This is a genomic window from Paenibacillus sp. 01T424 (assembly GCF_056398745.1).
This window is the reverse complement of record NZ_JBFTPZ010000001.1, coordinates 402,751-460,421: the sequence shown is the minus strand read 5'-3', so window position 1 is coordinate 460,421 and position 57,671 is coordinate 402,751. Positions and strand designations below refer to the sequence as shown.

Genomic DNA, 57,671 nt, shown 5'->3' with positions numbered 1-57,671 from the left:
TTCAAGCAGCTATTGCTTGATTTTAAAGCGAAATATCCTACGATGGACGGTAAAGAAACAATCGCTCTATCGATGGATGGAGAGAACTTTGGCGGTACACTAGGCACTTTCAAAGGTATGTTYGGTATGCTGCCTTTCTACGATGAGAATGGTGAGCTGAAGTTTGATGTGAAAGACCCGCAATACCGCAAAATGATTTTGTACATGAATGATTTGTACAGGACAGGCCTGATCGATAAGGAATGGGCGATTAACAAAAAGCAAGCTTGGGAACAAAAATTGGCGACAGGTTCTGTATTTGCTTCAACAGGCGCGTATTGGGATGCTGGAGGAGCAAACACGATTCTGAAGAAGGATCGTGGTGAAGAATCACAGCTGTTCCCTTACAAGGTTGTAGCAGATGGCGTAGATCCTGCAAAAACGACATACGGCGGACGCAGTTCACTTGGCTGGGATGCGATTACGATTACGAAGAAAAATAAAAACCCGGAACGCACGATGAAATTTATGAACTTCCTAGCGAGCGAAGAAGGACAATATTTGTTGATGTGGGGAATTGAAGGCCAGCACTGGGATATGAAGGATGGCAAGCATACGCCGCGTCCAGAAGTGCTGCAAAGCTTTAAAGACGATTGGAATGCCTATACAAAGGAATCTGGCATTCGCAAATGGACTTGGTTTATCAAAAACGGAAATGGTTCTGACGGCACACCTTATGACTTAGCGGGCCGCTTTGAACGTGGCGCTGTCGATAAGATGGCACTCAAAAACTTGTCTGACTCGGTGTATGACTCCGTACTCTACGATGGTCTTGGACCGCAGGGAGGAACGCCTGAAGCACTGAATGAGCAGAAGGTTAATGATATTGTGAAGCAGGGGCTGACGAAAGCGATTATGGCGAAGTCTCCTGAAGAAGCAAACAGCATTTTTGATAAAATGCTTAGTGATATGAAAGCTGCTGGAGATGCAAAGGTTGAAGCGATTTATACAACCAATTACAAAAATCGTGTTGAGCTTTGGAAATAAACATAATGCAAGCATGATGGAGGCCGGCGCTGCCGGCCTTCTTCCATTATAAAAGAGGAGCGGATGAGAGATGAAGATGGGACAATTCGAGCTGGAGCAGCGCATGGAGGAATATGTGGTTGATAATGGAGTCATTCAGGCAACCGTACATTTGAAGGATGGGCATGTATCGCTGAAGTGGAGCAGCGGTGCGGCGCTGGTTGGCCTTTATGCCGAAGCACGTTATGGTTTGGAACAGCTGCGCTCGACTTTCTACAGCAAACATGTTGTTAATGAATCGTCTATCCAAGCCATTGAGGATGGATTTGGCAAAGGGCTGCACTGGAGCTTTGAGCATGAAGAGCTTGGCAAGCCATTAATGCGTCAGCATTTCCGTATGTACGAGCAGCTGCCTTATTTGTTAATGGAGCTTGAAGTGGAAAGCGAGCTCGAATGGGAGACGAATGAAATCACGCCGCTAGCCGCATATTTAAATGATGGAAGTATTGCACAATTTGGGGCAGATGCAGGTGCCAGCGACGAAATCAGGGCCTTATTCGTTCCATTCGATAATGACAAATGGGTTCGTTTTGCCTCACATGCTATTCCTTGCAGCGTACACAGCTATGAGACAACCGCCATTTATCGTGCGCAAAGCAGAAACGGATTTGTTATTGGATCAGTCACACATGATACTTGGAAAACAGGCGTAGTTGTAGAAGGGACGTTCCCTGAGGATCTGGGCAGGCTGCGCGTTTATGGCGGAGCCGCTGATATGCAGACGAGAGATACGGTTGCACACGGAACAATTCGCGGTAAAAGCATTGTATCTCCGACGATCTTTGTAGGTGCGTTCTCGGATTACCGCGATGGGCTTGAAGTGTATGGCAAGGCAAATGCCGTATTGACACCAGCACTTCCTTGGGAAGGCGGCGTACCGATGGGCTGGAACAGCTGGTCAGCCGTCATGGGCAAGCTTGATTATGATGTGTATACGTATACATCTGATTTCTTCTCCAAACATTTGCAGCAAAACAGCTTTGCTGACGATCAGGGAAGCCTTTACGTCAACTTCGACTCCTTCTGGGACAATTTATCGGAAGAGCAGCTAAAGGACGCACTAAGACGGGTAAAAGCGAACGGTCAAAAGCCGGGCACTTATTATACGCCATTCGCTTTCTGGGGCAACGATCCGGATACGCCGGTAGAAGGAACAGATGGAGCAGTGCTTTACCGTGAGATCTTGATCAAGGATACAGCTGGACAGCCGCTGCCGAAGCTGGATGGCGCATTTGCGATAGATCCATCGCATCCAGTCGCGCTGGAGCGAATTAGAAAAAGGCTGGAGAGCTTTGTAGAGCAGGGCTTTGATTATGTTAAGCTGGATTTTCTGACGCATGGCGCAATGGAAGGCGTATTCTATGACCCCGATATAAGAACAGGAATACAGGCGTACAACAAAGGTATGGCTTGTGTACGTGAGACACTGAATCCTGAGAAAATTGGCAGACCGTTCTTAATTAATCTGTCTATTGCTCCGTTATTTCCGCATGGCTATGCACACAGCCGCCGTGTATCCTGCGATGCATTCGGAACGATCAATGATACCGAATATATGCTTAACGCGTTAACGTATGGCTGGTGGATTAACGATAGCTTGTATCGTTTCAACGACCCCGACCATGTTGTCCTCTACAAAAGCGACAACCAGCGTGCGATTAGCGAGCATGAAGGGAGAAGCCGTTTGAACAGTGCGGTGATTGCGGGTACCTCGCTTCTGCTCGGCGATGATTACCGAATGGAGGAGGCAGCGCGGCGGGCCAAGGAATGGATGACAAATCCAGAAATCATGGCGTTAGCTAAACGAGGTGTAACCTTCCGTCCAGTTGAGTGCAGCAGTGGGAACAAAAGTGAAAATCTGTTCATGTTGCGAGCAGAGGAAGGGACTTACGTCGCTGCTTTTAATTTCGAAGTAGAGAAGGAAAGCTTGTTGCACGCATCATTTGCAAGAATGGGCATAGATTCCTCTAAGGGGATAGTCGTTCGGGATTTGTGGAGTGGACAGGAGGGGCAAGCCGTGACAGAGGGCGACGGACACCACATTGAGCTGGCACCATCGGAGTCTAAGCTGCTGCTCTATGTACAGGCGCAATAGCGACTAAAATGGATTAATAGCAAGTAAAATGCAGGAAATGAGCTATTTAATACGAAAGCTAAGAAAAATATGACAAAATCGGTTACTTTTTCATCGTTTTCGCGTATTATCCCCTATAGCCATATAAAAGATGCTTGGAAGGGGAGATTTCTTTGAGCTTTACAGATCAAAATCAGAACCTAGGCGAGAATCACAGTATGAGCGGTCGAAGGCCGCCAGAGCTAAAGCCAAGTACGGTTAAAAAAATCGTATTCGGTATCGTCGCCGCAGTTATCGTCATTTATTTAGGAACAACCTCCTTTTACACAGTACAGGAGCAGGAACGGGCAGCCATTTTAACCTTTGGCAAGTATTCGAATGAAACTTCAGCAGGTTTGCATTTTAAATGGCCTTATCCGATTCAAGATGTCAAAATTGTAAAAGCGGAGCTGACACAGCGGATTCATATCGGTTATCGTCAAGTGGGCTCTGAAGCCATTCCAAATGATGATGAAGCGATGATGATCACGGGTGATGAAAACATCGTTTCCGCGGATGCGGTTGTACAATGGAAGATAAGCAACATTCATGATTACTTATACAATATTTCCGATGCGGAGCAGTTTCTGCGAAATGCAGCAAGCTCCTCGATTCGTGCAGTAATCGGCTCGGAGAAGCTTGATTACGCCATTACTGACGGTAAGACAGTCATCCAAGACAAGGTTCGGGAGAAGCTGATTGAGCTGCAGTCCAAGTACAAAACCGGCATACAAATCATTGATATTAAGTTCCAGGATATCGAGCCGCCAAGCGGTCAAGTGGCTGAGGCCTTCCGTGAGGTAACGAATGCACGCGAGGAGAAAAATACAAAAATTAATAACGCTGCGAAGTACGAGAATGACCGTATTCCGAAAGCGCGCGGTGAGGCGCAGGCGCTTCTTGAAAATGCCGAAGGACAGAAGAAATCTCGGATTCTGAACGCCGAGGGTGACGTTGCCAAGTTTAATGCAATATTCGGCGAGTACAAAAAAAATCCGAATGTTACCCAAAGTCGTTTGGTGCTGGAGACGCTTGAAAAAATATTGCCAAACGCGAAAATCTTTATTACGAATTCGAACAGCGATACCGTAAATTATTTGCCGCTAAATGAATTGCTGCGCAGCGGTAGCGGCAGCACGACGACTCCGCCGGTAACAACGCCGCCGCCAGTCACAGAAGCTCCGCAAGGAGGTGACGCACAATGAAAAGAAACCAATGGTTAACAATTATAGTTGTGCTGATTGTTGTCATACTGGGCTCAGGCTCGATGTATATCGTGAAGGAAGGCGAATATAAGGTTGTGCTTCGATTTGGTGAAGCGATGAGAGCTGTGCCAGAGCCGGGCCTTAAATTTAAGCTTCCGTTTATTGAGAACGTATCGACGCTGCCGAAATATCAAATGACATATGAAAGCACGCCGACGACGATTCTAACGAAGGATCAGAAGCCGATCGTAGTAGACAATTATACGGTATGGCGCATCACGAATGCATCACAGTTTTTAAGAACGGTGCAGTCGGTCAGCGGCGGTATACAACGGATCGATGAGGCCGTGTACAACTCTGTTCGCCGTAAGCTATCAGAGGTCAACTACGATAATATCATTAGTGAGAACACAGCGCGCGGCAATATTAACGATGAGATTACGAAGGATGTTGTGTCTGCGTTGACTCGTGATAATTATGGTATTGAGGTTATCGATGTTCGCATTAAACGTACCGATTTGCCGGAAGAAAACAAGCAAAGCGTATACAACCGGATGATTTCAGATCGTCAATCGATCGCAGCACGCTACTTGTCCGAAGGTGATGAGGAGTCGCGAAAAATTACTTCCAAAGCGGATCGTACAGCTACGGAGCTATTAGCGCAAGCGCAGGCTGATGCCAAAAAAATCGTCGCTGAGGGCGAGCGTGAAGCAGCCGTTATTTATAACAAAGCATACGGCAGCGACCCGCAGTTCTACAATTTCTATCGGACTTTGGAGAGCTATGCGACGACGTTGAAAAACGAGCCAGTCATTATGATGCCTATCGATTCACCTTATGCAAAAATATTATTAGGTCAATAACCGGAAATCCCCTTCGCCTCAGCGTTGGGGATTTCTTTTTGTAAAGGCCAGCTAACGGCATTTTGAGAGTGAAAACTCAAAATGCTGTTTTTTTGTATAGAAAAGGCTATCAAACCTGCATAAATATTGCATTTGTACTGCTTGTAGTATACTTYAAATCCTTTAAAGTTAAAGAGGTAATATCTCATAAAGCGATTTTCATTGCCATAAATGACAGCGCTTTATTTGGTTCGTGTTTGACGAAGGGGATCAATAACAGGGATGAAGGGGTGAACCAATTGAGTAGAAGAAGCAGTAAAAAGGGCATTAGTATTTTTGTTATGTTTTGTATCGTATTGGGGTTGTTTACAGGTGTTCATAGGCCTGTAGTTTATGCAGCAGGCACGCCGATTATTGTGCCAAACGGAAGCTTTGAGAGTGATCTTGCTTCGTGGAATACATCGTTTACACCGGGTGAAGGAACGACGCCGATTACGATTCAGGGAAGCTGGATTCCAACCGGAGGCGGTACCAAACGATTGGATTATTGGAGCGCGTCAGCTTATACAGCTAACACGCATCAGACCATTACTGGTTTGAAAAATGGTTCCTACACGTTATCCGCATGGGTAGAGCGCGGAGCAGGATTTAATGAGAGCTATATGTATGCCAAAGACACGGGACTTGCTGAAGTAAAAGCAAATGTGCCGGAGAGCAGCACATGGGTACAAATCAGCATGCCATTAGTCGTTGCAAACAACCAGCTGACATTGGGTTTCTATGCGGATGGCAATGCAAACAACTTTATGGGCGTTGATTTGATTACGCTCGTCTTGGATGAAGCTGCTCCGGCAAAAGCTCTTGAAAATACGAGCTTTGAGCATGATTTAACAGGATGGGAGACGAGCTTCGGGCCAGAAGGCAGCGAGACGCCTATCTCTATTAAAGATTGGACTCCTGAGAATGGTGGCACGAAGCGTCTGAACTACTGGAGCGCTAACGCTTATACAGCGGATACGTTTCAGACCGCAACGGGGCTGGAGAACGGTACCTATACGTTATCGGCTTGGGTTGCAAGAGGCGACGGCTTTACACAAAGCTATATGTACGCGAAAAACACGGGAAGAGCAGAAGTGAAGGTGAATATTCCGGTCAGCTCATCCTCGTGGACCAAAATTAGCTTACCAGTCGTTATTGAAAACAATCAGGTTACGATCGGCTTTTATGCAGACGGAGCTGCAGACAAATGGCTTGGTGTCGATCTGATTTCACTGGTTAAAGAAGAGGAAGCCCAGCTGGAGCCTGTTGGCGTAGCAATTGGCAATCAGGGCTTCGAAGCGGAAGAACCAGCTCAGGTCATCAGCTCCTGGTCAGAGGAAGGCGATATGGACGCTTCCTATACGGAAGCACCGGGCTATTTAAGCAGCTATGGCTTAACGCATTATTCTGATCACGATTATAAGGTGACTACCTCCCAGACGATTACGGGACTAGAGAACGGGTATTACACGCTGACAGCATGGGCGCAAAATGGCGGAGGCCAGCATGCGAGCTACATATTCGCCCGTGACCATGGCACCTCGGAGGCGAGAGCTGCGGTACCGATCGGCAGCACCTGGACAAAGGTGTATTTGCGCGGCATTCAGGTTACGAATGGAACAGCGACGATCGGTTTATTCTCAGATGCAAAAGCAGGCAACTGGACGAAGCTTGATTTTGTCGAGCTGGTGAAGGATGACCAGCCGTATAAATTTCTCAAAGGCGGCGATGTCTCAGAGCTTACTTATGTAGAATCGCAAGGCGGCAAATTTTACGACAGCAAAGGATATGAGAAGGATTTATTTCAGCTGTTGAAAGAAAACGGCCACGATATCGTACGTCTGCGCGTCTATAATGAGCCGGGCAAAGGCCATGGCGACGGCAGCTATTACCGTCCAGCAGGCATCATGGATAAGGCGGACATTCTGAAGCTTGCCAAACGTGCAAAAGCTGCAGGTTTGCAAATTCAATTGTCCTTCCACTATAGCGATTACTGGACGAACGGCGCTACACATAATATTCCTAACGCATGGCAAACGGCGATTAAGGATTTGGCAGACGATGCTGCAAAGGTGACTAAGCTGGAGGAGCTTTTGCGTGCATATACGCTAGACGTTATGGAAGCAATGGTAGACCAAGGCACGACGCCGGAGTTCGTGTCATTAGGCAATGAAATGCAATCGGGTATTTTGTTTCCTTACGGCAGAGCATCTGGAGGGAGCTGGGCTAATCTAGCAAGATTCCTTAAAGCCGGAGCGGAAGAGGTTAAGAAGGCTTCTCCGACCTCAAAGGTCATTCTGCATTTGGATGACGCAGGCAACACGAGCAAATATGAAAACTTTTTTGATGAGATAGAGGCAAGAGAGGTCCCTTATGATATTATCGGACCGTCCTATTATCCGTTCTGGACGGATGACACGATTGAACAAATCGTTGCGTTTTGTAATTATTTCAGCAAAAAATATGATAAAGATATTATGATTATGGAGACTGGATATAACTGGAATCCCACGCTGCCAAACGGCACTATAGGCCAGCTAAACGATAACGGACCATACCCAGCAGATACGAGCTCTCCACAAGGGCAAAAAGAATTTATGATTAATTTATTCAACGGTCTGAAGAGCATAGATAATGGCAGAGTTATCGGCGATCTATATTGGGACCCGATTATGATTGCTGTGCCGGGTGTAGGCTGGGCAATTAAAGAAATTGACGATCAACCCGATTTGAACGTGGTGTCAAATACGACTTTGTTTGATTTTGATGGCAAAGCATTGCCCGCTCATGATGCCTACAAGCAAAATACGGAAGGGTCGACGCTTGGACATATTTCGGGTGTTGTGCGAGGCGCGCTTGGCAAAAGCATCGCTCATGCGACGATAGCTGTTGATGTAAATGGTACGATGTTGACGACAAAATCGGATGCAGCTGGGAACTATTTCATTCCGGATTTGCCAATCGGCAAAGCCTATACGATTACAGCTGCAAAAAGCGGGTATGAAGGCGGAAATATTTCCGTTAACCTCATGGAACCGGGTACTTTCACGTCGAATCAGAATATTGCAATGATCGGCGGCGCTATTACGGGAACCGTTAAGGATCAAAACCATAATGCGGTTATTGATGCGAAGGTAAGTACGATGATTGATGGCGTTGTATACAGCGTAGTTACGGATAGCTCAGGTCAGTATACGCTTGCTGATTTGCCTGCTGCCACAAACGTGACTGTGACGGCTGCTAAAGAAGGTTATGTTAGTGAGAGAGCTGTCAACGCTTCGATAGCAATTGGGTCGACGACTTCGTCGATTGATTTATCTTTAGCATTAAATTCAGGCACGATAGCAGGTACAATCATTGGAAGTGACAAAGCACCAATCGATAAAGCACAAGTTAGCGTTACTGCAGCAGGTAAAGTGTATTCCGCATTGACCAATGCAGCTGGTGAATATCGACTAGTGAACATACCTGCGGGAATCAACTATAAGGTCATTGCCATAAAATCAGGTTATTTAAATGCAGAGTCATCCCCTGTTTCGGTTAAAGTTGGCGAAACGACTAGTGATGTTCATTTGACGCTATTGAATAATCTTGGGGCGATAACAGGTATCGTATTAGACAGCTCATACTCGCCTGTTGAAGATGCGACGGTCATTGCAGTTAAGGGTGAGAAAACCTATACCGCAAAGACGAATGCAGCGGGACAATATGTACTTGCTGATGTATTAGGCGGCAATGGTTACGCCGTTTCGGCAAGCAAAGAAGGATATTTAAACGGCTCGGCCTCAGCGGTTGATGTTACGACTCGTCAGACAACAAAAGCTGGCAACATCATTTTAGCTGCGAAAATACCGTTAATAAATGCTGGTTTTGAGCAGCAGGGTGCCGATAAATATACTCTTCCAGGGTGGAACATTACGGGAACAGCAAATGCAACCTTTGCTTCGAAAGATAATCCTAAGGATGGAAGTTATGTACTAAATCTTTGGCATGCGGGAGCCTATGAATCGGATGCTAATCAGACGATTACAGGGCTTGCAAACGGTTATTATACGGTTTCAGCATGGTTCTATAATGGCGGTGAGCAGAAGGAATATTATATGTACGCCAAGGACTCGAAAGGTGAGCTGGCACGTCTAAATATTCCAAAAACAAATGCAATGACGCCATTCAGCATGGTTGTGAAGGTAGAGCGCGGGGAGCTGACGTTAGGCTTCTACGCAAACGCGAATGCAGGAAACTGGGCTTTAGTTGATGCGGTTGCAGTAGGTTTTCTAGGTGAAGGAACCGGTGCGATCAGCGGTGAAGTGCAGGATGCAGCAGGCAACAAGCTGGCGGATGCTGCCTTAAAAACTGTCATTAAAGGAGTAGAATATGCGGCAGTTTCAAGTGCGGCAGGTGAATTCACCTTATCAGATATACCGCAAGGATCGGGTTATTCTATTGCTGTGAGTAAAGCAGGCTATATAACGAGATCAGTAACTGGGATTGCTGTAACCGATAAGCAGGTGACATCTGGAGTAACGATTGTGCTGGAAGCAGAAGCTGGACCGTCACCAACACCGACGACACCAGTGGATCCAGAACCAACACCAACGACGCCGGTGGAGCCAACACCGACACCGGCCACACCGGTGACACCGCAGCCGACACCAACAGTGCAGGCGGGGAATGTTGATTTGAGGCAAGGGCTGAAGAATGATAAGGATCATTCAATCACAGTAACCGCGATGCCGACAACGGGAGCTTTAGGCATCATTGCGAATATGGCTGCAAAGCAGATGACAGAATTAGCAAATGAAGGACTGCAAGCGGTTATTTTCAAAACTGGCTTTGCAACGATCTCGTTCGCACCTGACCTGTTCAAGGATGTGATCAACTCAGCATCAAACAACGTACAATTTTCAGCTGCTAAAGTGGATGTTTCAGCCTTATCCAATGAAGTGAAGAAGGCTGTAGGCGACCATACGGTTTATGATTTTAATCTTACCGTCGATGGGGTGAAAGTTCCTCATTTTGATAAGAACAAGGTTATCATCGAACTTCCTTATACGTTGCGTCAAGGAGAAGAGCCTCATAACGTTGTTATTTTTTACATCAACGAGGATGGTAAGCTGGAAATAGTGAAAAACGCGATATATGATGCTGCGAAGGCGACAGTTACTTTTAGTCCATCGCATTTCAGCAAATATGCAGCGGTTTACAAGGCTGTTTCATTTACCGATCTAGCTAAGGCTGGATGGGCACAGCAGAGTATCGAGTTCCTTGCGGCAAGAGGCATCATAAGCGGATTTGAGGATCAAACCTTTAAGCCGACAGATGCCGTAACAAGAGGACAATTCCTGCATATGTTAATGGGGATTTTGGATACAGCAGCTAAGGGAGATGGACCAGGCTTCTCGGATGTTAAAGAAGGAGCATGGTATGCAGAAGCGATCATAAACGCTCAAAAACTCGGTATTGTGAAAGGCAAAGATGACGGCAGCTTCGGTGTGCATGATATCATAAGCCGTGAAGAAATGGCTGTTATGATGTACCGTGCTGTAAAAGCAGTCAACGTAAAGCTGAGTAATCTAACAAACGTCGAAGCTTTTGCTGATCAAGCGCAAATAGCTGATTATGCTGTTGAAGCTATTCAACAGATGCAGCAAGCCGGTTTAGTCAACGGAGTCGGGCAGGGTGTATTTGCACCAAAAGGCCATGCGACAAGGGCACAGGCTGCTGTTATTTTAGAAAGATTGTTTCAAATGATGTATTCTGCCCATTAAATAGTTAGATAACAAACAGGGTATATCCTTAGACGGATATGCCCTGTTTTTATTGAAAAAGCCGTTTATTCGTTCACTCATCATGCGTAATCAAACGTATGGTTGAAATAGCAACCAATATGTTGTGAATATGCCCTGTATGGCGTGGAATCGGTTTGATACGATAGCAAAGAACGATTACGAATGAAATCGGAGGTATATGATGTATTTTTCTTTTGAGACAAACCAACGGGCGGACTGGAGCTTGTTTTCTAACGGCAATCAAGTCGCAGAGGGCATCCAGCAGGATCATCCGTCGTCTACTGAGTATCTTATGCTTCAACATACCGCTTCTTATTGCTCAGCGGCGTCTAGGACTGTTGAAAAGCTTGAGAACGGCTATTATACATTGACAGCATTGACGCAAAACAGCGGAGGACAACAAACCTGCTATATTTTTGCGGAGGCTGTAAGTGGTGAGACTCGAATAACAAGTCTTCCAGTATCATCAGAGTGGATACCTGTTATTATACGAGGCATAGAAGTAAGGGATGGAAAGTGCACCATTGGTCTCTTTACCGAAGGGAACGGCGGGAATTGGTGTAAGGTGAAATCGTTTGAGCTTGTGAAAAGTGATGAGTCCTATGAGCTGCTGAAGGGCGGGGACATCTCCGAGATGCCGCGGATTGAGGAAAACGGCGGTATTTATAAAGATCATCATGAACCGATGGACGGCCTTGAAATATTGAAAGCTTACGGGCATAACATTGTTCGGATTCGACTATATAATGATCCTGGAAACAAAGACTACTGGCCTTCGAATCAGCTGGACGCTAGAGGTTATCAGAACGAGGAAAGAACGCTCGCTTTAGTAAAAAGAGCGAAGGACATGGGATTCCAAATTCAATTCTCTTTCCATTACAGTGATTACTGGACAAATGGTTTGGCTCAGCACAAGCCCCATAACTGGGAAGGACTTTCTTTTGCGGAGCTGAGAGAAGCTTTATATCAATATACACGAGCCTTTATGACGCGTTTGGATGAACAAGGCACAGCTCCTGAGTATGTATCGCTTGGCAATGAAATACAAGGCGGCATGTGTTATCCCGATGGTGCTATTGCGAATTGGCCGCAGCTGGCTGAGCTTCTAAAGGCAGGTTATCAAGCGGTGAAGGAAGTATCTGAAACGAGTAAGGTCGTTATTCATTTGGACGGCGCGACTGAGGATGAGAAATACGAGCAGTTTTTTGGCAATTGCGAGCGGTATGGCGTTCCCTATGACATTATCGGACCATCTTATTATCCGTTCTGGACACAGGCATCGGTTCAGCAGCTAGTAGCCTTTTGCAATAAGCTGATCGCCAGATTTGATAAGGATATTTTGCTCATGGAAGCGGGTTTTAACTGGAGCGCGGTTACGGGTGCCGGCATGCGAGGACAGCTTGAGAACAATGGGCCAGAGCCGTACGAGAGTACGCCAGAAGGTCAACGTGATTTCATGTATTCTCTGATGAACGGCATTAAGCAGGTAGATGGGGGAAGATGCCTTGGCGTGCTCTACTGGGACCCCGTCATGATTTATGTACCAGGCGTAGGCTGGCAGAAGGACGCTCCTAATGTGGTCGATAACACGACGCTGTTTGATTTTGAAGGAAACGCGCTGCCCTCCATGCTTGCGTACAAATATAACAATTAACGTAAACGAAAGAACCGGGATGTCGGAGTGAAAACCGATATTCTGGTTCTTTTTTTGAAAGAATAGAAATGTTGTGCAATAAAGTGGTTGTAAAAACATAACATACATTTCGATTTTACGGGTTGAATTGAATGGAATGTCCACGTATGGTGAAGAGGAAGAAAATGATTATTAAGTAGCAGCCCAAATGACATCCAGCAGAGGTGCAAAGCAATATGCCTAAAATTAATTTATTTACTAAAATCGTTGCTCTAATCATCATTATGCTGGTTCCGATTATGCTGCTCTATTTCTAMTCTAATAAGACCAGCACCGACATTCTTGGTGAGGAGCTTAACAAGTCGAATACGAATCAGCTCCTATTCTTTCAGAATCAAGTCAATACAAGCATCGACTCGATGGCCCTTTGGCCTGACTTATTGATACAGGATCCAGATATTTCGTCGCTTCGCGATATTTTTACGGAAATGCCGGAGCTGAGTCTGGGCATGATTACTTTGATCAAAAGAATTCAAACGAAGCTGGCCATTCAGCAAAATTCATCGAAATGGCGAAGCAGCCTTCATATCTATTCACCGATACTCCATAGAGATATTTCGGATAATGACGTTGTGCTTTATGACGACGCCGATTTGAAAAAAAGATTAAAGCCTGGCTGGCAAGTGAAGGCCGCTGAAAATAATGAATTTGTTTTCTCTCGTTATGCGGTAACACCGTATTCCAGTTACTTGGACCCAAGCAGCTCGAACCTGGTCATTGAGGTGCAGTTTGACAGCTCGAACATTAAAGATATGCTGGACAAGTTCAAGAGCGATGGCCGCCGAGAGCCATTTTATTATTTGGAAGGCGTCGGCGTTATTTATAATCGCTCGGCAGATAAGGAACTGACGAACAACGTGATCCATTTGTTGAAGCAACAGCCGCTTCAAGACTTGGAAAGCCGGACGATTGATTTGGGCGGGGAAAAATATTTGGTCAATATCGTGAAGTCAGAAACGATTGGTTGGCATTTGATCGATTATATTCCGATTTCCGAAATCATTCGGCCTATTCAAAAGACAAATCAATTATTTTATGTATCTTTGGCAGGCTTATTGCTGTTATGCTGCATCGCTGCTTATCTTTTATATGCGCAGGTACAGGTTCCTATTAAGCATCTCATCGTTGGTTTTCAAAAGCTGAAAAATGGTGATTATTCGGTTCGAATGAAGCCGCGCGGCAGGAGCGAGTTTGGTTTTCTTTATACGCGCTTCAACTTAATGGTCGCTCAAATTCAAGAGCTGTTTGAAACGGTATATTTGGAAAAAATTCATGTGCGGGAAGCACGTTTAAAACAGCTGCAATCACAAATCAATCCGCATTTCTTCTATAATTGCTTCTCGTTCATCTCGAGTATGGCCAAGCTTGAAAAGAATGAAGCAGTCGTTGCCATGTCGCATCATTTGTCCAACTATTACCGTTATACGACAAGGCAGGAACGCGATCTTGTTACGATGTCAGAGGAAATTAATTTTGTGACCAGCTATTTGGAAATTCAAAAAATGCGCATGCCGCGACTGCTGTATTCGATCAGCTTGCCTGCGGATATGCGCCATCTTGAAATTCCGCCGCTGATGCTGCAGCCGCTCGTTGAGAATGCAGTTATTCATGGTATTGAGGCATGGACGGATGCATCTATTATTCAAATAACGGGAGAGTGGCATGAAGAAGGAGCACGGCTTGTCGTAGAGGATGACGGCAAGGGAATGAGCATGGAGGATATTCTTATCCTTCAGCACAAAATGCAAAATCAAATGGATGAGCAAATGGGCTGCGGGTTATGGAATGTTCATCAGCGCATGCACTTAAGATTTCGCGGATCAGCAGGGGTTAGCTTCTCATCCTCAAATCTTGGAGGTCTAAAAGTCACGATTACTTGGTCACCAAGCTAGATAAAAAAAGGGGTTTTCAAATGATTGAAATTTTATTGATTGATGATGAGTCGTACGTTACGGGAAGCTTGGAGAAGACTATTCCCTGGCTCTCGATTGGCGTAAAAAGCGTGTATCAAGCGACATCTGCCTTTGAAGCGCTGGAGCTTCTTGAAGAAAACTCAATAGATATTGTCGTTACCGATATTGCGATGCCGGAAATGAACGGGCTTGAGCTTGTTCAAGAGATCAGCCAGCGCTGGCCTAATATCAAATGCATTTTGCTTACAGGGCATTCTGATTTTCAATACGCCAAAAAGGCCGTTCAGCTGCAAGCATTTGATTATATATTAAAGCCGGTAAATGACGATGAATTTGTGAAAACGATATCGGGAGCAATCGAAGCGTTAAAGGATGAATGGGAGCAGGCAGAGAAATATCAACAGCTGCTGTATGATCGCAAATCTGATTTCAAGGTGCTGCGCGCCAATTTTATGGTCGACTTGGTATTAGGCAGACAGCTTTCGCCAAAGACGATTAAAGAGAAGCTGACGCAATACGAAATTTCTCTTGAGATAGAACGTCCAACTGTCATGATGCTCGTCCAACTGGGCAAACAATTTTCACATCTGGATTATAGCTCTTCCTCACTTATGGAGTTTGCCGTAGGGAATATAGCGGAGGAGTCGTTTGCTCAGCATTTCCATGTATGGCATTGCAAAGCGCCGCATGAATATTTGCTTATTATGGCGCAGCCTAAAACGGAAGCTGGCGAGAAATCAGAATTTAGTGTGGAAAGCCGCAATTTACGTAAAACGATACTTGCCGAAGCAACCAAGAAGCTTCGTACAAATGTGAGCAACTATCTCAAAGGAGATATCTCCATTGTCGTTACGGATTGGTTCGAGTTTCCAAGTGCGATTACGACTGCGTATCGTTCAGGCCTAGGAGCGATGTTCATGATTGCAAATGAAGAGCAGCACTCTATTCATTATTTGGAGGATCGCTCGGGCAAGGACAACACTTTTGTTAAATCAATGGAAAGCTTATATAAGCCGCCTACGATGATAACCTTGCTGGAGTCGAAGCGCTGGGATGCGGTAGAGCAGAAAATTAAAGATGTTTTTGCCGATTTGAAAAATACAAGATTCTCAAGAGAGCATCTATACGAGGTATACTTAGCGCTTACCAATGCTTTTATGTATATTACGCATAGACAGGGCCAATACGTATCCCAAATCAATGAGCTGGGTATCGATTTTATTTTGGATCAAACGGTTGTACTATCGCCTGATCGGCTGGAGGATTGGTCAATTGGCGTATTGCATAAGCTGCAAAGCGTGCTTTCAGTGAAAGAGGAAAGCTCCAAAAGCTTTATCGTTAAGCAGGTACAGGAAATTGTTGCGAACAACCTTAGCTTAGATACGACTGTAAAAACGATTGCTGATCGCGTGTTTCTTCATCCGGTTTATCTCTCGAAAGTATTTAAAGCGGAAACGGGAGAAAGCTTAAGTGAATGGATCATCGGAATGAAGATGGAGCGGGCGCTTTATTTGCTGAAAAATACGAACAAAAAAATATATGAAATAACGAGTGAGCTTGGTTATCAGAATCCGCAATATTTTAGCAAAACGTTCAAAAAATATTATGGTATGACACCTCAGGAGTTTCGCGAACAGTAAAGTGGTTGTAAAAGGTGCTGATATGTTCGCTTTGTGTCATAGGCTGAAATTGCCCCTAAGCCTATAATTAAGCATGTAGAACATAATCATGAGKGGGATTACAATGAATATGAAAACAAAGAAACGGTTCACGTTCATGCTTTGTATGCTTCTAATCGTATCAGCCATCATTGGCTGCTCGAACAGCGGCAACAAGGCAGAGCCGTCGAATAAGCCAAGCGACAACACTTCCGCGGGCAATGAGGAAAACCCTTACAAAGAGAAATACGATCCGCCGGTTACGATTTCCACTGTATGGGGAGTAGACCCTGCGCTAACCTTCCGTGAGGGAGAAACGATTGAAAACAACGTGGCAACAAAATGGGCGCTCGATACGCTTGGTATTAAAGTAGATTCCCTTTGGTCAGTGACGGATACAAATGGAGCATTTGCAACAAAAATGCGCCTTGCGATGTCTTCAGGGCAAAAAATGCCCGATGTTGCTGTCGTTGGCGACAAGCTGCTGGCACAAGATCTAATTGACTCCGGCATGTTCCAAGACGCAGGCGAGCTGTTCGATAAATATGCCGGCGAGAAATGGAAAGCGGCAATGAATCTTGATACCAGCGTATGGAATGCTTACATGCGTGATGGAAAACGAATCGGTATCCCTTTACTTGATTATGCTTACAACAACGACTATGTGCTCTGGATTCGTCAAGACTGGATGGATAAGCTTAATTTGAAAGCTCCAAAAACGATTGCTGAGCTGGAAACGGTAATGGAAGCTTTTAAAAACAATAATCCACAAGGATTGTCGCCAGAAAAAGTTGTTCCACTAAGCGTTGGCTTTAAAACGTCGATGAACACTTGGATGGGTGACCCATCATGGGTATTTGGCGCATATGGCACACTTCCAGCACAATGGAATGTGGCAGCGGATGGAACTTTGGAATACGGTTCTACGAACGCAGGCATGAAGCAAGGTCTAATTAAACTTAAAGAATGGCGCGACAAAGGTTATATTCCGAAAGAAGCAGCACTATGGGATGAGAATAAAACGTCTGAACCAGCTGTAGCTGGAACAGCAGGCATTATCCCTGGACCTTATTGGATGAGCGGCTGGCCGCTGCTGGATACAGCAAAAAATGCTGAAGGCGCAGTATGGAAGCCTTATGCGATTCCAACTGGTGAAGACGGTAAAGCAATGCGTCATGGCACTTCCTTTGTAAATGGCGTTATTCTGATCAATAAAGATATGAAAAATCCAGAAGCTTTCTTCACTTATGAGAACTATCTATTCGAAAACCTAGCTGACCCGCAAGAAGGAAGCCCGTTCGAGCTAGGCGCTTTTGAAGGTTATGATTACGCTCTTGATGCTAGCGGCAAACCGCTGTACTTGGATGATGTTCCAGGCGGTGCGATTACGGCTCCACTACGTTATTTCATTGTACGCGACGGTGCGCGTATTCCTGATGCACAGTTTAAAGCATTGCTTAACCTAGCTGAAGGCAAAGAAGCAAAAACTTATCGCGAGAAGGAAGTTGTTGCGCAGTACGGACCGGAAACGGCGCTTGCGGCAACTGTCGTTATGGAGCAAGATGCGATTTCCAAGAAAGATATGTTTGTAGGACCTCCTACCAAAACAATGAAATCACGCATGGACTATTTGAAAAAAATTGAAGCTCAAACGTTTAACGAAATCATTTATGGCGCTAAACCGGCTGAAGCTTTTGATGAATTCGTAAAGAGCTGGAAGTCATCCGGCGGCGACGATATGACGAAAGAAGTTAATGAGTGGTATGCTAGTTTAACGAAATAAGCTTGACGAAATGCGGTCCCTGAGGGGCTGCATTTTTTTGTGTTATGCAGCAAGCTGAATTCACATGTTGGATGGCAAAAGTGGTTGCATTTGTGCCATGAATGTTGGGTTTGTTAGCTACTTCAATTTTTCCGTCGCTGATATAATTTTTATATAAGGAACGCGATGCATACGTGCCGTGAAAGGCTGATTGCGTTCTGCATTTCATCCAGCGGGAGGAACAAAACATGTCTCAGCAGCAAACAATTCAACAAGATGACATTTCGGTATCTGTTGTCAAATCAAAAGGAAAACCGCTGTTTTATTACCTCATAAAGCAATGGCCATTCCATCTTATGGTGCTTCCATCCCTCGTCTTTCTAATCATCTTCGCATACTTGCCAATGGGTGGACTTGTAATGGCTTTTCAGGATTATAAACCATGGCTAGGCCTGACAGGCTCGGAATGGGTTGGACTGGATCAGTTCCGCTATTTGTTCGAGAGGCAAGACAGCCTGCAGGTGATCTGGAACACGCTAATCATCGCTATTTTCAAAATGGTACTGAATCTTTTTGCTCCATTCGTATTCGCTATTCTTTTAAATGAAATTAGAAAACAGCTTGTCAAACGTTTTGTACAGACGCTAGTCTATTTGCCGCATTTTTTATCTTGGGTTATCTTGGGCGGCATTCTTACGGATCTTCTATCGACGGAAGGCGGGCTGGTGAACCGTCTCCTAACAGGAATATTCGGAATCGAGCCGATCTTCTTCCTAGGCGATGGCGACTGGTTCCGCTTCACCGTTATCCTCTCTGATGTATGGAAAGAGTTTGGCTTCGGTACCGTCGTATTCCTTGCAGCGCTCGCCAACGTTAACCCATCGCTTTACGAGGCAGCAGAGGTGGATGGCGCAAGCCGCTGGAAGCAGACGCTTCATATTACGGTTCCGTCGATGATTCCAATTGCTATTGTAGTCGGTACACTGGCGCTCGGAAACGTGCTGAATGCGGGCTTCGATCAAATTTTCAACCTTTATAATTCATTGGTTTACGCGAAGGGCGATATTATTGATACGTTTGTATACCGCACAGCTATTTTAAGCGGCGAAATGGGCTTTGGTACGGCAATCGGATTGTTTAAATCGGTGATCAGCTTTGTCTTAGTCGTTATCTCCTATCGCCTTGCTTACAAACTAGCCAATTACAGAATTTTTTAAATAATATAAGCAAGATCGCGAAACGAGTTAGCCGTCTGAGGACGCGATGGCCGTTTACGCTAGCCAAAGGAGGACCTGCCGAATGTATCATAAATCACCATCCTATCGCGTTTTCAACACGTTTAATACGATCCTATTGATCGTTCTTGCCCTGCTATGTGTGATTCCGCTGCTGCATGTGCTTGCCGTTTCGCTAAGTGCAAAGGCGGCTGCGGATGCTAATATCGTCGGTCTATGGCCAGTCGATTTCACGTTGGATGCTTACCGAAAAACGACAAGCAATCCAATCTTTCTAAACTCGATGTGGATCGCCGTTCAGAGGACGGTAATCGGAACGCTATTGACTTTGTTGTTAGCCTTCTTGGCAGCTTATCCGCTATCCAAAGAAAACACCGCATTCCGCGGCAGAAATATTTATGCATGGCTGTTCGTATTCACGATGCTCTTTAATGGGGGACTTGTCCCGTTTTATATGGTCATTCAAAAGATTGGCCTTATGGACAACTTTTGGGTACTCGTCCTTCCAGGAGCGGTTAATGTCTTCTTAACCATCCTTATGCTCAACTTTTTCCGCGGAGTACCCAAGGAGCTGGAGGAAGCAGCGCTCATTGATGGAGCAGGTCATTTCCGTACATTGTTCAGCATCTATCTACCCGTTTCGTTGCCGGCCATTGCAACGCTCGCTTTGTTCAGCATGGTCTTTCATTGGAATTCATGGTTTGACGGCCTGCTTTATATCGGAGATCCAAAGCGTTATCCGCTGGCCACATTCCTTCAAACGGTTATCATCCAGCGCGATATGAGCTCGATGAGCATGAACCCAGCTGATTTAGCGCTAATCTCACAAAAAACAGTGAAATCAGCCCAAATCTTCATCGGCGCTCTCCCGATACTTATCGTATATCCATTCCTCCAAAAGTTTTTTGTCAAAGGATTGGTAATGGGTTCAGTAAAAGAGTAATCGAGTAAACACAACATGCACTCACATCCCACCAAAACAGAGGGGCTGTTTCAAACGTAGATTTATCTACGCTAGGAACAGCCCCTCTGTATTTCTGTGTTTTATTGATGAAGTTTAAGCAGAGCGACGCGATTGCCAACTCTAACGAACCCAGTAGCTCTTATTCAAACGTTTCGTACTAGATTAATAATCTAACGAACCTCAGTATCGTTATTTCGGGAAAAGTAACACATATCACCCCAAATAACATGAGATAACGTCCCTAGGGTTCGTTAGAACTTTAGCAAAGTAGTTTTCAGCCAAATAAGCATCAAACAGTTCCTTAAAGAAGTAATCAGCGAATTATACACCCAAAGTAAAGCGTGTCCCAAAGGGACGAAAGCGTTCCAACGCAAACGCAGCAAAAGAGCGCATGGCTAGCTTTAGCGTTAGTCCAATTGCGGGTGTCCAGAGGGCGCAGCCCTTGGGGCCCACCCTTGGAAGGGAGGGTTTGGGAGGGTTCGAAACGCTTTTGAAGTTTGGTTAACAAGTAATCAGCGGGTTATGCACCCAAAGTAAAGCGTGTCCCAAAGGGACGAAAGCGTTCCAACGCAAACGCAGCAAAAGAGCGCATGGCTAGCTTTAGCGTTAGTCCAATTGCGGGTGTCCAGAGGGCGCAGCCCTTGGGGCCCTCCCTTGGAAGGGAGGGTTTGGGTGGGTTCGAAACGCCTTGAAGGTCTGGTAGAAGCCTCTAAAGGTTTGGTTCCTCCCTCTAATGGTTTGGTTGTCTCAAAGAACTTCTCTTCTTCGAACGCACAGCTTCAACTAGCTCATGAATGAGATAGGCTGCATATATCGTGATAAACGCCATAATGAAGTAACCGTATCGTTCAAACGTAATAAATGGCAGTGATGTAAATATGAAATATAAAATGGTTATTATCAATATAGATAGTTCTTTGCGTTTGCTTTTAAAAATAACGGTCATGAGCAACCCAATTACTCCGAGCAATAGCAGCACGTAGTGATATACGCCCACGATGGGTTTCGAAATATGAAGTACGGGCTTCCAATAATAAGGTACTTTGACCATATCGACTACCCGATCAACGGTGTAATGTTTAATATAACGATTGCGATCCGTTTCAAATCCATAGTTTCTAATTTTTTTGGCAAGCTCAGCTTGAATTTCATTGGATTCGATGGCATCTTTCGCCTCGCCTAACCGCGTAAAATCCTCTTTGAATTTCTCTTCTGCACCAGCAGGATATCTCCAATCGATCATAGCTCCTAATACAGATGGATTGCCGGACGAGAGCGTGAGCGGAATAAACTTATCAAATACGACAGCATTTCTGATCCACCAAGGGGAAATGCAAATTAATATTACAGCAGATACAACAATAGCAGGTTTAATAATCTCTTTTATTTTATATCCTCGAACTAGCATGTAGATTAAAAATACGACCGGAAGGAGTGCAAAGTTTGGCCTTGCATATATCCCGATACTTAAACTTACTGCTGCAATGGCGAACCAACTCAATTTCTTTTTATCTACAGCTACAATTCCGGTATAAATAAACAGCCATAAAAACAACTGCCCAAAGGCTTCCGTTAAAATCAAATTTGCTGCCATATAGTTAGGTGCATATAGCGCAAACAGTAGGATTGCTATTACACCAATTCGTTCATGGAAAAATCGTCGACAAACTTGATAAAGAAGAATCATCGTTCCTGCCATCATTAAAACTTGAAGAATGCGGAATGCAGTAATTCCCTGCCAATATCCAAATATCTTCATACAAAATGCCAACACCATCGTAAGGGCAGGCATAATAAATACAGTCGAATCTTCTACTTTGTGATAAGTAAATGTACCTTCATTAAGCAATGTCTCGGCACTTCGTATATATTTTACATCATCGTTATTATATTCTTCGAAATTGCCTAAATACATATCGCTGCCTTGCTGAAACGTTATGAATGTTCCTATTGCAATGAAAAACACAACAACAGCTGCTAAAATAATACGGTATAAAAGTGCCTCATTGCCTACTTTTTGAAAAATTTTCATTTCATTGCCCCGCTTTTCATGATTTATAACACTTATAAATAATAATGTGACCTCAAGCTTTGTGTCTAATGGGTCTATTTGGGTTAAACGAGTTCTTTCAAGTTACAACCATTCCTATCATTCCTAGTTTTTATTCTGCTGCTCACCTTTCGCTTATATTAACTCCATTATAACGTGTATCATATGAAAAATGTTCCAATCCGTTGGAAGAAAAATGGATTAGTATATTTGCTGTCTATAAACGTTCGTACAGTTGCACTTGTTCATCCTGTCATAAAGTAAGCTGAGGTGAACTTTTGTGTATAAGAAAAAGTATGCAAGTCGCAATATAAGAGGAAAACTGCGGGTCTGCAAATACTTATGTGCGAATAAAAAATTGAAGCGGTATGTACCGAATACGGTATCATTCAGCCGTGAGCACTTGCAGATGATGCTAAACCGTCATAACACCGTTTATGTCAAGCCAGATATTGGCTCACTCGGTTTGGGCATATTTAAGCTGAAACGGGTGAATTCGGGTTATGAGCTTTATTCAATCGTTAAGAAAAAACAAATACAAAAATTTTATCATTCCGTTTCCGAAGCTTATTCGCAAATAAAGAAAATGAAATCGAGTAAGCTCATTATTCAAAAAGGAATATCATTAGATCGCGTGGATGGATGTCCCTACGATATTCGAGCGATGGTTCAGCGGAAGCCGGAAGGCAAGTGGGTTTGTACGGGTTTAATGGTAAAGGTAGGAGCTCGCCATAAAATCGTAACGAACTATTATCAAGGCGGAGCAATCTATTCGATGAAAAAACTTGGAGAAAGGCAAGGACTTTCTATTGAAGCAACTGATAAGCGGATCAGCAGACTAAGCAAGGTGGCCTTGCGAATATCACGGACATTAAGTAAAAAACGATCGGGTATGCACGAGCTTGGCATCGACTTTGCATATGATCAGAAGCAGCAGTTATGGGTTCTTGAGGTGAATTCCAATCATCCGCAATTTCATCCGCTTAAAAAGCTTGATCCTTCGGCCTATAAAAAAATGAAACATTTTGCTGCCAGCTACGGAAGGCGCGATGCAAAATGAAAAAAAATGTAAAGCAGATCGAGACGATTTCTCGATCTGCTTTTTTTATACTTATTAATGATTGCGCTTACTCCAATGATTGAAAAGTATCATTTTTAGTTGTTCAGATAGCTATTAGTGCGTTTATGATCGCGATAGAATACTAGTAGAACAACTAGAGCAAGGGGGATTGAGTAGTGGCGCAACTATCCGTTAATGAAGAACTATTAAAAAAACCAAAACCTAAAACTAAAAATGCGTTTCTGCGTTTCGCAAAACAATGGGACATTCAAATGATGGTATTGCCGGCATTGTTACTAATCATCGTGTTTAGTTACATCCCAATGTACGGTATATTGATGGCATTTCAAGACTACAGCATCTTCAAAGGTTTTATGGCAAGCGAATGGGTTGGATTAAAACATTTTGACATGTTCTTCAGCTCCCCGGAGTTTTTCAAGGTCATGCGAAATACGGTTATTATCAGCTTGTTGAAATTTTTCATTGGATTCCCGGCACCGATTTTGCTGGCGCTTATGCTTAACGAAGTGAAAAACCTAATGTTTAAGCGGCTGGTTCAAACGGTAAGTTACCTGCCTCACTTTATGTCATGGGTAATCGTTGCGGGACTGATTATGTCAATGCTGTCCACGGACAATGGAAGCATTAACATCGTACTTGAGAAAATGAACTTTATCGATGAACCGATCAACTTTCTATCACTTCCAGAATTATTCTGGTCCATCCTCGTTTCGACTGGAGTATGGAAGGAAATTGGATTTGGCTCCATCGTATATCTAGCAGCAATAGCAAGTATTGATCCTAGCATGTATGAAGCAGCATCTATGGATGGCGCGAGTAAATTCAAACAAATCTTTTTGATCACATTGCCTTCGATCATGCCGGTTGTCCTTATCTTCATGATTCTGGCGATTGGTAATCTACTCAATGCAGGTTTCGAAGACATTCTATTGCTTGCTGTAAATCCTGTACTCAGGGACGTGTCAGATGTTATCGATACGTACGTTTATCGAGTCGGGATACAAAGCTCTAGATACTCATACGCAACAGCGGTTGGATTGTTCAAAGCCGTTATCAGCGTAGGACTTTTGACAATGGCGAACTTTCTGGCACGCAGGGCCGGCAGCAGCTTGTGGTAAACTATACAATTAGCCCGGAAAGGCGGATGATGCAGTGATCAGGCTCAGTTTTGGAGACCGCGTGATGACGGTGACCATCTACATCTTACTAACGTTACTAGCTTTTATGACCTTTTATCCATTCTGGAATGCACTTGTCATATCCTTCAACAGCGGAATAGACACCTCCATGGGGGGCGTAACCTTTTGGCCGCGTGATTGGACTTTAGAAAACTACGGTATCGTATTCAAGGATGAACGATTGGTAACTGCGTTTCTGGTTTCGATCAGTCGGACGGTTGTCGGTACAATCGCATCCATATTTATAACGGCATTATTCGCCTATGGCCTCTCGAAGAAAGAATTGATGGGCCGCAAGTTTTACATGATCTTGTGTATCATTACGATGTACTTCAGTGGTGGACTTATTCCTTCTTTCTTGCTCATTCGTGAGCTTCACTTAATGAATACATTCTGGGTATTCATTATTCCAACACTAGTCAGCGTTTGGAACATGATCATCTTCCGCACATTCTTCCAAGGCTTGCCTGCAGGGCTTGAGGAATCGGCGAAAATCGATGGAAGCGGCAACTGGGGTATCTTCTTCCGCATTGTTGTTCCACTCTCTGGTCCCGTTATTGCAACGTTGTCGCTTTTCACGGCTGTTTTTCATTGGAATGATTGGTTTGGTCCAAGTATCTACATCACCAATGAGAAGCTGCTTCCTATACAAACGATGCTTAAGCAGATTTTGAACTCTAATATCGTATCGGATCAAATGTCACAGCTAGATTCTGCAGCGCAAGGGCAGTTAGCCAAAATGAGAACGGTAACGAGCAAATCGTTGTCTATGGCAACGATGATGGTTGCCACGATTCCTATCATTATGGTGTATCCATTCGTTCAGAAATATTTCGTTAAAGGTGTTCTTGTTGGATCATTGAAAGAGTAGCAGGCAGTTTAAGACATGTGGTTTAGAGCGAAAGCTTTGAACATATAAAAATGAGCTTGAAAGGGGATAATAAACAGATGAAAAAAAGAAAACTACTCGTCCCAATCGTCTCTGCATTTATGGCCGTTTCTTTAATGGCAGGCTGTAGCGGTAATTCCGGTAAAACAGAAAACGGAGAAACAGGAAGCAAGCCGGAGGAAAATAGCGGCAATAAGCCGGCATCGGTTTATGAACTTGGCAAGGAGCAGCTTGATTTTACCCTTTATGGCCATTATGACTGGTACACTATGCCAGCATGGGGCGGCGACATTACGAGTACTTGGATTAGAGATACAAAGAAAGTAAACGTAAAACCAATCCACTCCGGTGGTGCGGCTCCACAAAAGCTGAATACGATGATCGCGACTGGCGAGCTTCCTGATGCGATCTGGCTAGAGCGCGTTGATGTTGAGAAATTGCGCACAGCTGATCTGCTTGTTCCATTCGATGACTATCTTGATAAATATCCGAACTTGAAAAAATGGTTGGGCGATGAAGGCATCAACATGCTTCGTTCAGAAGATGGCAAGCTTTATCAATTCCCTAACTGGTATACAAAACAACCTAACGGCAACTCTGGTTATGTTGTAAACAAAAAGATCTACACTGAGCTTGGTTCACCTAAGCTTGAAACAACAGATGATCTGTACAGCTACTTGAAGCTGGTTAAAGAAAAATATCCGAATGTTGTTCCTTACGAGCCGCATTTAGCAAAAGATGGACAAGGCCTTGACGTATTGTACTCTGCATTCAAAGAAAACGATCAGAAGTTCCCAGGTATGCGTGCTGTACCTAACGGCGACAAGCTGACTTCGATCTTCCTTGACCCTGAGTACCGTGAAGCAATGCAATATACTTCCAAGCTGTTCCGTGAAAAATTGATTACGCAAGATGCAATGACACAAACCGTTGACCAAATTACTGAAAAAGTAATGACTGGCCGTGTAGCAGTATTTGCATCAGCAAGCCCGACTGAAATTGCAATGCAAGCACATGCTGAGCTTACGAAAAACGATCCAGAAGCTGGATATTTCATGATCTGGCCGATTCACAAAGAAGGCGTTGACAAAAACAAAGTATTCCCTGGTACGTATGGTATGTTAGGCTGGAACGTAACGGTTATTACGAAAAGCGCTAAAAACCCAGAAGCAATCTTCGCTTTCTATGACTGGTTGACTGGTCCTGAAGGACAAAGCGCTTTGATGTGGGGACCTCCAGGAATCTATTGGGATGGCGTAGAAGCTGACGGCGAAACTCCGAAGTTCACAGAAAAATACACTTCTGATGCAAGCGGTCTTGGTAAGCTTCAAGCGATTACAACGAACCTTAACTGGGTTGGTAACACAGTATTCCTAGATACAACAAAAGCTAAATTTGAAGAGTCGTTGCCAGTTGAGCAACAAAACTGGTCTACTCGTTACCAACGTGAAATTACGTGGAAAACGCAATCCAATGCAACAGAATTCATTAACATCGATCCACAACCGGATACAGAAGAAGGTATCATCCGTCAACGTATCGAGGACTTGTTCCTAGAAGTTAGAGCAAAAGCATTGTTCGCGAAAAATGATGCTGAAGTACTAGCTGTTCTTGATAAAGGCGAAAAAGATGCTCAAGCTGCTGGTTATGATAAATTGCTAGCATTCAAAACAGAAAAATGGCAAGCTAACCTTGCAAAAATGAAAGCTGAATAAGCCATAGCTTTTCGTAAAAACGACGGGTATACTAAGATATTTAGTGTACCCGAGTTTTTTCGTTTTAATAGAATGATGAAATGTTCGATGAACGTAAAGCCTTTGCCTAATTGGAGCTGATAACATCATGTATAAAGTATTGCTGGCGGACGACGAAAAGCTAGATTTGGAAGGTATGCGTGCTTTTATTCCTTGGACAGATCTCGGTATGGAAATCGTAGCGGGTGTGATGAACGGATTTGATGCTTGTAAAGTGCTGGATACGGAAAAAATAGATATTCTTGTGACTGACGTCCGTATGCCTAATATGACGGGGCTTGAGCTGGCTAGACGCGCACTCGAGATGTCGAAGGATATTAAAATTATTTTCGTAAGCGGATATCAGGATTTCAGCTATGTTAAGCAGGCATTGTCGCTTAATGCTGTCAATTATGTTTTAAAGCCGATGGATGATCAGGAGCTGATTGATTCCCTGCTTAAGGTTCGAGATGTTTTGGACCATGAGCAAGAGCGGCAAAATACATATGGTCAAATGGTTCCGATCGTAAAAAATGAATATATGCTGCAATTGCTTGAAGGAACGAGCGATGACAAAACCATTGAGGTATTGAGTCAAGAATATGAGATGAATCGTTTTCTCTATCCCGGCTTAGTAGCCGTAATTGAAGTGGATGATTTGTCTTGGAAACTGAACGATGAGACGCGGGCAGAGCAGGATGAGATTCAGCAAGTGGTATCGATCTGTAAGGAGTTTGGCATTTCGCATATTTGTAAAATAAGCAAATTCCGGGTTGCGATTCTCATTGAGCAATCGGATAAAGATGTTTTGCCACTCAAGATCGTTAATCGAGTCAACGAACAGCATACCTTCTCCATTACCGCAGGCGTTGGTGAATTATGTGATTCGATCAACGAATTCTCGGCCTCCTATCGTCAGGCCGTTGAAGCTTTGGATTTGAAAATGTTTTACGGCAAAGGAAAGGTCATTGGTCACGGCGAGGTTAGGCCGGCAGAGAAAGAGGATGTCAAGCATCTCGATGCGAAGCTGGAAGCCTTGTTTGTTGCGATGTCGGGTTATGAGCTCGTTCGCATTCATGATGAGCTGGATGACTTATTTCAGGTTGCCAAAAACTTAAAGTCAAAGTTTACGCTGCGCAACTATGCGCTTTATATCGTAATGAAGCTTGATAATTATTTGCAAAGAACGAATGAAAATGTATTTCAGCTGTTTGGCATGGAGCTGAATAATTACGATATCATTATGCAGTTTGAGACGATCAACGATATTCATGTGTGGCTGAGACGCAGGGTTTACGAAATATCCGAAACTTTGCAGGCAAACAAGCATAAAAAAAATTGGAAGCTTATTAAACAAATGATTGATTATATGAAAGAACGTACACATGATAACATTACATTGCGTGATTTGGCGGAGCAATTTTCATTATCGCCGAACTACCTTGGCCTTATTTTTAAAGAGGAGACAGGTAAAAACTTCAGCGAATATTTTATTCAGCTGCGCATGGAGAAATCGTGTGAGCTGCTCAAAACAACAAATATGAAAATTTATGAGATAGCAGATCAAGTAGGCTATCGTCACTTGCCATATTTCAGCAAACAATTTAAAGAAATGTACGGTATGACGCCGTTGGAGTTTAGACGAAAATGACCAAACATAAGAAGGAGCATCGTTATATTCCGTTTGGGATTAAAATTATGCTCACCTACAGCTTGTTTATCATGGTGCCGGTGATCCTAATTGGCTATGCAGCGAATGTTATTTTTACAAGCTCCGTTCAAGAGCGAACCCGCGAGATTAATCTTGGTACGCTGGCTCAGATGAAGGATAATATTATGTACAAAATGGAGGATGTGTCACGTATATCCGGCATGCTTTATTTTGACAGTAATCTTGCATCCTATTTGCGTCATTATGAAGAAGGCTGGGTTAGCTACGAAGCCACGACTAAGCAGCTCCTTCCAAAAATGCAAACAACGGTGGAGGCAGCAAGCAATAAAATGCGCCTTGCAGTCTATCTACATAACAATACATTGCCGGAAATTTATCACAATTATAATAATACCGATCCGCTGAACGCGGAGGGGCCTTTATTTGATTTGTACCATATTTCTAGAATTAAGGACAGGGCATGGTATATAGATTACCCCGTGGAGCGGTATGGCGAGACCATGCAGTGGAAGCAGGTTGAAGGGGATACAAAATTCGGGCATATTTCCTTGCTCAGAAGACTTGTTAATATGAATGATCCCATTACGCTTGAGGAAATTGGTTTCGTTCGTATTAGCCTGAGACTTACCGATCTGCTCGAGAGCGTTGATTCTGAGAAAATCGGTAAAGGAACGAAAATTTTTGCACTCAACGAGAATGGAAGAATTATGTTCTCCTCCGGTGATACCGATTTTAATATTGGTGAATCGCTGAGTGAAGCGGAAATGGCGAACTATTGGGCCGTAGAGGAAAAGATTCCACAGCTGAATTGGAAGCTGCTCGCACTCGTTCCAACCGATATTATGGAGAAGGCTACGGACAAGGTAAAGTTTTGGACCTTCTTAATTTGCTTGGCTTGCTTTGTTGTATTTTCACTTGCTGGCTTGTATATTTCTCGCTTTTATTCTCGTAAGGTTATCAAAATCGTTCGTGTGCTGGATGCCTTTCAAGAAGGGAATTTCAAGAAAAAGATTCATTTTAAAGGGAAGGATGAATTTACGCGCATTTCCTTCGCTTTAAACGATATGGGTCATAATATTGACGGATTAATTCAAGAAGTCTATATGACAAATATGAAGAAAAAGGAAGCGGAGCTGGAATCGCTGCAAGCGCAAATCAATCCGCATTTCTTATATAACACATTGTCCTCGATCAGTAGATTGGCTAAGTTTGGACAGGTAGATAAGCTGCAGCGAATGGTGCTTGATTTAGCGAAATTTTACCGGTTATCTCTGAATGAAGGTAGAACCGTTATTCCGATTCGGAATGAGCTGGAGCAGATTAATGCCTATATCAATATTCAGAAGACGAAATTCGAAGACGGTATGCAAATCTGGTTTGACATTGATCCTGATATTTTAAGATTTACGACCGTAAAGCTTATTTTACAGCCCTTTATCGAAAATGCGCTTGAGCATGCTTGGTATGGAGCACAGATTAACATTCGAATCGTAGGCAAGATGGAGGGGGATTTAATAACCTTCCAAGTCATTGATGACGGCGTTGGCATTAATCCTGAGATTTTACGCCAAATGTCCGATCCTATTGAGAGAGTGAATGTGGGCTACGGGGTTCGGAATGTGGACGAGCGGATCAAGCTTCATTTTGGAGCAGAATACGGCGTGCGGATCGTGAGCAAAAGAGGAATGGGCACATCCATTTCGATTACGATTCCAGCTAGAAAAAAAGAAATAGAACCAGAACGTCCTATTTAGAATAGGACGTTTTTTTTATGCATTTAGTTTTTTGCCAAGCGGCTAGGGCAGCAGCTCCAAAAATCGTTTGGATGCTGCGGATTGCGGCACACCGCGAAGCGTTGCGATACCAATGCTGCGTGCGGGGATGGGCGGGATCAGCGAAATTTCGACGAGCTCGCCAGAAGCAAGCTCATCAGCAGCATAGCTGCGAACGAGGAAGGCCAGCCCAAAGCCGCTTCGTGCGAACTTTGCAAGCAGATCCATGCTGCCAAGCTCAAGCTCTGGCGTGAGCTTTGTACCATGCGCTGCGGCATACTCGTCAAGGAACTCTCGTGTGCCCGCCCCTTTTTCTAGAAGCAATAACGGGTACTTGCTAATATCCTCAAGCTCTATGGCGGTATCACCAAGAGATGAATAAGCAGGACCACCGACGAGTATATCCTGCAAGGGCACGCTTAACCGAAAGTCTAGCTGACTGTCCGAAGCAGGCATATGTACGATGCCGAAATCAATTTTTCCTTCCTTTAGAAGCTGGATAGTTTCAGGGGTTGTTCGATTCGTCACACGAATGCGAATCTCTGGATATTCCGTATGAAACTGCTCTAAATACGGCATCAAATAATGCCTGCATAACGTGTCGCTTGCACCGATACTAATTTCACCGCTTTGCAGGTTGTGCATTTCTGCGAGCATTTTTTCCCCTGTCTCAATAAAGCTATACGCTTGCTCGATATATCGAAAGAGGACCGCGCCTTCAGTCGTAAGCTTAACCCCCTTGGCCATACGGAAAAAAAGCTGGCCGCCTAGCTTTGCCTCTAATTGCTTAATCGTATGCGTGACGGCTGGCTGTGTAATATAAAGCTGTTCTGCAGCGCGCGATAAGCTTCCTGTCTTAGCCGTCCAATAAAAGACGCGATACCACTCCATGTTTACGATCATAGTTATAATCCCACCTAATATGAACTATTAGTTATATCAATTATTTTAATGTCACATCATTCATTATAATAAACCTTAAAGGGCAATAACAACATTAGGAGGCGATTGAATTGACGGTAACCGCTATAGTGGGAGCGAATTGGGGAGATGAAGGCAAGGGAAAAATGACAGATGCGTTAGCTGCCAAATCCTCATTTGTCGTACGTTATCAAGGAGGCAGCAATGCTGGGCATACGATTATTAACAGCTACGGTAAATTCGCGATGAATATGCTGCCGTCTGGCGTCTTTTATCCAGAGATTACGAACGTCATTGGCCCAGGCACAGCTCTTGATATTGAAGTGCTGCTGCGGGAGAGGACTGAGCTGATAGCACGAGGAGTACCGGAGCCGCAAATTCGAATATCCGAACGAGCACAGGTTGTACTGCCTATTCACCGCTTATTTGACGAGCTGGAGGAGGAAAGGCTTGGCTCAAACGGCTTCGGATCGACGAAAAGAGGCATTGCTCCATTTTATTCTGATAAATATGCGAAGCTTGGCGTACAAGTTGCGGATCTGTATGATGAGCAGCGATTGCTGCAGCGTTTAGAGCAATCCTTGGCAGCCAAGAATGTACTGCTTGAGCAGTTGTACAATAGAAAGCCGATCAAAGCGGAGGAGCTTCTGACCGTGCTGCTCGAGCAAGCGGAGAAGCTGCGGCCTTTCGTTTGTGATACAACGAAGCTGTTAAATGATGCGTATCGAGCTGGAAAGTCGATATTGCTGGAAGGACAGCTTGGGGCGCTGCGTGATCCGGATCACGGCATCTATCCTTACTCCACATCATCGTCTACGCTGGCGGGCTTTGCGCCAGTAGGCGCGGGTCTTCCACCCTATGCAATTACGAGAATCATTGCGGTAGTTAAGGCGTATTCCAGCTGTGTTGGAGCCGGACCGTTCGTCAGTGAGCTGACAGGTGCGGAGGCTGATGAGCTTCGCCGTTTGGGAGGCGATGCAGGAGAATTTGGCGTGAATACAGGGCGCCCGCGCCGAATGGGGTGGTTTGATGCGGTGGCTACGCGTTATGGCTGCATGCTGCAAGGGGCTACGGAGGTTGCGCTGACCAATCTTGATGTTCTAGGATACTTAGATGAAATTCCAGTATGTATAGGTTATGAATTGGGTGGACAAATCATTAAGGATTCATTCCCAGTGACAGCAGCGCTTGCTTCCGCTAAGCCAGTGCTTAAGCGTTTGCCAGGCTGGAACTGCAATATTTCGCAAGCTACAACTTTTGAGCAGTTGCCTGAAGCAGCGCAGCAATACGTTCAGTTTGTGGAAGAAGCCATTGGCGTAAAAGTTGCAAGCGTATCGGTAGGACCGCGTCGTGAGCAGCTAATCACACGATGATTTAGTAAAAGAAAAGCAGAATCCTAATTGGATTCTGCTTTTTTGGCGCGTGGCCATAGGCTATAGCTAAAGCTGATGACAAAATCAATGACGAGAATGATCGACCATAAACGAAGCGTGTTAAATAAAACCTCCGTTCGCACCGCATCGCCGACCATTAAAATCATGCCATACAAGATGGCAGCGCCTATCACCCATGCGAGCAAGTGATGCAGCCAGCCATTTCGCTCGTAGCGAGCATGATCTTTGCCATATTTCGGCTTGCGAGCAGGAGCAGGTCCGCCGGCAAAGCGATGAGCAAACCTTTCATCAGCCCATTTGATCATCCGATGTCCCCAAGCGATGGAAACCCCGATATATATTGCAGCCAAGCTATGTGCGAAGGTAGCTGTTGCGCCGCCGCGGAGATCATAAATAGTAGCAATAACCAATGCCAAATCGATGAGAGGTGTTGCAATCAAAAATATAGCGCCTAGTTTTTTTAAACGGAAAATATAGCGGCATAATAAGCCGATAAGTACAAATAACCAAAATCCTATCTCGCAGCCGATAATAAAAGCGGTAATCATGTGAAGATCTACTCCTTCTGTTAAAATAGGTACATGCATTCAAAAGAATGAACTGAATCGTTAATTAGGGAAGGGTATGAACAAATTATGAAAAAAATACTTGTTGTTGGAAGCATAAATATGGATATCGTTAGTCAGGTCGTAAAATTCCCGCTCCCGGGTGAAACAATCTCCAGTGCAGCCACCTCGTTTTTTCCGGGCGGCAAAGGGGCAAATCAAGCGGTTGCAGCGGCTCGCGCAGGTGCGGAATGTGTGATGATCGGCGCAGTTGGCGAGGATCCTTTTGCTCAGACATTGATTACATCATTACAAGATAATGGAATTTCCACTAGTCAAGTATTACGCAAGCAAGGAACATCAGGTTTCGCTATTATTACTGTGAATGGTGAAGGCGAAAACCATATTGTTTTATCTGAGGGTGCGAATGGTCAACTGTCAGACAAAGATGCAGCAGCGGGTTATGGAGAGTGGTCGGATATTTATGCCGTGCTGCTTCAAAATGAAATACCGTGGGTGACGACGTTATCCGTCATGAATAGTGCTAGCAGCAGCGGCAGTAAAGTATTTTATAACCCTGCCCCGGCAAGGGCTATTCCTGAGCATGTTTTTCCGCTTATTGATACTCTTATTATAAATGAAACCGAGGCGGCTGTTGTTACGGGCTTAACGGTAAACGATGCTTCCTCAGCTCAAGCGGCTGCAGAAGTAGTCATGGGCAAAGGAACAAAAAACGTCATTATAACATTAGGGGAGAAAGGCTGTTTCTATCAAAATAAGCAAGGTGACACAGCTACGATTCCTGCGTTCAAAGTAAAACCTGTTGATACGACGGCAGCGGGCGATACTTTCTTCGGTGCATTCGCGGCTGCAAGCGCCGATGGCTGCCAGGCTGAGCAGGCTTTAATCTTTGCAGCAGCAGCAGCGGCACTAGCCGTTACGAAGGAAGGTGCCCAAGCATCAATCCCCACTAAAGCAGAAATTGAAGCTTTTCTTCAAAGCGAACAGAAAAATTAAAAATAGGCTTGCTAAAACTAATGGTATTAGTTTATTATAAAACTAATATCATTAGTTTTTGTTGAGGAGGCCATTTGAAATGAGAATGACACGCGAGAAAACGGTTGTACAGCTGACCTATTTACCTAAGGTATTTCCAGTAAATTGTTACTTGGTAGAGGAGGCGGAAGGATTGACGTTAGTGGATGCCGCACTTCCAAACAACGTCAATGCCATTCTGAGGGCAGCGGAACAGCTTGGCAAGCCGATTACCCGTATTGTTTTGACTCATGCTCATGCGGACCACATTGGTTCGCTCGACGGGCTGAAAGAAAGGCTTCCAAATGCACAGGTGTTTATATCCAAGAGAGATGCAAGACTGCTTAGCGGTGATCATACGTTAGATCCTAATGAGAGCAGCTTGCCCATACGTGGCGGTTTGCCTAAAAACGTTCGAACAAAACCTGATGTTTTGCTGGTGGATGGTGATCGCGTAGGCTCTTTGCTTGCGGTAGCTGCACCGGGACACACGCCTGGTTCAATGGCATTTCTAGATACGAGGAATGACATTCTCATCGTAGGAGATGCTTTTCAAACTAGAGCAGGCGTTGCAGTATCTGGACAGATAAAGCTGCTGTTTCCCTTTCCTGCAATGGCTACTTGGGATAAACAAACGAGCTTGGAGACGGCTCGAAGGTTAAGAGATTTGAAACCATCGTTGCTCGCTGCTGGCCATGGCAACATGGTGCTGCAGCCTAAACGTTTATTGGATAAGGCGATTGCCACAGCGGAACGTTCTTTGGTTAAATAAATAGGAGAGGGGGGGATTCTATGTCACCTAGAAGAGGGCTTGATTTGGCGACTATCGTAGAGGAAGCAGCTGCCATAGCAGATGAGCTAGGCATCGAAGAGGTTACGCTGGCGACGCTTGCCAAGAAGCTTGGAGTGCGTTCTCCTTCATTATATAACCATGTGGATGGATTAAACGCTTTGCGCATACAGCTGGCTATCTACGGTTTACAGAAGCTGCTTGCAGCGATAAATGAATCGTTACAAAATAAAGAAGGCGATGAAGCAGTTCATGCTATTGCTTCTGCCTACATTTCTTTTGCTAGAAAACATCCAGGCGTGTATGAGCTGACGCTGCGCTCGCCAGATGCGGATGAAGCAGAATATGCAGCTATTGGAGAGCAGCTTGTGGATTTGCTCGTTAAGACGCTAAGCTATTATGAGCTTGGGTATGAGAAGGCCATTCACAGTGTACGGGGATTGCGCAGCTTGCTGCACGGATTCGCTTCGATTGAACAAAAGGGTGGATTTGGCATGCCGCAGGCTATCGACGAAAGCTTAAAAATTGTCATCCAAACGTATTTGAACGGTCTCCGTGTTAAATCATGATAGAAAAGAAGCAGGAGCCAGAGATGCTTAATGGAGTGGCTTGGCTCCCGCTTCGATATTAAATTAAGGTTTGTTAGCTTTCCAAATATATTTGTATTCTTTTACGCCTAGTTTTCCATTGATTTGATTCTCTTCAACTTTGGCGTCGAAATCCTTGCTTAATAAAGGATCAGTATAGTCAGGATTCCCGGGAATGCCTGTGAGAAACTTAGCAAATTCATTTGTGTCTGGAAAATAGAAAACAGCTTGATCAAACTCTTCAATTTGAATATTTATAAATCCATTATGATGTAATCTTTCTTTGACCAATTCGAGAGCGCCTGAGTGTATACCAAATATTGTACCTCCCGAGCTTAGTATTCTGCTATGATTCAAAATGGACGTTGGTCCGCGCCTATCGTAAATAAAATCAAATTGCCCGTCGGTGAATGGCAAATCGGTTTTTGTAGTCGCGTAAATAAATGATATATTATGAGCTTGGCTCTCATCTCGCATGGAGTTGGCAATCTTAATCATTTCAATTGAATTATCAAATCCAACAATCGACTTAGCATGACGTGACATCTTTAGTGTAAAATCGCCGTGTCCGCAACCCGCATCAAGAACCGTATCAAATGCAGGCAGCATTTCAACTAATCTTTCTTCAAATAATTGCTCAGCTGAAATGCCTTCGATCGTAAATACCGCATTGCTTCGATATCCGCCATTTTTTCGTGCAATTCGATCGTACCATTCTATCCCCATCCGTTTATCCTCCTAGACTACTCGAATATGTTCTCACTGGCTTACTCCTTAGGTACATAGAAGCGATATGATAGCAGGCTCAATAGCGATGGGCTCTATCGTCGATTCGAATCTTTCTTGAACAAATCCGTCGCGATTAATTAAAAACTTGGAAAAATTCCACTTGATCCCGTCCCCAGCAAATATTTCTGGGTATTTCTCCTGCAGGAAATGCTGCATCCATTGTCCGCTCGCAGTCTCTGTGTCAAAGCCTTGGAACGGAGCTTGCTGCGTCAGATATTGAAACAATGGAAGAGCTGATGCTCCTCTCACATTCGTTTTCTCAAATAGCGGGAACGTAACTTTGTAGTTGACCTCGCAAAATTGCTTCACTTCCGAATTGCTGCCTGGCTCTTTCTCGTTGAATTGGTTGCAAGGAAAAGCGAGAATTTCGAATCCTTGTTCCTGATATTTTTCGTATAACACCTGCAGATCATTGAATTGACGTGAATAACTGCATTTGCTTGCCGTGTTGACGATCAAGATAACTTTTCCACGGTAGGATGACAGCTTTACTGTTTCTCCGAAAATGGAGAGCGCTTGAAAATCATAAATCGACATGTGGTTAACCTCCCCTGTGTTACTGATTTATTTTTTCCTCAATAACTGCGTAATATGGAAACCATTTGTATGATTCAATCTATCATATAGCCAAATATTCTATTGGTCTAATATATAAAGGAAATAAGCGTTATAGGCAAATGCAATAAATAGTCGATGCCATTAGCAAAAATTATAAAGTTAATTTATTTTGCAGGAAAGAAAAATCCACATCCTCGTGAGGTTGTGGATTAGAAATCAACTTAATTTTTTGATTATAACAGAAGCATTTACATTTGTTTGAGTGCCACCGGTCAGAGTTTGCAGCGTAACGGCAGCAGTTGAACTATGATTTCGCAGTGTGAGAATACTTCCAGCCGCTAGAGCCATAATAGACTGCCCATTATTTTGCTGAGTACCAGCTCCTGAACCATATATGGATCCTGTAACTAGCGTACCATTTGAAAATAAGGCGAATTGATTCGGTTCTACTCCCGGCACTGAATAAGTAACTTCATAATTTCCAGTGGTGGAAACGGTAATCTGACTGGTTCCAGGGGAATGCGTAATGCCGGGTGTGAAAATAACACTTGTATCAAAAGTAATATCTGCCTCCACAGGAACCGTTTGAGCGCTGATATTATAAATATATCCCGAACCTATTGGGGGAGAGATAGGGTAAATGATCGGCATTCATATTCAACTCCTTATTTATGATTAGAAGCTATGTAAGGAATTAATAACCTCTAATGAAAAACAATACCGACAATAAAAAAAGAAGTATTGTCGGCACCAAGTCAACAAACTAGGTTAGTTTACAACAAATTCGATTACAATTGGAGTCAAAGGATCGAGTGTATCACCGTCTGGTATGGTAATAGCAGTAGTCGTAACCGTTGATGTGTCTGCAGTTTGAATCTGTGCATTAATATAAAGATTGTAGTAAGCGGGAGCAGTTGGAAATGCTGTTGCAGCTGTACCGGTGTCATTCGTAGTTGCTGTTGCAAGAATATTATACGCAGCACCGACTCCAGTTCCGTCCCCTGCTGTGGCACTAAATCTTCTGGCAGCCATGAATGGTTTTGTGATTGGCATGTATATCACCTCTCTTCTCTCTACTAACTTATGCTAGTATTCGAAAAAGGGAAGGTTTGAATCGCGGAGTTTAATAGATTGAACTAAGGAACAACGATAGCCGAGAATGTAACGGTTTCGAGAATTACTGGTGTACCCGAATAAATAGTTTGATTATCGAGACTAATGTTCAAATTATTTTCATTAATGATATACAAACTGCCTGCTTGCAGTATCCCATTGATATAAAGATTGTTATAGCTATTTGGACCATTGCCTACAAAAGCAGTTATGAAAGCTCCCTCATCGTTTGTAAAATCATCGGCTGGAATCGTGAATTGGGATTCGGCATCTGAGGTCATCTTATAAAAAAATCTTTGGGCAGCTGGTAAAATGAGAATAGAAGGGACGATAATAGATCCCGATTCGCCTTGGGGCCCTTGAGGACCTTGTGGTCCTTGAAGACCTTGAGGTCCCTGAGGTCCTTGAGCACCTTGAAGTCCTTGAAGACCTTGAAGACCTTGAAGACCTTGAAGACCTTGTGTACCTTGATGTCCTGAAGACCCCTGAGAACCTTGCGGACCTCGAAATCCTTGGGAGCCATGTTGACAGGCAGCATGAGGCCGCCTTTTCTTGAAATTAATGATCTTTTTGTGCTTTTTCTTTCTTTTCATTGGGCAAATACGAATTATTTTCTTCTTTGTCGCTAGTGAGTTTCCCAAGTTAAATCATACCTCCCTAATTATTAAACTATATAGGGTATGATATGACGCTATCGAACTGCGGTATGGACTAAACGTCCATTACAATTAGGCTGTAAACTATTTTAATGAAAATAGGTAACGGAGTAACCAACTGTTCAAATATAACTCTATTCATTCATCACGCAAAAAAGGAGCTGCTGTACAAGGCTTATAGCCTCGAACAGCAGCTCCTTCTCTATTTTCAACCGCTTAGTAAGCTTGTTGAATTAATGCGGCAGCGCCGATTAGTCCAGCGTCCTGCTGAAGCTTCGCGGGTACGATAGCCGTTTCCCTGCCTGATGGGTTAAGCGCGTTTTTGGATACATAGTCTCTAACGGCTGCAAAAAGTGGTTCGCCTACTTGTGAGACGCCGCCGCCGATAACGATTTTGTTCGGATCAAGAATATTAATTAGCGATACGCAGCCCATGCCGATTGTTTTAAAAACACTGTTAACCAGCTCGGACATTTGGGGGTCGCCTTGCGCCGCCAGCTCAAAAGCTTCTTTGGAAGAAACGTCTCGGCCGAGCAGCTCCGTCGCTTGACGGGCAACGGCTGTACCGGAAGCGACGACTTCCCATGGCGTACCGGCTTGATCCATAATCATAAAGCCAGCATCGCCGGCATTTCCTGTTGATCCAGTAAGCAGCTTGCCATGCATAAAGATGCCGGCGCCAATGCCTGTGCTTATCGTAATAAAGATGAAATGCTCGGAATCCTGTGCAGCGCCGACCCATTTCTCAGCAAGGGCAGCAGCAGTTGCATCATTCTCCATCTTAATCGGAAGAGGAAGATGGGCTTGCAATGCCTCTACAACGGGGAAACCCCACCAGCTTTTTAAGTTTGGAGGGCAAGTCAGCTCACCCTTGATCGTATTAAGCGGTCCGGGTGCACCTACTCCGACTCCTTTAAGCGTCTCTAGTGATAGCCCATTTTGCTCGGCCAGCTGCTTTACCGCGTCTGCAACCTGCGCAAGCATGTCTGCGGGCGTGATCTGCAGATTAGTTTTTAATGAACCTTTCGCAATAACGTTTCCTTGCTCGTCTACGAAGCCAAATGCTATTTTTGTTCCACCAATATCAATTCCTACTGCAATACTCACGTAATACCCTCCAATGATATGAAAATGACTGTGAACCTTTGAGAAAAAGTCTATCATACTACAGGAATATTAGAAAGAACCGAACGTATCAGTGCCTTTTGGAAGCGTATGCTTTTTTGATCAACTAATGCTGTACAAAAAGTGAGGAGTGTAGTAATATCCAATCGAATGAAGTGCTTGAGAGAGGATCCTTTGCGGCGCAAGGGGTCCTCCGTGCGTATATCATCAACCTAGAGAAGAAGGTAGCTGCCCAAATGGAATCCGAGGCCAAGGAAAGTTCGCGAATCATGAAGTTCGGTATGCCAATGACTGCAAATGTATGGAGAAATGCCCGCATCGATTTAGGTGCATCCTGTCTTTTCAGCTTATTTAATGTCGTCATGAACCAGTTCTATGTAGCATTCGCGATTCAACAAGGAGCAAGCAATTTTCAAGTTGGATTATTGTCAGCAGCACCTGCCGTTGGTTTATTGTTTTCACCATTTTGGGCGTCTTGGATTGAGAAAGCGAATAACCCCAAGCCGTTCGTCGTCATTCCTAATGCCATCGGCAGATTACTGCTGCTGTTGCCGGCTTTTTTCGCTTATCCATCCTTGTATGTAGTGGCTGCGCTTGTATTTCAGCTGTTAATGGGCATTCAGGCTCCTGCATATGCGGCATTAGTATCGCGCATGTATCCTTCTGATTTGCGCGGAAGACTAATGGGGTATGTCCGGGTGGCAATGGGGATTATTATGATCCCGCTTGCTTACTTTGTTGGCAGCTGGTCGGATGCCTTTGGGCCGTCAGGACCACTCATTGCGGCTTCCATTGCGGGTTTTCTTTCTATAAGTCTATTTAATACACTGAAGCTGCCAGTACAGAAGGCACCTGATAAACCTGCTTCTCTGAAAAAAACGAGCCGATTCCCGCTTCAGGAGCAGTGGAAGCTTATTAGAGAAAATCGAACGCTAGCTGTTTTTTTAGCGGCGACTACACTTACCGGGTTTGGCAATATGTTTGCAAATCCGTTGTATCAAATTATACAGGTAGATGTGCTTCAGCTTTCCAATTTGCAAATTGGTTATGCTCGTGTCGCTTATTTTACAGCGCTGCTGCTTACGTTCTGGATAGCGGGCTGGATGATCGATCGCATCGATATTAAATATACGCTGTTATGCGGCATTGCAGCTTACGCTATAGTGCCGATGTTATATGGGCTTTGGGGCAGCTATGCCGCGGTCATAACTGGCAATGCGATACAAGGAATCGGGGAAGCGATTTGGGATATCGGCATATTGGCATTTGTCTTCCGACTGGCGCCTGGCCGGGAAGCAATGGTTTTCGGGCTGCATTTGATGCTTTTTGGCGTTCGAGGAACGATTGGGCCGACTTTAAGCACATCGCTTTCGCATAGTGTATCTCTGTCATTGCTGCTGGTTATTGCTTCTATATGCGGATGGATCGGTACGTTTCTATTTATATCAGGCAATTGGAAGCGGAACCCGCTCACTCAAAAAGGTTAATTTTCGCTTCAGTTTACGTTCATCTCATGTTCATAATCGAATGCTAGAATGTTATGAATAGAAGCTATTCATTACATATTCGTAGGAGATGAACGATATGAACAAATGGAAAGTGATGCTTAGCGCTGTCGTTATCGCTGCTGCTTTGGCAGGCTGCGGAGCTCAGGACGAACAGGTTTCATCCGATCAGCAAGTGGATGCTCAGGGCAAAGTACAGCGGAATGGAGCCAGAGCGGGCATGGGGCAGATGGGGGCTCAAGCGGATTTGATGGGTAAAGTGAAATCGGTGGATGGCCAAACGATTACCCTCTACAAATCGGCTATGGGACAAGTCGGTCCGCCGCAAGGGGATGGAACGGGCAATATGCCTGGAGCGGGCGAGGGGCAGCAGCCTCCAGACGGCGCTGAACTTCCAGCAGAAGGTGAGGCTCCGCAACCACCCGCTGGTGATGGAACGTCTCCTGAGGGCGGCGGCAGGATGAATATGGACGCTATGTTCTCAGAGGAGACGGTGGACATTCAGGTGACAGATACGACTAAGATTATGACAGTCACCTTCGAGAATGAACAAATGGTCGAGAAAGAAATAGCGCTGGCAGATCTAAAAGCCGATGATATTTTGTCTATTATGCTAACTGACGATACGCAGATTGCAGAATCCATTACTGTTCGTATGGGAGGTTTCGGTGGTTTTGGCGGAGGCGCTGGCGGCGGCAGACAGCCAAGGCAGCAGGAGCAGCAGACAACAACCCAATAGATATCTCTCTTCGTATCGGCCTGCGGCGGTTCGAATAACACAAATAGCAATGCAGCAACTAATGCACCCTCCAAGAGCGAAGCACCTGCAGCGTTAATGCTAATTTAGTCGTTTCACCAACCTATGCACATGAGAAGTAGGCGATCTCAAAACTAGTCTACTCGCTGGTTTCTCTAACGAACTGTATTATGCTTATGCTGCAGAAAATTGCTTTTCTTTCATTTTAACGAACCGTAGTAACGCTATATTATGATTTACAGGGTATCATGAGCTGCTTTCTTCGAAATAACGATTCTGGAGTTCATTAGAATGTTAATCCATTTAGAATGCTTTAAATAAGGCTTAGTAGGTTCGTAAGCTATAAGTATAATAAGGGGAGGACATCATCGTTCTTCCTAAGTCCCTTCCTATTATTAGGTCAACCAGAGCTTACTGGTTGGCTTTTTTTTGCGTTGCACACACATTCGGTAACTGCAGCTATCCAAAAATATGTCCATATCATCTATAAATGCGGCATATGTTTGCTCTGCCCCTCCGCTTATGATGAAACCACGGAAGACACCAAGTCTATCCAATATCATTTTTAGGGGGACAAAAAAATGAGTAAAGCACGCAATAAGTTTTCAATGCTGCTTCTGATGGTCACAATCATTGCGCTGGTTGCAGCTGGCTGCAGCGGCAACAAGGATGGCGGAGAGAAACCAGCAGACGGTGGTAAAAGCGCCGGCAGCGGCAAAAAGACAGAAATTTTGTTCTGGTCACCATTCTCTGGCTCGGATGGCCCGTTCATGAAAAAAATCGTAGACAAATATAACGGCTCGCAAGATCAATATAAAGTGAATTTTGTTATTCAGCCAAACGGCGAATATTACAAGCAATTGGACGTGGCTCTAAGCACAGGCAAAGAAAGCCCGGACATGATGATTATGCACGTTGATCAAGTACCAACTTACGCTAGCAAAGATCAATTGCAGCCGATCGATGAGATTGCAGCGGGCGCAGGCATCAATAAAGCGGACTTTGCAGATGCAGCAACGACGTATTCGACACTCGATGGCAAGTGGTATTCCATTCCGCTTGATATTCACCCGCTTGTGATGTATTACAACAAAGATTTGTTTGATAAAGCTGGCATTGCAGCAGCTCCTACTAACCGTACTGAATTTGATGATGCGGTTCAGAAGCTGACGGATAAAGAGAAAGGCGTTTACGGTTATGTTGTTCCAACCTTGTGGCCACAGCAGTTCATTTTCCCAACACTAGTATGGCAAAATGGCGGCGAGCTTTGGAACGGAACCGACGTAGCCTACAACTCTCCGGAAGCGGTTGAAATGGTTCAATGGCTGCGTGGCATGGTGGATAACGGCGTTTCGCCTGGGAATGTTCAACAAGATGGCGAAAACACATTGTTCCTGCAAGGAAAAAATGCGATCCAATTCAACGGCCCGTGGATGAAATCACAATTTGATGAAGCAGGATTAAATTATGGCGTTGCGCCTGTTCCACAAATCGGTAAAGCGAAGCAAGCGGTATTCGCAGGCTCCCATGGCTTCGTTATTCCAAAAAGCGTAACGGATGCAGCCAAAACAGCAGGTATCGGCGATTTCTTGAAATACGTATCCACAAATTCCATGGACTGGGCGGAATCCGGTCAAGCGCTGGCATCGAAACCAATGCTTGAGAGTGATGCGTTTAAAGCGCTAACTTTCCAAAACAATGTAGCATCGGCATTTTCTTATGTACAATTTGCGCCAAATGTATTGAACTGGGGCACGATCTCTGAGCCAATCTGGGGTGAGCTGAACAATGCATTGCTTGGCAAAAAAGATGCACAAAAGGCTCTTGATGATGCGGCAGCCAAATCGAAGCAAGCAATGAAAAAATAAATAATCGTAAGCAGCGAGGAGGATGGGAATAGCAGAGTCCGTTCCCATCTTCTAAAGCTGCGATTGCTTGTGCTGGAAAATATGGAAAGCGTCAGGGGGACTCCGTTTGAAAACGTCATTAGCGTCACGATTCACTTCTTTTTTATTCGTACTGCCATACTTAGCAGCGTTCAGTATTTTTTTGCTGTTCCCGATTCTGTACGGCGTATATATAAGCCTTCAAAATTTCGAGCTGCTATCGAAGGAACATGAATTTGTTGGACTTGCCAACTACATCAAAATTTTCACGCCTGGCACGTATCTCAACGATATTTTTTTTAGAGGGTTGTGGGTAACCGCTCAATTTGTCTTATTTTCCGTTCCACTCTTAATCATTGTTGGGTTGTCATTAGCGATGCTTGTTAATGCGCTTCCTGCCAAAATACGCGGTTTGTTTCGTACCTTTTATTTTCTTCCGTACGCGTTGTCAGCTTCCGTTATGGCGGTCATTTGGCTGATGATGTTCGATACGAATGCCGGTTTTCTGAATAGTATGCTTGCGAAGCTTGGCATCAACAGCATTCCTTGGCTAACGGATACGCCATGGGCGTGGATTTCACTTATTGTGACGACGCTTTGGTGGACAATTGGCTTCAATATGATTATTTTTATAAATGCACTGAATGAAGTGCCAGAGGATTTCTATGAAGCTGCTTCGATAGATGGGGCAAACGCATGGAATAAATTTACGAAAATAACGCTACCGTCGATTCGTCCGGTTATGCTGTTCATTATGATTACATCGACGATTGCTTCCTTTAATATTTATGCGCAGCCTTATTTATTGACACGCGGCGGACCCGGCGATACGACGAAAGTGCTGCTCATCAATGTGCTGGATCAAGCCTTTTTACGCAAAGAAGTAGGTTCAGCTTCAGCGATGGCGATCGTTATGGCACTGCTCATTATTATTATATCCATCGTACAGTTCAAGCTGACGAGCGGCAGAAAGGGAGAGGTTTAAATGGTAAAGACAAGAAAGTTATGGCTTATCGTGCTTGCCATAATCATTGCGGTATTTTTCCTCCTCCCGCTCGTTTGGATGATTTCAACATCGTTTAAAAATGATTTCGAAGCATTGTCTGGGAAAATGAACTTTTTTCCGATAAAACCAACGATCGATAACTTCGTACAAGGCTTGACCGGTGAATTAATGAACGTACCCATTACGCGCTGGATTGTTAACTCCTTGTCGGTTGGGCTCATTGGAACCATTCTCGTACTCATTATCGATTCTATGGCGGCTTACGCATTGGCGAGATTAAACGATTTGCCGCTTCGCAGAATTATGCTTTCCTTATTTATCGCTTCACTTATGATTCCTGGCGTGCTCACGTTTCTGCCCATGTATTTGGAATTTAATGCCCTCAATTTAATCAATACGTATCCCGCACTGATTTTGCCGGCAACAGCGGGGGCGTTTGGCGTCTTTTTGCTCTATCAGTTTTTCGCTTCCTTTCCAAAGGAAATCGAAGAAGCGGCACGTATTGACGGAGCGAACAAGTGGCAGATTTATGCTCGTATTTTATTGCCATCCGCCGTTTCAATTATGGTGACATTAGCCATCTTCACTTTTATGGGGATCTATAACGATTTTGTATGGCCGCTTTATGCGACAACATCACCAGAGATGCGCACGATCACGGCGGGCATAGCGATGATGGCAACAGGAAGCTATACCCAAAGCTACGGCAAGCTTATGGCGATGACGACAGTCGCAACACTGCCAGTCGTTATTGTGTTCATTCTTGGACAGCGTTCCTTTGTGAGAGCTATCACACAATCGGCAGTGAAATAATCAATGATTACACCGATATGGCAAGGAGAAGAGACCGATAAGGTCTCTTTCTGTCCATGTTGGCGAGTAAGCGGAGGGAATGGCATGAAACTTAATCGTAAGCGTATAACTCTGATCGCATCTATGATTGCGGTAATTATTATTATTTTGGGGGCTTGGATCGTGAATAAAATGAATCATGACACTACGGCTGCGGGAGCTTATAATGGGCATGGTGGAACGTTCAAAAATACGTTAGCATCTATGGACACACCAGATCCAAGCATCATTTACGTCAATGGATTTTATTATATGACGTTTACGCATAACGGAACGGATATTATGATTATGAAATCGCGATCGCTCGATTTCAATCAAGCAGAGCGGAAGGTGGTATGGTACCCACCTGTGGATACGATGTATTCGGCAAATTTGTGGGCACCGGAAATTCAATATATACAAGGAAAGTTTTATATCTATTTTGCAGCAGATAACGGTGAAAATGAAAACCATCGCATGTATGCGCTCGAAGCGGAGACCAGCGATCCGATGGGGAGCTATGCGTTTAAAGGTCAAGTGACGGATTCGACAAACAAATGGGCTATTGACGGCCTCGCGCTTGAGCATGAGGGGCAGCTGTATTTTGTATGGTCGGGCTGGGAAGGCGATTTAAATGTACAACAAAATACGTACATTGCACCGATGAGCAATCCATACACGATTAGCGGACCGCGAGTATTGCTTAGCGAGCCGGATTTGGAGTGGGAGAGAGCAGGCGGACCTCCGTTCATTAATGAAGGCCAAGCGATTTTGAAAAAAGGCGGCCGTGTATGGATTGCCTATTCTGGTGCAGGAAGCTGGACACCGTTCTATAGCATTGGGTTATTGTCACTAGAGCTGGGAGCAGATCCGCTTGATCCGGCGAAATGGACAAAAGCTGAGCAGCCGCTTATGCAAATGGATGGAGACGCTGAGGTTTACGGTCCTGGTCACAATACGTTTGTTGCCTCGCCAGACGGAACCGAGGATTGGATCGTCTATCATGCAACAAGCAGTCAAGGGGACGGCTGGAATAATCGGAAGGCGCGTGCCCAGCGGATTGAATGGCAGAAGGATGGTTTGCCTGTCTTTGGTTCTCCATTATCGCTTGCTTCACCAATTGAAGTACCAGCGGGCACAGGATTAATCCGCGCAGAGCATGCAGCAGCTGCTGATAAAGATAACTTAGTTTTCAGCGGGATATCCTCGTCACTTGATACGGATGCCCCATTATTAGTCCATTACACAAACGATGCGGAAACAGAGCAGCGTATTCAGATCAATGTGAATGATGCGGTTGGTGCAGAAATTATACTTCCACCTACTAAGCCAAATGAAGTGGGATATGTATATGCTTCAATTGCGCTGAATGAAGGGCAAAACAACCTTTCTTTTATAGGAAACCAGGCAGCTAATCTGATCTCGGCGATTGAAATTCCACGTTTTGAAGCGGAGTACGCGCAGTTCTCATCAGACAGTGAGCTTATTGAAAGCTCGACAAAATCGAATGGCCGTTCTGTTCAATTGGCAGAGGGGGATAAGGACGCGATTCGATTTGATCATGTTAGAATTCCGATGGATGGGAAATATGCCTTACATTTAAGTATAGCTAATGGGACTGGAAGCAAGCAGATGCTGGAGCTGAAGGTTAATGGCGGACGTGTACAAAAGATAAGCATTCCCGCAAGCGAGTCAGATGCAGTGCAGCAGATAACCGTAAGCGTAAAGCTGAAAATGGATGACAATGCTTTGCAATTTGGAAATGCGACCGGTCCGCTTGAAATCGATTATATCGATGTTGTATCCGATAGAAACTAACTAACAACTCAGGCAACGGAGGCGCTAAACATGAATATAAAAAAATGGAGCGCGCAGTGTGTCTCCTATACACTAATCGGTCTCCTGGTCATTGCCTTGACAAGCTGCGCCTCCGAGCAAGAAGCAAATCAGAAAAATGAAGAGACGAAGCCTGAGGCTATAAGGCTTGAGTACTGGACGCCGTTTAGCGGCGGCGACAATCAGTTTATGACGGAAATGGTCACACGATTTAATGAAGAGAATCCGGCGATTAACGTTGTGCAAGTAAACTCTCGATTGGATGACTATTACACGAGGCTAAAAACGGCGATAATGTCTGGCAATGCGCCGGAGCTTGCGATTTTGCATCAGACAAGTTTGCCGCAGTTCGTTCAGAACGGCTATATCGAGAATCTGACAGAGCCTGCTAAGCAGATCGGGCTGGACTGGTCGGGCTTTAATCGCAATATTCTCGATTCTACCATGTATGACGGAATCCCTTACGCCGTACCGCTTGATACGCATGCGCTTGTTATGTTTTACAATAAAACCTTTTTGCGTAAAGCGGGTCTAATTGATGAGGCGGATAAGCCATTAATAGGGGCAGGAGCTGCGGGATTTGAAGCTTTCCTGCAGAAGCTTAAGTCTTCGATACCAGCCGACATTGCGCCGATGGCTCAGCCGAGTACTCGGATTGATTCCGTATGGCTTTGGTGGAGCCTTTATAACCAAATAGACGGCGGGGGCAGCTTCTATAATGAGGATGCAAGCGCTGCCGTATTCAACAATCCGCAGGCGCTGCAAGCGCTAAGCTATATGAATGATTTATACAAGAAAGAGCTTATTCCGCCTGATATTAATGATGCATTCAAGCTTTTTTATGATGGAAAAGCTGCGGTGCTAATTACAGGGATGTGGGGAACGGGTGCATTTGAGAAAGCAAAAAATTTGGACTTTGGCGTAATTCCAATGCCTGCGCTATTCGACCGCGCTGCGGTATGGGGGGATTCGCACACCATTGCCATACCGACCAAGCATGGGATGACGGATGAGAAGAAGCGAGCGGCGCTTACTTTTGTTAAATGGTGTGTAGAAAACGGTGCGATGTGGGCGGAAGCGGGCCATGTGCCAAGCATGACAAAGGTCGTTGCCAGCGAACCGTTTAACAGCTTGAATTACAGAAGCTCTTATGCAGCCTCCGCAAACTATGTAGCTTATTGGCCGCGTCATGTCCGGCAATGGTCGATCGTTGAAATTTTAATTCAAGAATTTGAAAAAATGAATTATTCGGAGCAAACGCCTGAGGAAACGCTGCAAGCAGCCGTGAAAAGGGTGAACATCGAGCTGAGGAAGTAAGGAGATAGCTATGAAGCGGGTACTCGCGGTGATTGGGTGGTTCAAAAATCAGGAGCTGGCACGAAAGCTCATCCTCATAAACTTCATACTCATCGTGCTTCCACTCAGCGTTATGGGGTATTTCGCCTTCACTCGGTTTGCTTCGACGCTTGAGCAGAAGGTCGGCGACTATCAACTGCAGACCATGAAGCAGCTGACGCTAAATCTGGATACTTATATGGCAGAATTAGATCGTTTGACGCTTATGCCCTATCAATATGAGCAAATTACAGCTTTTCTAGAGAGCAAGCGAGAGCAGGGTCAGGCTTTATCACTGGAAGAGATTAAGCAATTAAACAGCTTTGTCTCCCAAGTATTTCTGAACGGCCGCATCGATATTGTAGGCGTCTCGTTATTTGGGGAAAGCGGCGCATCCTATGTTGTACTGCCAGAAAGCCAATATGTCACGACGTATCGACTAGATGAGAATGCGCAGTGGCTCCAAAACGAGAAGGGCGGCAATGGACAATCCATTTTTATTACAACCCACAATATTCAGTCTACCAGCGGAACGGTATACCCCGTGTTCTCAATTGCAAGGGAGCTGCGCAGCTTTGATAGCGGGAAAAAGCTTGGATATATCGTTATTGATGTAGATCCAACGGTCATTCATAAGATGATATCGCAGGTTACGCTCGGAACGAAGGAAGCTTTATATATTATGGATCAAGACGGTGGAGTCGTTGTCGGTAAAAATCGAACGATGCCGCAAGAGGCTTTGGGAGGCCTTTATAAGGATAAAGCGCCGGAAGGGGTTACACATGCTGCACTTAACGGAGAGCGGCAGCTCGTTTCTTACGTGACGTCATCGATCACCAATTGGACGACAGTTGGAGTCGTTCCGGTGTCGGAGCTGATGAAGGACAGTTTAATTATGCGGAATTCGATTATTCTGTTTGGTGTCATCTGTATGGGCCTTGCTATGCTTATGTCGGTATTCCTTGCGTTTCGAATAACAGAGCCGCTGCGGGGTTTGATTAGGCTCATGCGCAAGGTGGAACGCGGCGATCTTCTCGTATCCTTTCCCGTCAAGCAATGGGATGAAGTTGGCCATTTGGGCAAAGCGTTCAATACGATGGTATCCAAGCTAAGCGAGCTTGGTTACTTGCTTTATGAGACAGAGATTCGTGAGAAGGATGCGCAGATTGCGGCTTTGCAAAGCAAAATCAATCCGCATTTTTTGTATAATACGCTTGGATCGATCAGTATGTATGCAGAAGTCGACGGCAATCAAGAGGTTGTCAAAATGACGAACAATTTAAGCAGGCTGCTGCGTTACAGCTTGAGCAGCCAGAAAGAGCATGTCAACCTTGAGGATGAGCTGGGACATGTCTTGGGCTACATGACGATTCAAAAAATGCGCTATGAGGATCGGATCGATTTTCGATTAGACCGAGACGAAGCTTCTTTAACCTGTACGGTCATTCCCTTAATTATTCAACCGATTGTCGAGAATGCCATTAATCACGGCATCGATCAAGGTGTGGGCAGCGGACAAATTACATTAACCTGCAAAATTGAAGAAAACGTGCTGCGTATTGTCATTGAAGACGATGGCATTGGAATGACGGAGGAGCAGCTCGCGGATATTCGCCGTCGGCTGCAGCATTCGAAGGATTTAGGAGGCAGCTCCGGCAATGGATTATTAAATGTCCATCGCAGAATTGTTCTTCATTATGGTGAATCGTATGGATTAACGCTGGAGAGCATGCCATATCAAGGCTTGAAAGTAACGATGACTTTTCCTGCTGTATTTGAGAAGCCTGATCAAATGAAAGGGGATGCTCATGCCTAGAATCGTTATTGTAGATGATGAATCGATATTTCGAAAAGGCTTGCGCAAAATGATAATAGAACTCGACCCGGAATGGGAGGTCGTTGGTGAAGCGCGGGATGGTTATGAAGCATTGCAGCTGGTGGAGGAGCTTGAGCCAGAAGCTATTCTGACGGATATTCGGATGCCTCGCATGGATGGCATTCAATTGCAGCAGATGATGAAGGAGCGTTTTCCGCATGTGTTATGCGTCGTTATCAGCGGGTTTGATGATTTTGTCTATATTCAGCAATCGATGAGGCAAGGCGCGAAGGATTATATGATGAAGCCGATTGAGCGCGAAGAGCTGGATAAGGTGCTTCAAATGCTTAAAGAGAAAGTGCAGCTTAGCCAAGCGATTCCCGTCAGCAACCCCCATCGTGATGAGCACCGGATTAGGCAGCATGTCAGTGAACATCTGTTAACCGGCCTTCTGAAGGGCAGCGTGAATGAAGCGGATTTGGAGCTGCTTCGGACCATTGGGATTGACTTTCATCAACCTTTCTTCACATGTATGGTTGTGAAATTAGACAAAAATTCAATCGGCAGTGAGCGGTATAATCAAGCTGATCCTTCTTTGTTTCAATTGTATATTCAACAGCTCGTGCAAGAAGTGCTGAGCAGGAGAACAAATGGCTTTTGCTTCATCATGTCGGAGACAGAAGTAGCGGCGCTGCTAAATATTGAGGACAGTGACCAAGCGATGGCTGCCGTGCGGGAAATTGGCGAGACGATTCGCAGACAAATTACAAGCTTATCGAATATGACGGTCACGATTGGCATAGGCCAGGTGGCAAAAGGCTTTAAATCGATATCCGATGCATACAACGAAGCGGAAATTGCTTTGCTTCACAGGCTCATCGTTGGCGGAGATAAAGTGTTAGTCTACAGTGATTTAGGCACGGATGACCGTTTCAAAGGTGAGCTGAAAACATGGTCGTGGGAGAAGCTGGATCTGGCCATGAATGAGGGGAAGTTGGAACAGGTCGCAGCGGCAGCCCATGCTTTCGTTAGTGAGCTTTGCCATGATGCCAAAACGCCGGAAACCGTGCATCAGCAGCTATGCAAGCTGCTCATTCATTATTATGAAGCAGCAGGGCGGCTGCGGCTAACGAAGCAGTGGCTGGGCATGAAGGATATGAAAACCGTTCTATTTGATATTTGCTCGATCTCTTCCAGGGAAGAGCTTATGGATGCATGCTCACAGCTGCTCGTTCGTTTAGCCGTATGTATCGCTGAGAGTACGGCGCAGCCTGAGCATGATCCCATTGAAAAATCGATTCGATATATTGAGCAGCATTATTCCAAAGCACTGACGCTTAAAGAGGTAGCTGATTCCGTCTATTTAAATGCAGCATATTTCAGCACCTTGTTCAAGAAACAAACCGGGAAATCCTTCGTTGAGCGGCTTACTGAGATTCGAATCTTTGAAGCGAAGCGGCAAATGGTTCAAACCGATAATAAAATTGCGACGATAGCTGAACATACGGGCTTCACGAATATCCGCCATTTTAACCGTGTGTTTCGCAATGAAACCGGTATGTCGCCAAAGGAATACCGTGAAGATATCCATATCAAACCGAATGTTATGCAGAACTAGCTGCTAGTAGGCGACGTAAACTTGAATGTCCTGATCATAATTTCCGAATTGCTTGCCGAACATGCTTAATCCTCCGCTGTGGGTTGCAGTCTCCGGCGCACATATACGGAATCTGATGTCGTCGCCAAAGCCAACATCAAGATCCGTTATCGTCCGATCAGACATCCGAATGCCATCGATGAAGGAGCCTCCTGAGTCGATGGTTATTTGTTTCAGCAAGCCATGCTGAGTCCCCAAATCCCACCAGCTAGGCGTATACACACCCTTTACTGCACCGAAGTCTCCTGGACAAGTCCATACTCCGAGCAAGATGTCATTAATATAAAAGGAAAGATCGGAAGGCCAGTTCTCGTTGTAGTGCGGTGCTTCCGAGCATATTTCAAGCGATATGGAAATGCTTTTTGCCGATTGTTTTCCTACTAAATAATTAGGAATGCGATATTCAATATAGCCGCTTCCGAACCACAGATGGCATGCCTTCACATGCTCAGGATCGGAGAAGTAGCGCGGGTCATCCACCATGCCGATAATTTTGGTATCCGATGTCAGTCCACAAGTAGGTTTTACTTCATAAGAGGAATATTGACCAATTGGAATGGATACGGCATACCTATTTTGAATGGTTTGCTCCTTCACACGAAATTGCAGCGTAGCAGAATCGAGTGTGAGATGGCACACCTTTTGGCGGCCTCTCGTGCTGGGCACACTTTCTGTCGTAATAATGGATGCTTCTTCTAGCTTCTGAATATGTTTAGTCACAATGGCTGACGAAATGCCTAGCGCTTCAGCTATTTCTTTAATGTTCATTGGTTTAATATTTAATAATTCAATGATCTTCACTCTTGTGTCCGATGCAAAGCATTCAAGAAATTTGATATTGCGGCTGTTAACCTCTATGTTCATCGATTGATCCTCATTCCGTTATGTTTGCTAACATTATATAATTCGAAAGTTAATTACACAACTCAAATGTTTACTAATTAAAGCGTTTGAACGTTGTAAATAAAAGAAGAGGGTGTCCTGATGGCCTGTATAGACCAAAAGGATCACCCTCTTCGTATTTCGGTATATGGGAAGTCTAGATTAATATAGGGAAATGGTTAGAGTGTCACGTTCGAAATAAGAATGAAGCGTTGCCTCACTGCCTACAATTTCTACGCTAATTAGCGATTTGATACATGTTTTAAGTGCGTTTTTGCCTGTTGTCAGTTTACGATTAAGTACTGCGGTCAATTTCTCAATGGCTTGCTTATTTGTATCTGTTAAATAGACAGGTATCGTTTTATTTTGGAACATCAGCATCGTTTTCATAGTATGGACCTCCATCCCGCGAAGGATTTTTTTTTATAGTGTAACGTACAATTATTAAATAATTCTTAAAATTCGGTGAGTATTTGGTTACAAAGCTGTAACTTTTGAGTAAATGACCAAATCATACACGTTTTTTCTTATTATGGACGACGATCCGACGATTCAAGCTGTTTTTTGCGGAACTGGGAAGGCGTGCATTTCATCATTTTGCGAAAAACTTTGACGAAATAACTAATATGATCGAATCCGACATCAAGCGCTACAGCTGCTATTTTGAGCTCTGGCTTCAAAAGCAGCTCCGTTGCTTGTCTAATTCGATAAGCATTCAAATACTCAATTGGCGTTTGTCTGGTCATCGTCTTGAAGAAGCGGCAAAACTGACCTTCGCTCATCGGAATTTGATCAGCAATTTCTGCGATCCGTATAGGGCGCTGGAAATGATTTTGCATATAAACAATAGCGGTCTTCAGTCTGTCAATTTTTGTAGAGTCGGCATTGCTTGTTTCACTGCGGTTGCAAAACTTGCTTTGCGCGGCAATTTCATGAAGCATTAAATAAAAGTGACCCTTCACCGCGGTCTCATGACCAGGCTTCTGACTTTGACATACGTTCATAATGCATTGCAAATGCTGGAGCAGCGCGATTTCCCATTCTGTTTTTGGCTGAATATGTCTAGGAAACGTCTTTTTCTTGTCTTGAAGCGGTGAAATAAATCGTTCCTGTACGGCATCATAGCTGGCACTGGCGAGCAAATGAGTGTCGAACACAATGGCGCAAAAAGAACAGGCAGTATCACCTTGTGCATGTCCAGCATGAATGTCGCCACCGTCTATAAAAACAGCTTCTCCTGCTTTTACAATGAAATAATCGGTATCAACCTGGAACAGCACTTCACCTTCAAGCACATAAAAAAACTCCGCTTCAGCATGCCAATGACAATCCAGAACGGGGACGCCAGCCTCTTCATGTTCAATCCAGTAGGCGGCAAGCGGGAACATATTATCGCCATGCAGCCGGTCTTCTTTTAAGGCGTGCCTAGTTGTTTGATCCATTTTGAGAGGCCTCCTGTGCTTGATGCGAGTTAGTTGCCATTCCATAGAGGCATATCGTCAAAATAGTGCTATAGATGAGCAGTATTCTGTTAGAATTATTCGATTAATTATCAGTATAATGCAAATATATAGGATTGCAAATAAACTAAACAGGAAGGTTGGTTCAGTCGATGAAATTTACAGACGGCAACTGGCTCATTCGTGATGAATACAAAGTATTAGGGGCTGTACAAGTCCATGATTTTGAGCAAAAGGATGGCAAACTAACTGCTTATGCTTCGCCACAACCTATCTATAATCGCTCTAATATGCTGGATACGATGTTGTTAACGGTCCATTTTCATTCTTCGCTGCCAGGCATTATTGGCGTTAAGCTTGTGCATCATGCAGGTGTTCGGGAGCGTGGCCCAGTGTTCGAGCTGTCCTCGCAAACTGGTGACCATGTTGTAATCGAAGAAAATGATGAGCGGGCTGTTCTAACAAGCGGCAGCCTCAGCGTTCATATCCGTAAAGGAGCCGTATGGGCGGTGGATTTCTATCGCGCGGGCGAGCGGATTACGGGAAGTACGCAAAAATCGATGGCCTACATTAAAGAAGACAACGGCAATACGTTTATGCGCGAAGAATTGGATGTTGGTGTTGGCGAGTGGGTATATGGCCTTGGCGAGCGCTTCACGCCTTTCGTAAGAAACGGACAAGTAGTCGATCTCTGGAACAAAGACGGGGGCACAAGCTCGGAGCAATCGTACAAAAATATTCCTTTCTACATGACCAATAAGGGATATGGTGTATTCGTCAATCATCCAGAGCTGGTATCATTCGAGATCGCTTCGGAAAAAGTGAAAAAAGTGCAATTCAGTGTGTCAGGAGAATCACTCGAATATTTCATTATCGATGGTCCGAGCATGAAGGATGTTCTTCATAAATATACAGATTTGACTGGCAAGCCAGCGCTGCCGCCGGCATGGACATTTGGATTATGGCTTACCACTTCATTTACGACTAACTATGATGAAGCAACAGTTAATTCATTCGTCGATGGCATGGCAGAACGTGATCTTCCATTGCATGTGTTCCACTTCGACTGTTTCTGGATGCGTGAGTTTCATTGGACCGATTTCAAATGGGATGAGCGGGTATTTCCAGACCCTGTCGGCATGCTGTCGCGGCTCAAAGAAAAAGGGCTTAAAATTTGCGTGTGGATCAATCCTTACATTGCTCAGCGCTCGCGCTTGTTCGAGGAAGGCAAACAAAATGGCTATTTGGTGAAAAAGCCAAACGGCGATGTATGGCAATGGGATTTGTGGCAGCCAGGCATGGCGCTCGTTGATTTCACAAACCCAGCAGCATGCGAGTGGTACGCAAGTTATCTGCGTGATCTTGTCGATATGGGTGTGGACAGCTTTAAAACCGACTTCGGTGAGCGTATTCCGACCGATGTCGCTTATTTTGACGGCTCCGATCCGATGAAAATGCACAATTACTATACTCAGCTTTATAACAAAGTCGTATTTGAAGTGCTTGAAGAGAAGCTTGGCCGAAACGAAGCTGCTTTGTTTGCCCGTTCAGCTACGGCAGGCGGCCAGAAATTCCCCGTACATTGGGGCGGCGACTGTTATGCGGACTATGAGTCCATGGCAGAGAGCTTGCGCGGCGGCTTGTCGCTTGGGATGTCGGGCTTTGGCTTCTGGAGCCACGATATTGGCGGATTTGAGAATACTGCGCCAGAGCATGTATTCAAGCGTTGGTTAGCTTTTGGTTTACTGTCCAGCCATAGCCGCCTGCATGGAAGCAAATCGTATAGAGTGCCTTGGGCATACGATACGGAAGCGGTAGATGTTACTCGCTTCTTCACGAAGCTGAAATGCCGGATCATGCCTTACTTATTTAATACAGCTGTTCAAGCAACTGAGCAGGGCTTGCCTTCGATGCGTGCCATGGTGCTTGAGTTCCCTGAAGATCCGACCAGCGAAATGCTGGACCGCCAATACATGTTGGGCGACTCTATACTGGTAGCTCCTATTTTCAACGAGCAGGGCCATGTAACTTATTATTTGCCAGCTGGAAAATGGACGCATTTGTTATCCGGAGAAATTGTAGAAGGCGGCTCATGGCGCAAAGAGAAATATGACTTCTTTAGCCTTCCACTATTCGTTCGTCCTAATTCCATTATTGCGCTTGGAGCGAATGAGGTTAAACCAGATTATGATTATGCGGATGGCGTCCAGTTTGAGCTTCATAATCTGGAAGACGGAAAAACAGCTGCAACGGCTGTGCCCAATACCAAAGGCGATACAGAATTGACGATCTCGGCAACACGCCAAGGCGAAGCGATCACTGTTCAATTAGAGGGCAGCGGCAAAGCATTCTCGTTGGAACTGAAGGGGCTAGGTCCAATTCGTTCAGTTGAAGGGGTAAAAGCTGATGTGAAGGATACAGTTCTGCACATTGCCGCAGGCTCGAAGCAGCTGGCGTTTACGATTCATATCTAAACAAATAAGAGGCAGCTTCGTCCCAGCCGTATGCAGGCTAGGCCGAAGCTGCCCCTTTTA

The 57,671-nt window shown here is 44.7% G+C and carries 43 protein-coding genes (1 of these 43 running past the window's edge); 31 read left to right on the top strand and 12 right to left on the bottom strand.

Features of this window, described 5'->3' with window-relative positions:
* From AC1DPK_RS01880 to AC1DPK_RS01830, 11 genes are all read left to right on the top strand, one after another.
* On the top strand, positions 1 to 1,026 hold the 3' portion of the coding sequence (locus tag AC1DPK_RS01880) for an ABC transporter substrate-binding protein (RefSeq protein WP_477509088.1). 591 nt of this gene lie to the left of the window's left edge; the window shows 1,026 of its 1,617 coding nt (coding positions 592-1,617); its start codon lies beyond the left edge, outside the window; the stop codon is at positions 1,024 to 1,026.
* A 70-nt stretch (positions 1,027 to 1,096) separates the two neighbouring features.
* The gene (locus AC1DPK_RS01875; RefSeq protein WP_477509087.1) at positions 1,097 to 3,160 is read left to right on the top strand and encodes an alpha-galactosidase; all 2,064 of its coding nucleotides are present in this window, start codon (positions 1,097 to 1,099) and stop codon (positions 3,158 to 3,160) included.
* Positions 3,161 to 3,312: 152 nt separating this feature from the next.
* Complete coding sequence (gene hflK, locus AC1DPK_RS01870) at positions 3,313 to 4,383, top strand: FtsH protease activity modulator HflK (protein ID WP_441876455.1); 1,071 nt, start codon at positions 3,313 to 3,315, stop codon at positions 4,381 to 4,383.
* Complete coding sequence (gene hflC, locus AC1DPK_RS01865; protein ID WP_339204548.1) at positions 4,380 to 5,246, top strand: protease modulator HflC; 867 nt, start codon at positions 4,380 to 4,382, stop codon at positions 5,244 to 5,246. Before hflK ends, hflC begins: the two co-directional genes overlap by 4 nt.
* Positions 5,247 to 5,524: 278 nt before the next feature.
* Positions 5,525 to 11,032: a glycosyl hydrolase 53 family protein gene (locus AC1DPK_RS01860; RefSeq protein ID WP_477509086.1), complete on the top strand. Its 5,508-nt coding sequence runs from the start codon at positions 5,525 to 5,527 to the stop codon at positions 11,030 to 11,032.
* Between the two features lie 199 nt (positions 11,033 to 11,231).
* Positions 11,232 to 12,707 carry a glycoside hydrolase family 53 protein gene (locus AC1DPK_RS01855; RefSeq protein WP_477509085.1) on the top strand — a complete coding sequence of 492 codons (1,476 nt, stop codon included), beginning with the start codon at positions 11,232 to 11,234 and terminating at the stop codon, positions 12,705 to 12,707.
* Between the two features lie 215 nt (positions 12,708 to 12,922).
* Entirely contained in the window at positions 12,923 to 14,638 is a 1,716-nt protein-coding gene (locus AC1DPK_RS01850; protein ID WP_477509084.1) for a sensor histidine kinase, read from the top strand.
* 20 nt (positions 14,639 to 14,658) lie between these two features.
* Positions 14,659 to 16,299 (top strand): response regulator transcription factor, encoded by a 1,641-nt coding sequence (locus AC1DPK_RS01845; protein WP_477509083.1) that lies wholly within the window; start codon positions 14,659 to 14,661, stop codon positions 16,297 to 16,299.
* Positions 16,300 to 16,402: 103 nt separating this feature from the next.
* Positions 16,403 to 18,100 carry a type 2 periplasmic-binding domain-containing protein gene (locus tag AC1DPK_RS01840; RefSeq protein WP_477509082.1) on the top strand — a complete coding sequence of 566 codons (1,698 nt, stop codon included), beginning with the start codon at positions 16,403 to 16,405 and terminating at the stop codon, positions 18,098 to 18,100.
* A gap of 335 nt (positions 18,101 to 18,435) precedes the next feature.
* Positions 18,436 to 19,296 carry an ABC transporter permease gene (locus AC1DPK_RS01835; RefSeq protein ID WP_076267739.1) on the top strand — a complete coding sequence of 287 codons (861 nt, stop codon included), beginning with the start codon at positions 18,436 to 18,438 and terminating at the stop codon, positions 19,294 to 19,296.
* An 82-nt stretch (positions 19,297 to 19,378) separates the two neighbouring features.
* The gene (locus tag AC1DPK_RS01830; protein WP_076267451.1) at positions 19,379 to 20,257 is read left to right on the top strand and encodes a carbohydrate ABC transporter permease; all 879 of its coding nucleotides are present in this window, start codon (positions 19,379 to 19,381) and stop codon (positions 20,255 to 20,257) included.
* A gap of 751 nt (positions 20,258 to 21,008) precedes the next feature.
* Here AC1DPK_RS01830 and AC1DPK_RS01825 read toward each other — a convergent pair.
* Positions 21,009 to 22,310 carry a glycosyltransferase family 39 protein gene (locus tag AC1DPK_RS01825; RefSeq protein ID WP_477509081.1) on the bottom strand — a complete coding sequence of 434 codons (1,302 nt, stop codon included), beginning with the start codon at positions 22,308 to 22,310 and terminating at the stop codon, positions 21,009 to 21,011.
* Between the two features lie 298 nt (positions 22,311 to 22,608).
* On the opposite strand from AC1DPK_RS01825, the gene AC1DPK_RS01820 reads away from it, so the two are divergent.
* The 6 genes from AC1DPK_RS01820 (at position 22,609) to AC1DPK_RS01795 (ending at position 30,635) form a co-directional block, all read left to right on the top strand.
* Positions 22,609 to 23,388 carry a YheC/YheD family protein gene (locus tag AC1DPK_RS01820; protein ID WP_477509080.1) on the top strand — a complete coding sequence of 260 codons (780 nt, stop codon included), beginning with the start codon at positions 22,609 to 22,611 and terminating at the stop codon, positions 23,386 to 23,388.
* A gap of 176 nt (positions 23,389 to 23,564) precedes the next feature.
* A complete protein-coding gene (locus tag AC1DPK_RS01815) occupies positions 23,565 to 24,527 on the top strand; it encodes an ABC transporter permease (RefSeq protein WP_076267454.1) in 963 nt (320 codons plus the stop codon).
* A gap of 34 nt (positions 24,528 to 24,561) precedes the next feature.
* On the top strand, positions 24,562 to 25,458 hold the full coding sequence (locus AC1DPK_RS01810; RefSeq protein WP_076267455.1) for a carbohydrate ABC transporter permease: 897 nt from the start codon (positions 24,562 to 24,564) through the stop codon (positions 25,456 to 25,458).
* 77 nt (positions 25,459 to 25,535) lie between these two features.
* A complete protein-coding gene (locus tag AC1DPK_RS01805) occupies positions 25,536 to 27,191 on the top strand; it encodes an extracellular solute-binding protein (protein ID WP_477509079.1) in 1,656 nt (551 codons plus the stop codon).
* A 127-nt stretch (positions 27,192 to 27,318) separates the two neighbouring features.
* Complete coding sequence (locus tag AC1DPK_RS01800; RefSeq protein ID WP_477509078.1) at positions 27,319 to 28,860, top strand: response regulator; 1,542 nt, start codon at positions 27,319 to 27,321, stop codon at positions 28,858 to 28,860.
* The gene (locus AC1DPK_RS01795) at positions 28,857 to 30,635 is read left to right on the top strand and encodes a sensor histidine kinase (RefSeq protein WP_477509077.1); all 1,779 of its coding nucleotides are present in this window, start codon (positions 28,857 to 28,859) and stop codon (positions 30,633 to 30,635) included. Before AC1DPK_RS01800 ends, AC1DPK_RS01795 begins: the two co-directional genes overlap by 4 nt.
* Before the next feature lie 42 nt (positions 30,636 to 30,677).
* Here AC1DPK_RS01795 and AC1DPK_RS01790 read toward each other — a convergent pair whose 3' ends face one another.
* Complete coding sequence (locus AC1DPK_RS01790) at positions 30,678 to 31,556, bottom strand: LysR family transcriptional regulator (RefSeq protein WP_477509076.1); 879 nt, start codon at positions 31,554 to 31,556, stop codon at positions 30,678 to 30,680.
* Positions 31,557 to 31,666: 110 nt separating this feature from the next.
* Between AC1DPK_RS01790 and AC1DPK_RS01785 the strand changes: the two genes are divergently transcribed.
* The gene (locus tag AC1DPK_RS01785; protein WP_477509075.1) at positions 31,667 to 32,947 is read left to right on the top strand and encodes an adenylosuccinate synthase; all 1,281 of its coding nucleotides are present in this window, start codon (positions 31,667 to 31,669) and stop codon (positions 32,945 to 32,947) included.
* A gap of 23 nt (positions 32,948 to 32,970) precedes the next feature.
* On the opposite strand, the gene AC1DPK_RS01780 is transcribed toward AC1DPK_RS01785, so the two are convergent.
* Positions 32,971 to 33,516, bottom strand: coding sequence for a hypothetical protein (locus AC1DPK_RS01780; RefSeq protein WP_441876492.1), 546 nt, complete (start codon positions 33,514 to 33,516; stop codon positions 32,971 to 32,973).
* Between the two features lie 87 nt (positions 33,517 to 33,603).
* Between AC1DPK_RS01780 and rbsK the strand changes: the two genes are divergently transcribed.
* From rbsK to AC1DPK_RS01765, 3 genes are all read left to right on the top strand, one after another.
* The gene (rbsK, locus tag AC1DPK_RS01775; protein WP_477509074.1) at positions 33,604 to 34,530 is read left to right on the top strand and encodes a ribokinase; all 927 of its coding nucleotides are present in this window, start codon (positions 33,604 to 33,606) and stop codon (positions 34,528 to 34,530) included.
* Between the two features lie 79 nt (positions 34,531 to 34,609).
* Positions 34,610 to 35,320: an MBL fold metallo-hydrolase gene (locus tag AC1DPK_RS01770; protein ID WP_441908367.1), complete on the top strand. Its 711-nt coding sequence runs from the start codon at positions 34,610 to 34,612 to the stop codon at positions 35,318 to 35,320.
* A 20-nt stretch (positions 35,321 to 35,340) separates the two neighbouring features.
* Positions 35,341 to 35,907: a TetR/AcrR family transcriptional regulator gene (locus AC1DPK_RS01765; protein ID WP_477509073.1), complete on the top strand. Its 567-nt coding sequence runs from the start codon at positions 35,341 to 35,343 to the stop codon at positions 35,905 to 35,907.
* Between the two features lie 63 nt (positions 35,908 to 35,970).
* Here AC1DPK_RS01765 and AC1DPK_RS01760 read toward each other — a convergent pair whose 3' ends face one another.
* The 6 genes from AC1DPK_RS01760 to AC1DPK_RS01735 all read right to left on the bottom strand — a co-directional run bounded on the left by AC1DPK_RS01760 (position 35,971) and on the right by AC1DPK_RS01735 (position 40,148).
* Positions 35,971 to 36,651: a class I SAM-dependent methyltransferase gene (locus AC1DPK_RS01760; protein ID WP_477509072.1), complete on the bottom strand. Its 681-nt coding sequence runs from the start codon at positions 36,649 to 36,651 to the stop codon at positions 35,971 to 35,973.
* 48 nt (positions 36,652 to 36,699) lie between these two features.
* Positions 36,700 to 37,251, bottom strand: a complete 552-nt coding sequence (locus AC1DPK_RS01755) for a glutathione peroxidase (RefSeq protein WP_477509071.1) — start codon at positions 37,249 to 37,251, stop codon at positions 36,700 to 36,702.
* Positions 37,252 to 37,488: 237 nt separating this feature from the next.
* A complete protein-coding gene (locus AC1DPK_RS01750; RefSeq protein ID WP_477509070.1) occupies positions 37,489 to 37,923 on the bottom strand; it encodes a BclA C-terminal domain-containing protein in 435 nt (144 codons plus the stop codon).
* A gap of 117 nt (positions 37,924 to 38,040) precedes the next feature.
* Positions 38,041 to 38,325: a DUF4183 domain-containing protein gene (locus AC1DPK_RS01745; RefSeq protein ID WP_076267468.1), complete on the bottom strand. Its 285-nt coding sequence runs from the start codon at positions 38,323 to 38,325 to the stop codon at positions 38,041 to 38,043.
* An 83-nt stretch (positions 38,326 to 38,408) separates the two neighbouring features.
* Entirely contained in the window at positions 38,409 to 39,026 is a 618-nt protein-coding gene (locus AC1DPK_RS01740) for a DUF4183 domain-containing protein (RefSeq protein WP_477509069.1), read from the bottom strand.
* Positions 39,027 to 39,257: 231 nt separating this feature from the next.
* Entirely contained in the window at positions 39,258 to 40,148 is an 891-nt protein-coding gene (locus AC1DPK_RS01735) for an ROK family protein (protein WP_477509068.1), read from the bottom strand.
* A 254-nt stretch (positions 40,149 to 40,402) separates the two neighbouring features.
* Here AC1DPK_RS01735 and AC1DPK_RS01730 point away from each other — a divergent pair, with 254 nt between their 5' ends.
* The 9 genes from AC1DPK_RS01730 (at position 40,403) to AC1DPK_RS01690 (ending at position 52,756) form a co-directional block, all read left to right on the top strand.
* Positions 40,403 to 41,653, top strand: a complete 1,251-nt coding sequence (locus AC1DPK_RS01730) for an MFS transporter (protein ID WP_477509067.1) — start codon at positions 40,403 to 40,405, stop codon at positions 41,651 to 41,653.
* Between the two features lie 97 nt (positions 41,654 to 41,750).
* The gene (locus AC1DPK_RS01725) at positions 41,751 to 42,410 is read left to right on the top strand and encodes a hypothetical protein (RefSeq protein WP_477509066.1); all 660 of its coding nucleotides are present in this window, start codon (positions 41,751 to 41,753) and stop codon (positions 42,408 to 42,410) included.
* A 599-nt stretch (positions 42,411 to 43,009) separates the two neighbouring features.
* On the top strand, positions 43,010 to 44,296 hold the full coding sequence (locus AC1DPK_RS01720; RefSeq protein WP_477509065.1) for an ABC transporter substrate-binding protein: 1,287 nt from the start codon (positions 43,010 to 43,012) through the stop codon (positions 44,294 to 44,296).
* A 106-nt stretch (positions 44,297 to 44,402) separates the two neighbouring features.
* Complete coding sequence (locus AC1DPK_RS01715) at positions 44,403 to 45,299, top strand: carbohydrate ABC transporter permease (RefSeq protein WP_477509064.1); 897 nt, start codon at positions 44,403 to 44,405, stop codon at positions 45,297 to 45,299.
* Positions 45,300 to 46,133: a carbohydrate ABC transporter permease gene (locus AC1DPK_RS01710; protein ID WP_477509063.1), complete on the top strand. Its 834-nt coding sequence runs from the start codon at positions 45,300 to 45,302 to the stop codon at positions 46,131 to 46,133. It begins immediately after the preceding gene.
* 84 nt (positions 46,134 to 46,217) lie between these two features.
* Complete coding sequence (locus AC1DPK_RS01705) at positions 46,218 to 47,969, top strand: family 43 glycosylhydrolase (RefSeq protein ID WP_477509062.1); 1,752 nt, start codon at positions 46,218 to 46,220, stop codon at positions 47,967 to 47,969.
* Between the two features lie 30 nt (positions 47,970 to 47,999).
* Positions 48,000 to 49,304, top strand: a complete 1,305-nt coding sequence (locus AC1DPK_RS01700) for an ABC transporter substrate-binding protein (RefSeq protein ID WP_441876536.1) — start codon at positions 48,000 to 48,002, stop codon at positions 49,302 to 49,304.
* A gap of 10 nt (positions 49,305 to 49,314) precedes the next feature.
* Positions 49,315 to 51,138, top strand: a complete 1,824-nt coding sequence (locus AC1DPK_RS01695; RefSeq protein ID WP_477509061.1) for a cache domain-containing sensor histidine kinase — start codon at positions 49,315 to 49,317, stop codon at positions 51,136 to 51,138.
* A complete protein-coding gene (locus AC1DPK_RS01690; protein WP_477509060.1) occupies positions 51,131 to 52,756 on the top strand; it encodes a response regulator in 1,626 nt (541 codons plus the stop codon). Before AC1DPK_RS01695 ends, AC1DPK_RS01690 begins: the two co-directional genes overlap by 8 nt.
* Positions 52,757 to 52,759: 3 nt before the next feature.
* On the opposite strand, the gene AC1DPK_RS01685 is transcribed toward AC1DPK_RS01690, so the two are convergent.
* The 3 genes from AC1DPK_RS01685 to AC1DPK_RS01675 form a co-directional block, all read right to left on the bottom strand.
* Entirely contained in the window at positions 52,760 to 53,659 is a 900-nt protein-coding gene (locus tag AC1DPK_RS01685) for an ArsR/SmtB family transcription factor (RefSeq protein WP_339204507.1), read from the bottom strand.
* 180 nt (positions 53,660 to 53,839) lie between these two features.
* Complete coding sequence (locus tag AC1DPK_RS01680) at positions 53,840 to 54,067, bottom strand: hypothetical protein (RefSeq protein WP_053372108.1); 228 nt, start codon at positions 54,065 to 54,067, stop codon at positions 53,840 to 53,842.
* 140 nt (positions 54,068 to 54,207) lie between these two features.
* Positions 54,208 to 55,119: an AraC family transcriptional regulator gene (locus tag AC1DPK_RS01675; protein WP_076267480.1), complete on the bottom strand. Its 912-nt coding sequence runs from the start codon at positions 55,117 to 55,119 to the stop codon at positions 54,208 to 54,210.
* Positions 55,120 to 55,289: 170 nt separating this feature from the next.
* On the opposite strand from AC1DPK_RS01675, the gene yicI reads away from it, so the two are divergent.
* Positions 55,290 to 57,611 (top strand): alpha-xylosidase, encoded by a 2,322-nt coding sequence (gene yicI / locus AC1DPK_RS01670; RefSeq protein ID WP_477509059.1) that lies wholly within the window; start codon positions 55,290 to 55,292, stop codon positions 57,609 to 57,611.
* The last annotated feature ends 60 nt before the right edge of the window (positions 57,612 to 57,671 follow it).

Excerpts from the sequence above, each read along its gene's own strand:
- AC1DPK_RS01875 (WP_477509087.1), top strand. The coding sequence starts at position 1,097 with ATGAAGATGGGACAATTCGAGCTGGAGCAGCGCATGGAGGAATATGTG.
- hflC (WP_339204548.1), top strand. The coding sequence starts at position 4,380 with ATGAAAAGAAACCAATGGTTAACAATTATAGTTGTGCTGATTGTTGTC.
- AC1DPK_RS01855 (WP_477509085.1), top strand. The coding sequence starts at position 11,232 with ATGATGTATTTTTCTTTTGAGACAAACCAACGGGCGGACTGGAGCTTG.
- AC1DPK_RS01845 (WP_477509083.1), top strand. The coding sequence starts at position 14,659 with ATGATTGAAATTTTATTGATTGATGATGAGTCGTACGTTACGGGAAGC.
- AC1DPK_RS01840 (WP_477509082.1), top strand. The coding sequence starts at position 16,403 with ATGAATATGAAAACAAAGAAACGGTTCACGTTCATGCTTTGTATGCTT.
- AC1DPK_RS01835 (WP_076267739.1), top strand. The coding sequence starts at position 18,436 with ATGGTGCTTCCATCCCTCGTCTTTCTAATCATCTTCGCATACTTGCCA.
- AC1DPK_RS01830 (WP_076267451.1), top strand. The coding sequence starts at position 19,379 with ATGTATCATAAATCACCATCCTATCGCGTTTTCAACACGTTTAATACG.
- AC1DPK_RS01825 (WP_477509081.1), bottom strand. The coding sequence starts at position 22,310 with ATGAAAATTTTTCAAAAAGTAGGCAATGAGGCACTTTTATACCGTATT.
- AC1DPK_RS01805 (WP_477509079.1), top strand. The coding sequence starts at position 25,536 with ATGAAAAAAAGAAAACTACTCGTCCCAATCGTCTCTGCATTTATGGCC.
- AC1DPK_RS01800 (WP_477509078.1), top strand. The coding sequence starts at position 27,319 with ATGTATAAAGTATTGCTGGCGGACGACGAAAAGCTAGATTTGGAAGGT.
- AC1DPK_RS01795 (WP_477509077.1), top strand. The coding sequence starts at position 28,857 with ATGACCAAACATAAGAAGGAGCATCGTTATATTCCGTTTGGGATTAAA.
- AC1DPK_RS01790 (WP_477509076.1), bottom strand. The coding sequence starts at position 31,556 with ATGATCGTAAACATGGAGTGGTATCGCGTCTTTTATTGGACGGCTAAG.
- AC1DPK_RS01780 (WP_441876492.1), bottom strand. The coding sequence starts at position 33,516 with ATGATTACCGCTTTTATTATCGGCTGCGAGATAGGATTTTGGTTATTT.
- rbsK (WP_477509074.1), top strand. The coding sequence starts at position 33,604 with ATGAAAAAAATACTTGTTGTTGGAAGCATAAATATGGATATCGTTAGT.
- AC1DPK_RS01770 (WP_441908367.1), top strand. The coding sequence starts at position 34,610 with ATGAGAATGACACGCGAGAAAACGGTTGTACAGCTGACCTATTTACCT.
- AC1DPK_RS01765 (WP_477509073.1), top strand. The coding sequence starts at position 35,341 with ATGTCACCTAGAAGAGGGCTTGATTTGGCGACTATCGTAGAGGAAGCA.
- AC1DPK_RS01760 (WP_477509072.1), bottom strand. The coding sequence starts at position 36,651 with ATGGGGATAGAATGGTACGATCGAATTGCACGAAAAAATGGCGGATAT.
- AC1DPK_RS01755 (WP_477509071.1), bottom strand. The coding sequence starts at position 37,251 with ATGTCGATTTATGATTTTCAAGCGCTCTCCATTTTCGGAGAAACAGTA.
- AC1DPK_RS01750 (WP_477509070.1), bottom strand. The coding sequence starts at position 37,923 with ATGCCGATCATTTACCCTATCTCTCCCCCAATAGGTTCGGGATATATT.
- AC1DPK_RS01745 (WP_076267468.1), bottom strand. The coding sequence starts at position 38,325 with ATGCCAATCACAAAACCATTCATGGCTGCCAGAAGATTTAGTGCCACA.
- AC1DPK_RS01730 (WP_477509067.1), top strand. The coding sequence starts at position 40,403 with ATGGAATCCGAGGCCAAGGAAAGTTCGCGAATCATGAAGTTCGGTATG.
- AC1DPK_RS01725 (WP_477509066.1), top strand. The coding sequence starts at position 41,751 with ATGAACAAATGGAAAGTGATGCTTAGCGCTGTCGTTATCGCTGCTGCT.
- AC1DPK_RS01720 (WP_477509065.1), top strand. The coding sequence starts at position 43,010 with ATGAGTAAAGCACGCAATAAGTTTTCAATGCTGCTTCTGATGGTCACA.
- AC1DPK_RS01710 (WP_477509063.1), top strand. The coding sequence starts at position 45,300 with ATGGTAAAGACAAGAAAGTTATGGCTTATCGTGCTTGCCATAATCATT.
- AC1DPK_RS01705 (WP_477509062.1), top strand. The coding sequence starts at position 46,218 with ATGAAACTTAATCGTAAGCGTATAACTCTGATCGCATCTATGATTGCG.
- AC1DPK_RS01700 (WP_441876536.1), top strand. The coding sequence starts at position 48,000 with ATGAATATAAAAAAATGGAGCGCGCAGTGTGTCTCCTATACACTAATC.
- AC1DPK_RS01695 (WP_477509061.1), top strand. The coding sequence starts at position 49,315 with ATGAAGCGGGTACTCGCGGTGATTGGGTGGTTCAAAAATCAGGAGCTG.
- AC1DPK_RS01690 (WP_477509060.1), top strand. The coding sequence starts at position 51,131 with ATGCCTAGAATCGTTATTGTAGATGATGAATCGATATTTCGAAAAGGC.
- AC1DPK_RS01685 (WP_339204507.1), bottom strand. The coding sequence starts at position 53,659 with ATGAACATAGAGGTTAACAGCCGCAATATCAAATTTCTTGAATGCTTT.
- AC1DPK_RS01680 (WP_053372108.1), bottom strand. The coding sequence starts at position 54,067 with ATGAAAACGATGCTGATGTTCCAAAATAAAACGATACCTGTCTATTTA.
- AC1DPK_RS01675 (WP_076267480.1), bottom strand. The coding sequence starts at position 55,119 with ATGGATCAAACAACTAGGCACGCCTTAAAAGAAGACCGGCTGCATGGC.
- yicI (WP_477509059.1), top strand. The coding sequence starts at position 55,290 with ATGAAATTTACAGACGGCAACTGGCTCATTCGTGATGAATACAAAGTA.